This window comes from Candidatus Poribacteria bacterium (assembly GCA_026702755.1).
Classification (GTDB): Bacteria; Poribacteria; WGA-4E; order WGA-4E; family WGA-3G; genus WGA-3G.
In genome coordinates this window covers 1-55,217 of the sequence record JAPPBX010000051.1, presented here as the reverse complement: position 1 = coordinate 55,217, position 55,217 = coordinate 1, and the positions used below count along the sequence as shown (strand labels likewise).

Below are 55,217 nucleotides of genomic sequence, written 5' to 3'. Positions count from 1 at the left end.
ACGTTCCTATAAAATACAACGAAATATCCCTAAATTGACACCTATGGTGCGGTTTGGAACCGCACCGGGCATCGGCAAAAATTACCCGATTAAATTCTTAATCTTCATTAGGGGTGCTATGTCTATAGAATTGGATATTTCTGCGTATTTCAACAGCACTTTTCAGGTATTTCCTCGCCCTGTAGGGGTGATATGTCTATAGAATTGCTGTAAGAAAATATTTCGTTAATTCCATAAAAAGCAGTTTCAGTCAAAAGGATTGACTAATCCTGAAAATCTTTGAATCTTGTAAATCCTGCTTCAGATTTCTTAGACCCAACTCACGTTAATTGACCTGCAAGCAGCCGTTCACACTCTCTAAGGACAGCCGTAACCTCAACCGTATGCATACACGGTGAAGTCCCGTCGGACAGTGCTTGGCACCCATACTCAAACCCCAAATTGAGACACGGACTACACGGTATTCGTGCGCGCACAATACCTGCATTCCGATCCCAGGGACCCCACTGCGCAAAATTCGTGGGACCGTGCAACCCAACAACAGGCGTTCCAGTTGCCGCTGCAAGGTGCATCGGACCGCAGTTGCCGCTCACGACCAGCGTCGCATCCGTAAAAAGCGCAGCAAGTTGATTAACATCCGTCCGCCCCGCCAGCACGACCGACCGGTGCTTTGTCCGCGCCGCAATCTCTTCAGAGACCGCCACCTCATCAGGCGCGCCCGTCAAAACGATCTCTGCGTCATACCGTTCAACAAGTGCATTCGCCAACGCGACGTAGCGCCCCTGTGGCCATCGCCTGCGAGGCTCACCACGTCTGCCTGCCTCCGGGTGTAACACGATAAGCGGTTGATCGGGCGAGACCCCCTCTTTCGTCAAGGTTTCACGTATCCACATACGCGCTTTCTCATCGCACCACACCTCAAGTCCGAGTTCGTGTATCGGGCACGCCAACTGCGCCGCGAGACCCAAGAAATTTCGGACTTCATGCCGCCCTTGGACGTGTGGCACCGTCTCTGTAAAGAGGAAATGGCGGTGCTGTCCCTTTGTCGAAAACCCAATTCGCCTCGGGGCACCGGTTGCGTAGGCGAGCAGCGCGCTCAATCGGGGCCAATGCTCCAAGTCAATCACCCAGTCGAACCCCTCACGACGCAGCGACGAAATCAACTGGTAGCCCGGCTTACGGAATGGGATACGTCTGTCAATATAAGGGCACGCTGCCAAATAATTCAGGTTCGTTGGTGATGCTAATATCGTAAATTCGGCATTAGGGAAAGTGTGTCGTATCGCTCGAATGGTAGGGATCGCTAAAATCGTGTCACCCAAGGCAGAGAGTTGGATGAAAAGAACTTTTTTGGGGGTAGATGTTACCGGTGCCTGCCTACAAAATAGACCGAGTATAACACAAAGCGGGATGCCGAGGTACCGGTCTAAGTACTGTTGAACCCAAGTGGACTGCATAAATCCCAAAAATAATCAATGCCGACTGACAACTGATAACTGATAACTGACAACTAATTCGCGTATCCGTACAACTCAATCTCCGAAATTTTCGCGAGCGCTGTTGTCGGTCCCGTTATATAGTAACGGTAACGCCCGCGTCTCATCTGTCCTTCTGCAATTTCCACATTTTCGCGCCTTATCTGGACATTCTCCCGCCTCCGAGCAGCATCCTCCGATGTCCGGTGCACAATGACCTTAATACCCGTTGTCGTAACCGCTTTGTTGAGGCGGATATCAATGACCGGTTCCTTATTGCTCCGCTGGTCATGGATTTTGTCCCACTCTCCACGCGTGTTGAACGCCATCAACTCAAACTCCTCCAAATTCGTAGAGTGGATCACAATCCGATAGAGCGACTTCTTCTCCGGCAAATGAATGATTGCCTCTGATGGGATATCAAGGTCGGTGACGACATTGCCTGATCCCTTTTTACGTTGAGATTCTCCGATAGTCTCAGGTTTTCCATCAATGAATGACGGATCGCTGGCAGTTACACCCGGTAGAAGGGCGTAGTTCTCGCTCCACTCCTGACCGAGACTGCAACCGTAGCATAGACACATCAACCCCAATAACAGAAGTGCCTGCCTCGTATATGCTCTGCCTCTCCGTAGCGGCCAAAAGCCGTCGCGCTGCTGGCGAGGATTGTATCCTCGCCCTTGCGTTTGTGTATAGGTAATTATGGGTTTTACGCTAACGCTCATTGTCGCCTCCGACGTAGACTACTCGCTCTATTCTCTTCAATCTGCTTAAGGATGTCCTCTTTTGTCAGTCTGCGCACCTTGAAATGCAATTTCCTAAAGAACGGCACCAGATCCTCACCCGCCGCTTCACTGAAATAATAAACCAGAAAACTCGTCTTCATATTCCCCGCCAGCTTTTGATGGAGACCATCCCCTTCCATCAACCGAAAAACCCTGATATAAAAATCTGCACCGTACTTCTCCCACAGTTCCGCAACGAGCGTGTACGAATATCTGTATCGCCATTGCGTCAGCGGATCGTTATCAGTATGTCCGCCCCAACTCTCCAATTGATTCACGCCATCAAGATCAATCTCCAAATCCGCCTCAAGGCTATCAAATTTAGGATGTAACCCGCCTTTCGCATACTCCGTCTGAATCAGGACAGCAATGCCTTCCGAGAACCATACCGGTAGAAAATAGATATTCGTAAAGGCATGTGTCAACTCATGGACTCGCACCCCGTGTTTTTCATACATCCGCATCGGGAAATCCATCTGAATACCGTTAACAAACTTCACATACCGTCCGTCTGCCATACCTGAACGATAGTCCGTACGCGTATACGCTGCGAGATTGGTGCCTCTGTAGAGGTGATGCAGTGTCACGTGAATTTTATGCTTCGGTTTAAAACCGAAGAGTCGATTCATCGCGTCGTAAAGACTTTCCATATAACCGAGCGCACTTTCGGCGAACAATTCCCGCTTCTCCGCCTCGTCGAATCCTTCATGTACTATCAAATCTTCGGCAAACTTGAGGGTGTAGTGATCGCTCTCGAATGTCCCATCCTCTCTAATCTCAAACTTTGCTTTCGAGGGTTGGAGCATGAGCGAAGTCGCATTCCGTTCTTCGAGGATCCGTTTCTCGCGGCGTCGCTGTGCTTCCTCCAACGCAGCGCAACTCGTGAAAACGAACATCATCGCAAGAAGCACGAACACTCCTTGTGCTCGTATCAGGCTATTATAGAAGGAGCGACTGAAAACGGCACAAATAGGATACAATTTACCTCTATATCTCACGATGTTCCCCTCTAAAGCGGCACTGCTTTGGATTTATCACCGATGCGCCGCATAGTAATCTCTTGTTCAACCGTTGGATCGGGCAGTCCCGTCTCAGCAAGTCGACGTTGCAGAAACGCCGCCATATCGGCTTTCAAACGTTCAACAACATCATCCGCTTCTTCAGCCAGATTGTAGACCTCATCTGGATCCTCTTCAAGATCGTAGAGTTCTAAATCCGGCGTATTGTAGACAGCCGGTGTACCACCGGTTTCAACAATCAATTTCCATTTCTGCGTCTGCCAGCCTCGCTTTTTCATCCATCCACACTCGGTCAGATAGACCGCTTCTGTCGTCCCATCGTGCGTACCGTTCTCCATCAAGGCACGCATACTTGTGCCGTCCATCTGTTCACGTTCCGCCACTGCGGTGAGTCCCGCATAATCAAGGATCGTCGGAGCAATATCGGTAAGGCGGACAAGCCCTCCAAGCCGCTGTCCCTCATGAATAAGCGCGGGGCAGTGAACGATCAACGGCACATGGCAATTCGTCTCATAAAGCCCATGATGATCATACCAGAGTTCGTGTTCATCAAGTTCTTCACCGTGGTCAGCAGTGATAATCAGTAGCGTCTCCTCAAGCTGCCCGCAGTCGTGTAGGTATCGGAACAACTGCGCGAGGCATGCGTCCATATAAGCGATCGAAGCATCGTATTGCGCGTTCACATACCGCCTGTCCGTCCAAAGTCGTTTTTTGGCAATGTTATCTGGGTCCGCGGGATCCGGTGTGCACATCCATTGACGAAAATAGTCCGTAAAAGGCTCACATGCATAGACAGCGTCCATGCTTTGATTGTTCGGATCACATTCGTCTCCACTATAAAACATTCGCTCGAATGGCAGCGGTGGCAGATAAGGCGTGTGTGGATCCCAGTAGTGGAGAAAGGCGAACCAAGGTTTGTCTTGCGCTTGGGCGAGGTCCAAGAGTTCGATCGCTGTCTGGTTGACCGCTTCCGCCTTTCGGGCATTGCGGTAGCCCGTCTCCCACCGGTAACCGCGATACTGTGCTTCAGGGAAACCGCGCTGGAACCAACGTCCCAAATTGTCCGCTGCAACGGTGAAATAGCCCGCCTCACTCAGTAACTCTGGAATCGTCTGCACGTCCGTTGCGAGGTTAAGCGTTCCACCCTGCGTAATAATTTGGTGCGACAAAACATCCTTGCCAGTAAATATGGTTGTATGGGCAGGGTGCGTGGGGATATGTGGACTGATACACTTCTCAAAAAGCACCGATCCCTCCGCAAGCGCATCAAGATGCGGTGTCGTCAAGTTGCGATGCCCGTAGCAACTCATACTCGATGCCCGCAACGTATCCAATGAAATGAGAATAATATTACGCAAAAATTCGACTCCTTTCCCATACCGATAGATTTTTCACACAACAAGACCCGCACGCGATAAACTCTCTTGTAAAACTGTAACGTTTTTATCTAACTGGTAGATGACATTAGGCACGAGAATTTTCAAATTTTTTGAAAATCCCTTCTTATAACCCAAGTTGCTACCAGCGGATTTTTGGCATTCTAACACGGTTTTTCGGATACTTTCCTCACCCCGTAGGGGTGATATGTCTATAGAAACGGTGTATTTAAGGGACCGCACTCCGTAGGAGTGCTATGTCTATAAATAACCCAAGTTGCTACTAACGAGTTTTGCACATTTCAGAAAGGGTTTTCGTCTCTTTCCTCACCCCGTATGCAGTTTAATAAAATATTTGGGTAATTCTATAAAGCACAGTTTTCAATCAAGAAGACTCCATAATCCTGTGAATCCTTAGAATCCTGTAAATCCTGCTTCAGACGATGAACACCCCGCACGCCACAATTTCCGTGTCCTCCGCGTCCTCCGTGTTCTCCGTGATTCAGACAATGAACACATACATTACCCAATTAAATTCTTAATCTTCATTAGGGGTGATATGTCTATAGAATACTAATCTCCTGCTGCTACGTCTGCCGAACTCACCTGCGCCGCTCGAATAGCCTCACACAGGTAAGTAATCCCTTCAGGAACATCGTCCACATGGCAGTAAGCATAAGCAAGTCGAATCGCTTTTACAGGTTCGTTTGCATAATGGAAAGCACTCCCATTACTATAGCCAACCCCTTTTGCCGAAGCGAGTTCCTGTAATTTGTTTAGGTCTGTCGTTTCCGGTAAATCTATCCAAAGGAAAAGTCCACCGCGCGGTCGTGTCCATGTGCAGAGGTCGCTGACGTGCTTATCAAGTGTATCTACCACTGCGCGACATTTCGCACCAACAGCAGCATTCGTCTTCACGAGGTGTGATTCGAGGTGTTCCATGAAGAATTCAGCAACGATCGCACTCGCGAGCGCACTCGTTCCACCGTCCCATCGGTTTTGATGGATCTGTCCGTAATACGGCTGTCTCGCCACGAAATAACCTTGACGAACACCCGCACCCAAGATTTTCGAGAAAGTGGCAATAAAGATCACCCGATTTGCAGTATCTAACTTAAAAAGCGCAGCGGGTGTAGGGGTTGATGTGAAGTCAATATCGCCGTAGCAATCGTCTTCAACAATTAATGTATCATATTCTTCCGCTAAAGCCAACATCCGATGTCGGCGTTCAAGCGAGAGAATCGCCCCTGTCGGGTTCTGATGGTTCGATGTCGTGTAAATCAACGACGGACGGATATTTTTCTGCTTGAGCTCCTTGAGTTTCGCTTCCAGCGCATCCATGTCCATCCCATCAATATAATCCATCGGCACGCCAACAATGTTTGCTTTGAAATGGCGCATGATACCGAGGGTCCCACTATAAGTGTATTCCTCTGTCAATACCGTATCGCCGGGGTTGATAAGCGTTCCCAATACCAATTCCAACGCCTGCATGGAGCCGGAGGTAATTGAAATGTTATCTATCGGGAGCGGGACACCTTCACGTCGTTCAAACCGCATTGATGCCAGTTCACGCAAACCCTCATAACCAGATTCACCCGGATAGTTAACCAGATCGCCGCCTAACTTACGGAGTGCCTTTTCGCTCGCCGCAATTAAACCCTCTGTCGGAAATGTATACGGATCCGGACGCCCACCTGTAAAACCAAAGTCTTTCATGATATGCTCCTTCTTCTACACGAATTCCACATAAGCAAATTATAACAGACTTCTCGAAAAAAAACAACACCGAAAAACCGCTAAATCAAAGGCATTCAGTTCTTCTGTAGGAACGATTTATCCCATGCAACCGACAGAACGAAGTATATTCTAATAACATATCAATACGCATTATGATAGTTAACTTATAGTATATTTATAATTCACATATTGGTTTTATTCTCTCTCAAAGTTGCTAATATCTTCTACTTCTGTCACCTTAAAAGACGCAATGACGTGTCGAATTCACAACAGAAAATAACAGAATTTTGACCGATTTAACCACCCATGAAATTTTCAAAATCGCTTCTCAACCCTTTGGCAGCTTAGGTTTTCGGTCAATTTTGAGAGAATCGAAAATTCTGTGGTGTTTGATGTTTTGTTGTTTTTTCACCACTGCGTTCATAACTCTGTAACTCTAATCATTTGACATCCCTTCCTACATTATGCTATACTTTCGCTATCTTTATGAAAGCGAAATAAACTGCGATGCTCTTCAATTTTCCTACATCTATCTACGCAAATGACGACCCAAAATCTCACGTTTGAACCGATGTGCTTGTGCGACCTACAGAAGGTCCTGGAAATCGAAAATGAATGCTTTGACAATCCGTGGAGCGAAGCCGACTTCACGTTGTCTCTGAAGCAACCCAAGTCGTACGAACATGTTTACGTCGCACGGCGTGAAAATACCCTCGTTGGCTACATTGTGTTCACTATTCTCCATGAAGAAGCACAGGTCCTGAACCTCGCGGTACCGGCTGTCTATCGGCGGCAAGGTATCGGTAGATACCTGCTCGCCTCTGCCTTGGAAACAATACAGGCATACGATGGACACGAGGTTTTCTTAGAGGTCGCCGTTAGCAATTTACCGGCACAATATCTCTACCGGCAGTTCGGGTTCCGCATCTGTGGCATCCGAAAAAATTACTACGGACGGTATAAAGACGCTTATGTTTTACGAAAAGGAGTAGAAACCGATGCTACTTAACCTACTAAGCCATACCTTTTCAGCAACTGGAACGCTATCGCTCTCAACCCGCCGACAGGAAGCACGGACAGTCGGCAGAAACGGCTGGCGCGTCATTGAAGAAGAAATCAATTGGAACACCTCTGAAACCGCTATCGTTGTTGTCGATATGTGGAACGAACACTGGTCGTGGGGAGCGACGGAGCGCGTGAACATCATGGCACCTCGGATGAACATCGTGCTTGATCGGGCGAGACAAAGCGGTGTGCAGATTATCCATGCCCCTTCCGATACGATGGATTTCTACGAAGCGCACCCGGCACGGCGTTCAGTGTTAGAGCTGCCACATACCGATACACCCCCTGAACGCGAGATACCCGACCCACCTTTACCCGTTGATGCATCCGATGGTGGCTCAGACACCGGCGAAACCGATGGCTACAAGGCGTGGCACCGTCAACATCCAGCCATTGAAATTTCTGATACAGATGCCATCAGCGACAACGGGCAGGAGGTCTACAACTTATTGAACCACAAGGGTATCAAGAATATCATCTTCATGGGTGTTCATACGAATATGTGCGTTCTGGGACGTTCTTTCGCGATTAAACAGATGGTACGCTGGGGGGTCAATGCTGTTCTCGCACGCGATCTCACCGATGCGATGTACAATCCCTTCAAACCGCCTTATGTTAGTCATGAAGCGGGGACCCAGTTAATCATTGAGTATATTGAGAAATTCTGGTGCCCCACAATCCTAAGCGGTGATTTGACAACACCGAAGGTTTGAAATAGCCGACAACCACATAACAAAAAGCCCACGGTAACGAGAATACCGCGGGCTTTTTTCGATTGAGTACGTGTCTTATTGACGGTTGTCTTTCAACGCGCCCCACGTTGTTGTGAGTTTCTGCTTCGGATCGACAGCGGTGCTCACAGCGGGTACAACTTCCAAGGCACTGAACATCGCGTTCAGATCGCCTGCGCCGGTCTCAGCATTCCCAGCGAAGTCGAAATCAAGGGTGCCATCGCTCACTATAATCCCTGGATAGGTCTTGATATCAATCTCATGTCTACCCGGTGTAACGTAGAGCGGTTCAACGTTTTCCTCTTCAATGAAGATATCGAAACCACGGTTGTTCGGCGACCAGTGCTCACCGACGAGATAGGTAACATCAAAAGCGCCGTCGCCGGTTTTAAATTGATACTTAACAGTGGCAGGAAACTGTGCCCAGCTGACAGCGTAGAAGAGGTCCACGTCGTAGCCAGCGGCTTCAGCCTGTGCTTGTGCATCGGCTGTCAACTCTTTTACTTCGGCGGTGCGAGGTGCCAGCTCTATCCACCCACCCCATGATTGGTTTTCCTGCTGCGCGCCCTTCCAGACACGACCCTGCGAATCAGTGAAGTCATCTGTCTTGCCGCCCCACACTCGGAATTCCTCCGCCGGTAGCAGCGTCGGTAGTGCAAACATAGCCAAGAAAAGCACTATTGTTAAAACACTGAATAGTCTCATCAAAATTGCCTCCTTCTATTATTAGTTTTGCCGTTCCGATTTCAGCATACCCCATGTCGTCGTGGCTTTCTGCTTCGGGTCAACGGCTAATGCGGGAATGACTTCTATCCCACTGAACATAGCGTTGAGATCTCCGGCACCCGTCTTTGGATTGCCAGCAAACTCAAAGCTCATCACCTTGTCCTTAACCTCAATGCCCTCATACCGCTTAATATCTATCTCATGATGACCCGGTGTCACATATTCCTCTTCAACAATCTCGTCTTCAATAATAATATCGAAACCGCGGTTTTTGGGAGACCAGTGCTCACCGACGAGATAGGTAACATTGAACATACCTTTGCCGGTATTCAGTTCCATCTTGACGACATCAGGAAACTGTGCCCAACTAACGGCATAAAAGAGCTCTTTATCGTAGCCTTCCGCTTTCGCCAGTTTTTCGGCATCTTTTGTAAGTTGTACAACCTCTGCCGTACGCGGCAACTTTTCAATCCAGCCGCCCCAGGCTTTTTTCTCGTTCTGTCCACCGTGCCAGGTACGACCCTTGGAATCTTTGAAATCCTGCGCCTTGCCACCCCATACCCGAATCTCTTCGGCAGAACTGGCATCGTGGATCATCGTTCCTGTAGCAAATACGGTGAGTAAAATTACCAAGAATAGACTCTGTCGCATACTTTCCTCCTTAGATTGTAACAAAAAATGTGAACATATTAAGAATAACACATTCACAATGCGATTTGCAAGTTTTTTTGCCCGTCACTCTGTTGGTTCAGCGACAACAAGCCGCTGATTCGCTTTCACATCGGTCAACGTTTGCACAATTCCACTCGGCCACTGAATGACAATCTTATCCACCACTTTGTGGTGTGCAAGCCCAAATTCGACCTCAAGACTGTTCTGGGAGAGGTAACTGTCCCCCGCTGTTACTTGTTGGACCTGATGAAGATCACCTGCACTTACCTTCACGAGTGCGCCAATACCATCACGGTTGCTCACCGTGCCAACTGTGCGGATCTGAAGCCACTGCTGCCGGTTGCCTCCATCGTTTCGGAGCAGCATCGGTTTCGCTCCGCTGTTGACAATAAAGATGTCCAAGTCACCATCGGCATCGTAATCTCCGATCGCTACGCCTCTACCAACGCCGTACGAACCGAAGTTCCGTAGTCCTACAGTTTCAGAAATGTCAACGAAGGTGCCATCACCACTGTTTTCAAGAAAGACATCAGGTTGCCCGTGCGCTTCCCACGAAGCCGGATCAATGTGACCCGCCGCAAAGAAGATATCTAAATCGCCGTCGTTATCCGCATCAAACATTGCGGTGCCCCAACATGTTTTACCGAGTCCGGACTCGAAAATACCGCTCTGCGCGGAGACATCAGCGAAGGTGCCATCGCCGTTATTTCTATAGAGGACATTGTTTTCGTCCAACCAATTTGTAACAAAAAGATCTAAATCGCCATCGATATCGTAATCGCCCCAAGCAACGCCCATACCGCTTCGGATATCGCCGGTATGACTCCGTGCGTCTGGACGGTTTGTATTTGTGAACGTTAGTTCTCCGTCGTTACGATAGAGAATATTCTGGTCGGTATCATTGGCGAGATAGAGATCCAGATCGCCATCGGTATCGTAATCTGCTGCAGCGACCCCAAGTGTCAGATGAAACCCACCATTCACTTTGGCAGCATTTGTTATATCGATGAACCCGCCATCTCCCTTGTTCACATAGAGCACGTTTGCCTGTCCGAAGAAGTCGTAAGGGAAAAAGACTTCATCTCCCTGCGGCACTTTGGTATATTCAATATAGTTGCCGATGTAAAGATCAAGATAGCCGTCGCTATCGTAATCGCCCCACGCGATACCAGCACCGAAACCGTTATGTCCAACGCCTCCTGCACCCGATGAGAAGCGTTTGAAAGTGCCATCACCGTTATTCCGATAAAACAGATTCGCTTTATAGTTCGTGACATAGAGGTCGGCATCACCGTCGTTGTCGTAATCTGCGAAAGCGCATCCCATGCCCCAACCGGTATCGCCAACGCCAGCGACATCGGTTACATCCGTGAAGGTACCATCACCGTTATTTCGGTAGAGCGTGTTTTTTGGGAGGACAGCGTCCGCTGCGGGTCGAACTAAGGAACCGTTGACAATGTAAAGGTCTAATCTACCGTCATTATTGTAGTCGCACCACGCTGCACCTGAACCGACGAGTGCAGGCAGCACACGTAAGTCGATACCGCCAGCGTGCTCAAAATGGATACCTGCCTGTTCGGTGACATCGACAAATTGGATATCAGATGCATAACTGCTCAAGGTAAACCCAAGGCTCAAGATGACAACGGCTTTCCGTAACGTATTGTGCATTCAAACTCCTCTTTTGGAACTCGATTCGCGTTCTACTGAACATTATACACAAAACCGTAAATCGGGTGTGCCTTAATTTCAGTTATTAGTTATCGGTTGTCAGTAGGTGATGTTAGGAACTCTTGCCAGTGGAGAATGGAGAAGATACGGTGCGGTCGAGCAATAGTTTGCTGGAAACATCTTTAGCCCCGTTGGGCGATATCTGTGTAGAAGTGTGTATCATCAAAAAATCAAGCCCCATAGGGGCGGTATATGTATAGCGTCTTGGTCGGGATCTCTGTCTTGCTTAGAGGTGCTTCAATCTAAAGAAGAATGAGGACATCTATTTCCGTAAATATGGAGATTTTAGTTGCAATTACGCTGAAAGTGTGTTAAAATACATAAGTGTTAATGTGGTTAAAGCCAGTTGTTTAGGTTAGAGGGCTTGCAAGTGGAAATGTCTGTCTTGGTACTCAACGCCAGTTACGAAGCGATCAACGTTTGCAACCTCCGGCGCGCGATGAAAATGGTTTTCAAAGGCACCGCACAGACTGAAGAAGTCTCTGATGTTGAAATTCATTCGCCGAGTGCTGCGATAAAAGTACCACATGTAATTCGATTAGTAAACTACGTTCACGTTCCGCGCAGTGTCGTCAAATTTTCACGTAGGAATGTGCTTGTCCGTGACCAGTATACGTGCCAATATTGTCACTCGGAATTCCCGACAGCGCAGCTCACGATCGACCATGTGGTGCCGCTCTCTCGCGGCGGGGAAACAACATGGGAGAACGTCGTGACGGCGTGCAAAAAATGTAATAACAAAAAAGGCAGTAAGATGCTTTACGAGGCGCGACTGAAACTGAAGCGTCAACCCAAAACACCCTCAATTTTAACCTATCTGCAACTCAACCGTCATTTTCGTGGGTGCCATCCGTCGTGGAGAAAATATTTGTATATCAATTAAACCATGCAAGATCCAAAAAAACTGAAAAAGCGTTGGGAATTTCAGCGCGCCTATCAGAAGGGCAGTAAGTATTGGAATCGCTACTTTGTGATATACGTGTTCCACACCCGTTTCGATAGCCTCCGATTGGGAATAACCGTCAGCAAAAAAGTAGGAAAAAGTGTCCAAAGAAATCGCGTCAAACGATTAATTCGTGAATCCTTCCGGCAGTTACGCCCGCGGATAAAGGTCGCATACGATATTGTAGTTGTCGGCAGAACAGAAGCCTGCCGACTCACGTGTCAGGAAGCAGAAAATGGATTGTTGAGTCTATTTCGGAAAGCATCTATTTTAAACGATCCAACTCACGACGGTACAGAGTGAAGTAAAAACGAAAGCGGTCAATGAGGAACAGAGGCGTGCCACATTGCAAGCATCACGAAGAAGATATAGGTCAGAGTGAAAACCAACGAGTACGTTCTAAGTTGAGTAGGATAGTTGTGTTCGTACGACTTATCCGCTTTTATCGACGCTTTATTTCGCCGCTGTTACCACCTTCTTGTCGGTTCTACCCGACCTGCTCACAATATGCACTCCAAGCGTTAGAACGGTACGGAATACTCAAAGGGTGCTGGTTAACAATTAAAAGACTTTCAAAATGCCACCCATATCATCCGGGTGGCTTTGATCCGCTAAAATAGTAGGTACAAACTTTAAAAATTAATATCTGGGAAACATAAAAAATGAGGAGTGCCTAATTTCGATGGGAGCACGTTATATTCTTGCATTGGTTCTAATGGTTGCTGTAATAGTTATATGGACCCTAATTAGTCCACATATTTTCAAAAATAGTTTTGGACCCCAACCGAACGAACCAACAACTACCGAAACCCCGATACCAACAAGTCCAAGCGAAACACCCGCCGATGCTGAAACACCATCGGCATCGGATGGAGCCGATGCATCCGTCAACCCTGATCTCTGGACACCAATTCAGGAAACCCCGGAGGACGCAAAAGTCAACGTCCGGACTGATAACTATAGTATTGTCTTTAACGAAAAACTCGCAATCGCCAGAAAGTGGCAATTAAATCATTTTCCAGACCGGTCAGATGCGCATGAAGTGCCCTTGAACTTAATTCCAGAGAATGCGCTGAGCTGCCTCGCCCTCCGGTTCGCGAATTCACAGCTGGAACTTGACGCACTTCGCGCAACATGGAAGGCTGATAAATCTGAAATTGACATTACAAACGGACAAAAGAGTGAGACGCTTACTCTCAGGGCACCAATTGGAGAGAAACTACAGGTCACAAAGCAGTTCACGTTCAATCCTGGCACCTATTTCGTTGACATGGTGGTAACCTTCCAAAACATCTCTGACGAACCGTTGCTCATGGGTGGGAACGAACCCATAAATGGATACCAACTTCAGTGGGGACGAGGTATGAATGCAGATCTGTTGCCACATGAGAAAAGGAGCGGTAAACGTGGACGACGTGGTGAGGAGGGCGCGAAGGCTTACATCGGTGAGGATAAACCGAGACGCGAGCTCAAGTCGGAACAAGCCTTAGCCACAATCCTTTGGGCAGGTATGGATAGTCAGTACTTCAGCGCATTGATGATTCCGGACCCACAACTTGGGGCGACATATAAATTTATAGAGGCACCGCAGCCAGATGCCGCAACCAATATTACTGTCACTGCGCCAACGCAGACAGCAGCACTCGTGGTACCGAGTTTTGTCCTACCAGCACAGCAGAAAAGGGTGGATGCTTTCCGTCTCTATGTTGGACCGAAGGACGACACAATTCTAAAAAGCATAGAAGCACCGAATGCACCAGAGGATTTGGTCCTTCACCTGTCCAAAATTATCGACTTCGGTTTTTTCGGGGTCATTGCATGGGGAATGCTCTGGATATTCAAAGGATTACATGGGGTCTTTGGGAATTACGGTATCTCGATTATCCTGCTGACAGCTTTGGTGAAAGTCATCTCTTATCCCTTCACTCGTAAAGCACACAAGTCTATGAAGGAGATGCAGAGGCTGCAACCGCAGCTTGTGGAGTTGAAGGAGAAATACAGAGATGATCCACAGAAACTCAACCGTGCCACAATGCGACTTTACAAAGAGCACGGTGTCAACCCATTAGGCGGATGCATACCGTGGCTCCCGCAAATCCCGATCTTTTGGGCACTCTTTGCGCTTCTTGGAAGTGCAGTAGAACTCCGCGGAGCACCTTTTCTTTTCTGGATTAATGATCTCTCGGCACCTGATACTTTGGTTGAACTGCCTTTCACGATTCCATTGATTGTTACAGAGATAGATGCCATCCGTCTGCTACCGATAATAAATGGTTTGACCACTTGGCTCCAGCAGAAATTTGTTGGCAATATGACACCAACAACCGACAACATGCAAGCGAAATTGATGCAGTTTATGCCCCTAATTTTTATCTTTATCTTCTACAACTGGGCATCCGGGTTTGTGCTGTATTGGTTATGCAACAATGTATTTACAATAGCACAACAATACCTACAGAATCGAAGCGCGACTGACGACGATCAAACCGCATCAACGGACACGAAAAGGCGGAATAATCCGAAACAAAAATAGGTCCGATAAACCAGCACTGTATAACAAAGTCTACAAACCACATTGACGACTCCATCGCTGGAAACGACTCTGTAAGGAGGATATTAACCTGTGCAACACTACATTGAAACCGAAGGCGATACAGTGGAGGAAGCAATTGAACATGCGCTGAACGAACTCGAGGCAACTCGGGAGCAAGTTACAATTGACATCATTAGTGAACCGACGAAAGGAATTTTAAACTTCGGCGCAAAACCGGCGAAAATCCGGGCGACACTCAAGCAAGATGTCTCTACCGCACCAGAAACAATCCTAAGGGAGATTCTCAACCGGATGCAGATTGATGCAGAGGTTGAATCAGAATTTGTTGATGGAAGCACACATCTCAATATCGCCACAGACAGTCCCGCCTTGCTCATCGGAAAACACGGACAGACCCTTGACGCGATTGAACGACTGCTTAATTGTATCATCAATAAAGCTTCGCTTGTAAAAAAACGGGTTTTTGTTGATACCGAAGGCTACCGAGGACGGCGGGAAGATCGGCTCATTGAAATGGCGCGCCAAGTAGCAGAAAAAGTTAGGTATACTGACCGAGAGGTTGTCCTCGCACCGATGTCCGCACGTGACAGGCGCGTTATTCATGTTGCTTTGAAGGAGGACGATGTCGTTTCTACTTATAGCCAAGGTGAAGGCGAAATGCGGCGTGTCGTTGTCACAACGCAACAACCCTACAACCCTAATTAAACGCTGGTGTCCAATTTTCCTATGCTTCTGGTGCTTTAATGGGACATCATTGGTATCTCTTGTTTTGTGCGTTGGGTCCAAAAAATGAAATTCCATGATACGATTGCTGCCATCGCGACAGCACGGGGTGAAGCCGGCATCGGCATTGTCCGAGTAAGTGGTTCGCTCGCTCTGCCGATTGCCTCTGAATTGTTCCGATCACTGCGCACAGTATCCCTCGCAGAACTACCAACGCATACACTTACATACGGACACATTGTGGATGCCACCGCATCCGATGAGGTTATTGATGAAGCCCTACTTGGCATCATGCACGCCCCTAAAACGTATACGGGGGAAGACATCGTCGAATTTAACTGCCACGGTGGGATGGTGACGCTCACGGCTGTGTTGAATTTGGTAGTGAAGAGCGGTGCACGGATTGCAGAACCGGGGGAGTTCACAAAACGTGCTTTCCTTAACGGAAGGTTGGACTTGGCACAAGCTGAAGCGGTTGCTGAACTCATCGCCTCAAAGACAGATCTAAGTCGAAAAATCGCTATAGAGACACTCGCTGGGAGGCTCTCTGACACCGTAAATCGTCTGAGTGACAGACTGGCAGGTTTACTTGCAGAAATCGAGGCATCTATCGACTTTCCTGAGGAAGACTTGGATTTCATGAAGGTGGAGACGCAGCTCGAAACCGCACGTGTGGTTCAGTCGGACTTAGTTGCTCTGCTCGAAACTGCTACCGAGGGTAGAATTATCACGGAAGGTGTCAACGTCGCGATTTTGGGTAAGCCCAACGTCGGAAAATCGAGTCTTCTCAATGCGCTTGTTGGAACAAAACGCGCCATCGTCACGGATACACCCGGCACAACGCGCGATACGATTGAGGAAGCCGTTAATATCAGCGGCATTCCGCTGAAGCTCATTGATACTGCTGGTATTCGACAAACAACCGACATCGTTGAACAAGAAGGCGTTGAACGGAGCAAAGCGGTACTTGATAGGGCAGAATTACGACTGCTGATGTTTGACGCATCGCAACCTTTAAATGATGCCGATTTAGATCTTTTACAAACAGCGCAATCGTCTAAGGCGATTCTTATTCTGAACAAGATTGACTTACCGGTTGTGATACCATCAGCCGTACTACTTGCCCACTGCCCGAAAAAACGGATTGTTGAAACAGCGATTCCAGAGGGTAAAGGGCTTGACAAGTTAAAAGCAGCCGTCTGTGAGGAACTGCTTGGCGGCGAATCCGTCATCGGCGAATCGCCGATTGTGACAAACGCTCGCCATCAAGAGGCACTCCGACGTGCTAACGAAGGACTCAATTACGCGATAGAGAGCCTCGAAAACGGTATGCCTCCCGATCTCGTTGCTGTCGATTTGCGAATTAGTTTGGATGGACTCGGGGACATCGTCGGTAAGACAACGACTGAAGACATTCTCGATAGGATCTTCTCCCAATTCTGCGTTGGGAAGTGATGTCTATTGAGACGAACTACAAAAGTGGAACTTTTACCGTGATAAGGTGTGTCTATTTTTTGCACGCGAGCAGAGGGCATTAATTCTGGACACAATATCACAAAGGAGTCAGCCGTGTTAGGCGCAAAACAACAGTGGTGCCCTCGCTGCCAAAGGCACGTACAAACAGAGCAAAAGCAGTCCTTTGTTGGCAGACAGAAAGAGCTCGTCAGAATTATTATTACCTGCTTCAAGTGTCGTACGACGCTATCGAGCAAAACAACCAGCGCAGCTGCGCTTGAACAGAGCGAAGACGCTTCAACGGAACAGTAGTGCAGGTGTGCTAATGACACTCCTGAAATTAATGGAATCGTAAATTAAGACGTTATCTAAAAAAAGGAGAGAATTTATGTTTAATTCTGTTTTTCGCCGCATTTCACTCGGTGTCTTACTACTGATGGTGGGCACAGTCCCCGCGCTCATTGCGGGCGAAGGGGTTAAATGGGAAAAATCGCTTGAGGACGGCATGAAAGAAGCAGCGAAGACGGGCAAACCCGTTATGCTGGACTTCTACACTGACTGGTGAGGCTCATGTAGTCGGCTGGATGCCGAAACATTTACGGATGCTCGTATCGTCGAAATGTCCAAAAAGTTCGTTACCATCAAGGTCAATCCTGAAGATACCGAACACCCCGAAAATAGAGAAGCCCTGATGCGGTATGAAGTCCCTGGCTATCCGACGATCGTTTTCACGAGTTCGGATGGTGGTATGATCGCTCAGCACGTAGGATTCATCGGTCCTGACGGCTTTGCACCCGTGATAGAAGCTGCGTTGGAAAAAGAGGAAGCTTTCTCGAAAAAACTCGCCAAACTTGAGAAGAAACCGGACGATGCTAAACTTAACGCTCAAGTCGCGCTTACCTATTTAGATCGGAAGCAGCTTGAAAAAGCGGTCATGTTCAGCGAGAAAGCATTTGAACATGATCCGAGGAACAAATCAAAGCTCATCCCAAACTTGCATAACCAGTTGGGACTCGCTTACGCCAGGACGCTTGGTGATATGCTTGAAAGTCCTGAAGCAGAGACGACCTTTGAGGAAGCAGTCTCTCACTTCAAAACTGTGATAGACAAGTATCCGAAAAGCGATGTCCATGAACACGCTCAGCTTTATCTCGGTGTGACGTACGGCATCAAAGGGCATTTTAAAGAAGCTATTGCGGTGCTTGAAAAGTTAGCCCATCATACTTCAGATGAAGATATAAGGCGAAGTGCTGAAGCGCGTTTAGAACAGGTCAGAGATTTGGCGGAGTCCAAATAACAATCTCCGGTAGGCGCGGCTCCAAACCGCGCCTACAACGCCATCAATTCGGAAATTTCCTCTGATGTCAGAAATCTGTGCTCTCCAGATGGAAGGTTGCCCAACCGCAAACTACCCATTCGGACCCGCTTTAAACGGATTACCGAATGCCCCACGGCTTTAAACATCAGGCGCACCTGCCGTTTTTTCCCTTCATGAATTATTACCTCAAACTTCGTTGACGCGCCATCTTTACTTACCTTTAAATGCTTGACCTTTGCCGGTGCCGTTGTTCCGCTCGGGATCGTAACGCCCTGACGTAACCGTTGAATCGCGTCGTCGCGCGGTGCTCCTTTCACCCACACGAGATAGGTTTTCTCTATCTCATGGCTCGGATGTAGTAACTGGTAGGCGAAATCTCCATCGTTTGTAAAGATGAGAAGCCCTTCGGTCTCCAAGTCTAAGCGTCCGACAGGGTAGATAGTATCGGGAAGATCTGAGACGAGATCCATGACGGTGGGGCGTCCGCGTTCATCGTGCCGTGTCGTCACGTAACCCGCTGGTTTGTTCAACATCAGATAGATGTGTTCTGTTAGCGGTTCAACCGGTTTCCCTTCAAATTCAACGGCATCGGTTTCTACGTTAATCGGGTGTCCGGGAACCAAAACGGGTTCTCCGTTGACCGTAACAGCCCCCGTTTGGATGCTCTTTTTCGCTGCCCGCCGAGAGGCGATTCCTGATGTGGCAATATATTTTTCAAGTCGCATATTGGTTATCAGTTGTCGGTTATCGGTTGTCAGTTTCCTATAAATCGGGCAAACAGGGTTCCTACCTACAATCCATTCATATAATAAATCGGGCTTACAAGCGGACTTGGACTGATAGCCGATAGTTAGCTGCCACTACGGTTCTATTTGCCAGTTTTTTTCCGTCGCGATGCGCCTAAGCTGCCGGTCCGGATTAACGGCAACCGGATACCCGAACAATTCCAGTTTATGGGCATCTGTGTGGTGGTTTCCGTAGGCGTAAGAGCGGCTCAAATCAAACCCGTGTTCGGTTGCGAGTTTTTGGGCGAGTTTCGCTTTGTTTTCCGCGAAAGGGTGTAACCCAACACGTTGTCCTGTGAACTTTCCGTCAACTACCTCCAACTCGTGAGCGACCATCATATCGGTTTGGAAATGCTCATAAAACGGTTGAACAAGAAACGACAACGAACCTGACATGAGAACGACTGTGCGTCCTTCGGCGCGGTGGAAATGTATCAATTCAGCAATGTGAGGCGCGATGCTTGCACGCAGTTTGTTAATGAAACAGCGGTGGGCAATCTCATGGATATGATCCCGTTCCAAACCGCGAAGGTAAACTTTATTGGATTTCGCCACTGGTAGGGACTTAACCTTCAGAAAATTGGAAGTCCACGCGAGCAAATTCGGTATCGGAATCTCGCCGTGGTTTAACAGATACGCCAGAAAAATCTGCTCTGATGAGAGACGGATAATTGTGCCGTCCAAATCGAAGACAGCGCACGTTTTGGATGCTGTCATGTCGCCTGCTGCCCCAGTGCGTGTCGGTACGCTTTGACCGCAGATTCCAATCCTATGTAGAGTGCATCCGCCATCAGATGGTGTCCAATAGAGACTTCAAGCAGTCCGGGTAGTTTCTGCATCAGCGGTAGGTTGTCAAGATTCAGATCGTGCCCCGCGTTGATTCCAAGTCCCAAATCCATCGCCTTCACCGCTGCTTTTTCCAATAACGCAAACTCACGTTCAATCTCTGCCTCCGTTTCTGCCATGGCGTAAGGCGCGGTATAGAGTTCAATTCTGTCGGCACCAATATCACGCGTCATCGCTATCTGCTCGACATCCGTTCCGCTAAACAGACTCACGCGAATGTCGGCGTTTTTCAACGCTGCAATGATCGGTTTCAACGTGTCGCCATCTTTACGGATATCCCAAACGGTGTGGCTTGTTATCTCGCCTGCTACAACCGGAACAAGCGTGCATTGGGTTGGTTTCGTGCGTAAGACCCTATCGATAAGGTCAGGTCTCGGATCGCCTTCAATATTGTATTCAATGGTGGGTGATTTTTGGGTATTGATTTCTATTAATCGTTCGGCGATGTCCAGCACATCTGCGGGTCTGATATGGCGTTCATCTTCACGCGGGTGCACGGTGATGCCCTGTGCACCTGCAGCGATACAGGTATCAACTGCAGTGAGGACATCTGGAATATCGCCGCCGCGCGAGTTTCGTAGTGTTGCGATTTTGTTGACATTAACACTGAGAGAGATCATTTTTTCTTCCTTTTCTGTGTTTTTATTTTCTTGAAAGTTGGCGTTATGAATTAGGGGAAAATACCGAGCTGCATATAGGATTTTGCGATTCTATGGATGGCATTGATAAATGCAGCCGTTCGGCAATCCACATCATCGTTTTTACTTCTGTGTTGCATACGTGTCTCACGCAGTTCCTGATAGGCTCTTATCATCGTATCTTGGAGTCCAGAGTTCACTAAATCTTCCTCATCAGCACCATGTATTGACTGACGTTCATCTTCCGAAAACTGATAACCGGTTGCTTTCTCAACGGCGTGAAGCATTGCATGTTGAGTGCTATCTTCAAAACGTTTGCCGAGCCGTCCGAGTTGCACGTGAGAGAGGTTCCGGAGCCACTCGAAATAGGAGACGGTGACACCACCGGCGTTGAGGTAGGTATCTGGGATAATCATAATCCCGCGTTCTTGAAGAATCTCATCCGCTTCTGGGGTTGTAGGTCCGTTCGCTGCTTCAGCAATAATGGCGGCTTTAATCCGAGGTGCGTTTTCTGCTGTGAGTTGGTTCTCAAGTGCGGCTGGCACAAGGATATCGCACGCTAACTCCAAACCGTCGCTCGGATTCTCAACAGGTGTGGCACCGGGATACCCTCGGATCGACCCGGTTTCCGCGCGATGCATGGCAACTTTTTCGACATCAAACCCTCGTGGATCATAGATACCACCGTTTCGTTCAAGAATCCCAATGACGCGTGCATCCGCCTCCATTAGAAACTTGGCAGCATGATAACCAACATTACCGAAACCTTGAATAACGACGTTTTTTCCGTGTAGACCGGGGGATAGCCCAAGGGGTTTCATGTCCTCAGCAATACTACATGCCTCTTCTAAACCGAAAACGACTCCGCGTCCGGTAGCACCTTTCCGCCCATGAATCCCGTTTTGTTCGATCGGTTTGCCTGTTACGCATGCGGTAGCATTGAGTTTATCAGGTGCCATTGTGATATAGGTATCGAGAATCCATGCCATCTCAGTTTCGCTGGTTCCGAAATCCGGTGCTGGCACGTCTACACCGGGTCCGATGTAATTCTTCTGGATCAATTCATAGGTATAACGGCGGGTGATACGCTCCAATTCAGTTTCTGAATATTCGCGTCTATCCAGTTGAATACCACCTTTGGCTCCGCCGAATGGGACATCAACGAGCGCGCACTTGTACGTCATCAATGCCGCGAGTGCTATTATCTCGTCCTCATTGACGAGTGTGCTGTAGCGGATGCCGCCTTTCGTCGGGAGGCTGTGATGACTGTGCTCCGCGCGCCATCCGTGGATGGTTTGGATAGTTCCGTCATCCCGTTTTATCGGAAATGTGAAATGGCAGGAGCTGTTACAAATCTTTATCTGCTCCAACAACCCATGTGGATAGTCAGTGAATTGGGCAGCTTTATCAAAATCCCTATTCACTTTCTGGAAAAACGAGAAACCTTCTGTCATCGTGCTCTAACCTAAATGTAGGAACGGGCAAGGTACGGAGACCTCGCCCTACAATGCTTTAGATTAACAATGATACGGTGCGAAAAATTCATTCTGGAAAACCGATGCTACCGTTGCCGAATGAATTTTTGGAGTCGTGCATCCTCTTGAACTTCGCCAACATATATATCGCCGTGTGAATCCAGCCAGATGCCGTGTGGACATGCCATAAATTCACCGGGGACGGCACTGCCGCGCTCACTGCCCCACTGCGAAACGACCTCGCCATCTAACGTCATGATGGTGATACGCTGATCCAGTTCAGCGATATAGACAAAATCCTCTTCGTCGATATAGATGGTGTCTGGATGCAACAGATCTCCCCACTCTTCAATGTATTCTCCATCAAGGGTGAAGAACTGGATCCGATTGTTCTCTCGGTCGGCGACCATGAGTCTATTGCGGGGATCGACTCTGACGCAATGCGGGAGATCGAATTCGCCAGGACCGGTGCCGGGCTGTCCCCACGATTTAATCAGTTCACCATCAGGTGAATATTTATGGACACGGGCATTGCCGTACCCGTCGGTGATAAACATTTCGCCATCGGGTCCGAGTGCCAAATCCGTCGGTTTATTGAAGGGTTCTCCGTCTGCGCCGGGTTCATCGGGTGTGCCGAGTGTCATCAGCAGTTCGCCTTCAGGTGTAAACTTCCGCACGACGTGTGTGTCACGTTCCGTACAATAGATATTATCGTCGGCATCAATAAAAATTCCGTGTGCGTCCTTGAGAATATCATCGCCCCAAGAATCAATAAAGTTCCCGTTCCGATCGAAGACGACCATCGGGTGCTCACTTCGACTGTAAACATAAACGCGGTCCTGTGAATCAACAGCGACGGCGGGAACCCAACCGAATTCCCAACCTTCTGGGAGCGTCCACCAATTTTCTTCCACAGTATATTGATGTGTTCCTTGTCCAAAAGCCATAAGTTTTCTCCCTACTCCTAAAAGAATTGACATCTATTTTAGCAGGTTTGTCGCGATATCTCAAGGGAAATTTCGGGCTCATATAGGACTCTTTAGTTTCCCCTTGTAGCATAGACTGTTATTATAGGGTGCAAACTAAAAGTGGACGCTACAAAAGAGAAAACTAAATGCCCCTGGATAGCGCGTTTACTTTTCTTGATATTTTTTTTGGACTTGTGTTATATTCTGTGATACTTGGGTAAGTCTGGAACAAGAACATTAGGCGGGACCTCTATCCCGTCATTATTTCTCCGAAAACCTTCCAACAGAGGAGTATTTGAATATGGAAAACGAACGCGCCATAGAAAAAAAACAGGCGTTGAGAAATTTTATCTGGGCAGCGATGTTGCTACTCATCTTATGCTTCGCGGCTATGGGAATCCTATTTTATATGTTGATTCCCGATCTGCAAATTTCACTTGGCACAAAAAAACTCCTTTTGTTACTTGCATCAATATTTCTGCTCGCAGCACTTTTCACTTGGGTGTTTTGGTATAGACCTGCTTTAAAAAAATATAAGAGGGAATATAAGGAAGAAATAGAAATGTTTGAGAAGTCAAAGATATCGATATTCTTGAGTAGTCGAGTGTTTAAAGTGCTTCTATTTCTCATGCTCCTCGTGGCCTTTGGAATCGGTTGGTATATGGGAGACAGAATTTTCGGTTGAATGGTGATGGGAATGTTTATCGCCTCAATCAACAAGGATCTGGTTGAAAAGTGCGCGGGTCATTTCGGTCCACTTCCCGTAATCCTGCAAAAACGCTTCCACAGCGGGTGTATCGGCATCACCCGTGTATCCGAGACGGCGTGCCAACTGTCCCAATTCTGCCCGATTTTTTGGAAGCGCGTCCAGTGCCCGGTCATGGACGATCCGTAACGCATTTTCGACGCGCCGCAGAAATTGATACGCTTCGGTTAATCCATCGCGCTGTTCCTCTGTCAGGACACCGATATTTTGCAGCTTGTCAATCGCGAGCGGTGTATTTTGCACACACACAGAAGGTTCCTTTCCGCCATGCACCAGTTGAAGCGTTTGGACAGCGAATTCAATATCCACAAGCCCGCCATATCCCGATTTCACATTGGTAGTAGGTGTCTGCGCTTTGCCGCTCCGTCTGCGCCGAGTAGATGTTCTACGAGTCGCTTGTGCTTCTTTTCGTTGGCGCGTATGCACAATTTGAGCAATCTCTTCAGGCGTTAGAGATGTCCCGTAACAAAAATCGTGAGCGATTTCCAAAAATTGGTTTCCGAGCTGTTCCGTATCCCCGACTGCGACACGTGCGCGCGTGAGTGCCTGACGTTCCCAGACTTCTGCAGCGTTATCGTAGTAATTCTGATATCCCTCCAATGACAGGGCAATCGCACCACCTGTTCCGTATGGACGGAGTCGCAGGTCGATTTCATAGACACCCATTCCCTGATTTCCCGCAAGTCGATTTACTAACTCCAAACCGACGGCTGAAAAATATTCCACGTTTGGCATGCCTTGCGTCGTTTCGCCATCTGCTGAATAGACGTACATAACATCTAAGTCTGAGCTGAAGTTCAGTTCGCGACCACCAAACTTACCCATCGCGACGATTGCGAAGGTAACAGGTGTCCCATCAGGAGCAAGCGGCGTCCCGTGTGCCTCGCGGAACTCTGCCTCAATTTCTGGGTAAATCGCTTGCAGAATCGCTTCGGCTAAATCAGAGAGTTCCTGCGTTGTGTCCGGCAGTGTTGCGTTACCGAGAATGTTTCGTAAGGCGATACGCCAAATTTCGTCGTTCTTATATCGCCGCAGCATAGACAGCATCCTTCCCTCTGGTGCCTCCGCTGCAATTTTTAACGCCTCTTCCTGTTTCTTAGTGAGAGTCTTGGTACGTTCTACCAACGTTGGGACGGTGAGTAGATCAAAAAGTTCGGGGCTTACGATGAGCATATCTGCGAGATACAGACTCGTACCACAGACACGGGTCAGTGCTTCAAGCGTTGATGGCTTTTCCGCGAACATCGTGTAGTAGCTGCTACGCGCACCGACCTTGTCTGTAAATGCTGAAAGGTAGCGAAGTGCCATGTCTGGATTCGGAGAGTCTCGTAAGACACTTAGGAGCGTCGGCGCGAGTTTAAAGAAGGTGCGTCTGACACCTGGGGAGAATTGGATGCCGTCGCCACCGTTTGCGAGTCGTTTTAGGAGGCGTTGTGCCTCCCTCACATTTTCAAAGCGGAATGTGCTCAAGAAATTCTCCAACTGCTGTGGATCTTCTTCAGAAAGCAGAACGGCAATGTCAAGTCCATCTTCAGATTCAATCGAAGTTGTGGTGATTTTCCGAAAGGTGGAGCGCACTCGCTCAGTATGTACGCGATAATCCGCCCGAAATGTTTCCAGCGCATCAGTTTCTACGGAGTGTTGGTATCCGACGCGTCGGGCGAGTTCGCGTGCTTCGGTTTCCCCCTCTGGAATTGAGTAGCGCTGCTGGTCCGCCTCAATTTGAATGCCGTTCTCAACGGTACGTAAGAACCGGTAGGCAGTCGAAAGTGCGTCCGCATCCTCTGGGTCGAGGAACTCATTTTCCTTTAGTGCCGCGAGCGTTTCCAAAGTATTGTGTGAACACACGGATTTTCGCTTGGCACCGTGAATCATCTGGAGGCATTGCACGGTGAATTCGATATCACGAATGGCACCAGGACCGAGTTTTACGTGCCGTTCAAGGCTCGTATTTTCACTGATGAGCCGTTCCTCGATTCGCGCTTTGGTGCGCCGAATGTCCGCCTTAATCTCAGTGAGCGTTACGCCATCTAAGTAGCGCTGATACACAAACGGCTGAATCATGCGCATGAATTCGTCGCCAAATTCCATATCCCCGGCAACCGGTCGCGCTTTGATTAAAGCCTGACGTTCCCACAAATCACCCCAACCTTCATAGTAGCTTTCATAACTCTCCATAGAACGGATAATAACGCCTGCACTGCTTTCAGGACGCAAACGGATGTCAACCCGAAAGACGTAACCCTCTGGTGTTATCTCACTCATCGCTTTGATGATGAATTCACAAAGGCGTGAGAAATATTCGCTGTTGTCGGTCCCCATATCCGTGCGTGCATCGTCTGAATAGACAAAAATGAGGTCGATATCGGAGCTGAAGTTGAGTTCATAGCCGCCGAGTTTTCCCATCCCGATGATGGCAAAATAGCAGGGCGCGTCCCCGTCTTCGTTGAGAGGCGTTCCGAACTTGGGTTTCATTACCTGATCGCGCCCGATCTCATAGCAGTGTTGCAACGCTGCCTCTGCTAAATTGCTCAACTCCAATGTCGTTGTGGCGACATCTGCCGTTTTAAGCAGGTCGCGCAGTCCGATACGGAGCGTCTCGCGTCGTTTGTATCGCCGCAAGATACGGAGTTTTTGCTCGACCGAAGCGAACCTCGAGATTGATTGTTTAAGTTCCTGATACATTATTTCAGAAGTCTTCTGCTGTTCCATCACATCCGCATCAATGATGTCATGGAAGTATTCAGGCGTGCGAATCAATATCTCGGATAGGTAATTGGAGGCACCGAAGCAAAAGATCACGGGACGTATGAGAGACTGGGTATCTCGCAACAATTGATAGAGCCATCTGCGGTTAAATGTGACATGTGCAAAGCGTGAAAAACGACTTAAGGCAGCTTCAGGGTTCGGTGAATCTATGGAGGCTTCGAGCAAGGGGATGGCGATGTCTGCAAAGCATGCTTGGAGGTCTGCATCGTCGGTGGTGAGTTCTTGTAGGCTTCGCAGTATAGATTCGCTATCTATGCCACCGGTTCTATTGGAAGCATCAGTTAGAATCCGATGGATTTCTTCTCTATGGTCTTGTGGCAGCGATAATTCTGTGTAGTTCATCATTTTCTCCTAATGCTATTTTAGCACGATTTTTGCCTTCATTGCAAACCAATTTTCCTAAACCTGAAATCCCACTTGCCATTAACGCCGCGCTGTGCTAATATGTCCCAAAAGTTTTGAAGGAGATACATAGTTATGTTTAAGCTCGGCGTTATCAACGACGAAGTTTCACAAGACTTCGCTACCGTTGTCAATTTTGTGAAAGAATTCAATCTACACTCCATCGAAATTCGCTCGGTCTGGGACAAACTGCCACACGAGCTTACCGATACCGACATCGACGAGATGAAACGGCTATTGGACGGCACTGACATTGAGACTATCGGTGTTGCATCGCCATTTTTTAAATGCGATATGGACAACACTGCGGAACGGAAAGAACATCTCGGTATACTGGAAGGATGCATCCGAACGGCAAAGGCGTTTGACACCAATCTCATCCGGACCTTCGTCTTTTGGGACACCGGTGAAACGGAGGCGCGGTGGGATGAGATTATCGCTTCCTACGATGAACCGCGCAGAATGATAGATGGCGAAGGCATTGTGCTCGGCATGGAAAACGAATCTACGACCTCGCTCCGCACTGCCAAACTCACAGCAGAGTTTATCGAACAGATTGATTCACCGAATATCCGTGGCATCTGGGATCCCGCCAATGAAGCACACGCAAAGGGGGGCGAAACCCCGTATCCCGATGCTTACAATCGTATGAAATCAACGATGATCCACGCGCACCTCAAGGACGCGGATGCCAACCCAGACACAGGCGAAATAGAATCTGTGCCCGTGGGCGATGGTATAATCGACTGGGAAGGGCAGCTGCAAGCCTTCATTGATGATGGATATGAGGGACATCTCACCCTTGAGACGCATTGGCGACCCTCACTCAAAATTGACGATGCCATCCTTAACCGTCCTGCAGGACAAGCGTTCTCTGAAGCCGGTGAGGAAGCCTCGCGCATCTGTATTGAAAAGTTATTGGCGATGATGGAAAACTTAAAGCAGTAGGCAAATTCCAATGAAAATTAAAGCGGTTCGTACATCTCTCTACGACATCCCACCCCAAGTGGAGCGCGTTGATGCCATCCAAACCTTTGTTTCTATGGAGTTCCCTTTCATTGAGATTGAAGACGCAGATGGGGTCGTCGGCACTGGGTTTTCCTATACCATCGGCAAAGGTGGGGAAGCGATTAAACAGATTATGGATGCCTACCTCACGCCTATCCTCCTTGAAGAGGATGCCTCCAACATCGACCGGATCTGGAATCGGATGTGGATGGACACACACTGGGTCGGCAGAGGTGGCATCGTCACTTTAGGTATGGCGGCGGTGGATATTGCACTCTGGGACCTCATGGCAAAACGCGCCGAATTGCCGCTTTATCAACTCCTCGGTGGTGCGAGACCTGCTGTTCCCGTCTACAACACGGATGGTGGTTGGCTACATCTTTCTGAAGATGAGCTTGTCAGGCAGTCTGTCGCGTTTGTCGAGCAGGGTTTCAAGGGTATCAAGATTAAAGTCGGTCGCGATAGCCTCTATGAAGACGTAGCACGTATCTTCGCTGTCAGGAAAGCGATTGGGCAGGAACCCTATCTCATGATTGATGCCAACATGAAATGGAACGCCCGCGAAGCGATTCAACTTGCATGTCGTGTTGAGGAAGCGGGTCTTTTCTGGTTTGAGGAACCGATCGAAGCGGACGATGTGGATAGCCACGTGAACTTACGAGAGAAAACGACGATTCCGATCGCTGTTGGTGAGACGATTTATAATAAGTATGTTTTTAAGGAATACATCGCACAAGGCGCAGCGGACATCCTTCAACCTGATGCAGTCCGTGTCGGTGGTATCTCTGAGTGGATGAAGGTTGCGCATACGGCAGAGTGCTTCGGACTTTCGGTCTCTCCGCATTTCTTGATGGATCTTCACGTGCATCTTTCTGCAGCGGTGCCACACTCGCTGTTTGTGGAATATATTCCGTCGCTGGATCCGGTGCTTGATGATACCTTGCAGCTCAAGGATGGACACTTCTCGCCACCTGAACGTCCGGGGCACGGGATTCTGTTCAACAAGCAGAAACTGGCAGCGTATCAAATATCGTAGGTGAACGGATTTTTAATTATACCTTGCGGTTCGTTCAGGTGATGAACAAACTACCTGGTCTAACGCCTTACGAAGAATTAAAAAAACTTTGAGGAGAACTTGTGAAACTTGAAAACCGTATCGCGATTATCACAGGAGGTGGGCGCGGGATCGGTCGCTCAACCGCCTTAGCATTTGCCAAGGAAGGTGCTGATGTCGTCCTTGCCGCACGGACGGATACCGAGATAAATGCTGTCGCCGAAGAGGTGAAGCAGCTCGGCAGACAGGCACTCGCCATTAAAACCGATATTCAGTTGAAAGCCGATGTTGATGCGATGGTTGCCCAGACGCTTGACACCTTCGGCAAGGTGGACATTCTCGTTAACAACGCAGGCGTGGCGATCCACAACCCAATTCCAAAAATTCGGGAAGAGGATTGGGACCTGACAATAGCAGTCAATCTCAAGGGTGTATTTCTCGGTACGCAAGCCGTTTTCAGCCATTTATGTGAGCAGAAGTATGGACATATCGTCAATGTCTCTTCGGTTTCTGGTAAATTTGGGCATGTCAACGGCGGCGCGTATTGTGCCTCCAAATTTGCCGTTATCGGTTTCACTGAGACAACGAACAATGAAGGCAGACCGCACGGCGTGAAAGCCTCGGTTGTTTGTCCAGGTCCTGTAGACACCAAGATGCGTCGTGATAACCACCCAGATGACGTGATTGAACATCTCACACTTCCAGAGGATGTGGCAAACTTAATTCTGTTTCTGGTGACACAGCCACCCCGTGCGCATACACTTGAAACTGTTATCCGAACGCCTTTGATATAATTGAATCTGTCTTTTAAATTCGGTGCGGTTATAGACCGCACCTACTGGGGTTAGGGGTCGGAATGTTTATTGATTCGCATGCGCACATTCAACTCTCCCAATTCAATCAAGATCGCGATGCAGTGCTAAAGCGCGCGGAAGAAGCCGATGTTTCCAACATCCTCGTCATAGGGTTTGATATGGAGACGAGCTTGGGTGCTGTGGAATTGGCGGAGAAACACACGCATATCTATGCCACCGTCGGGATGCATCCGCATGATGCAAAAGATCTGACCTCCGATGTGCTAAAAACCTTTCGCGAACTCGCCACACATCCGAAAGTCCTTGCGCTCGGCGAAATGGGATTGGATTACTATCGCAATCTCTCGCCGCGTCCGTTACAAAAAGAGGCGTTTGAACAACAGTTGGATCTCGCCGAAGAGCTGCAGCTGCCTATTGTTATCCATAACCGCGATGCCTACATGGACATTTTACCTATTTTAGAGACACGGCAGGGGCGGATCCGAGGTGTGCTGCACTGCTTTACCGGTGATGTCGCGTTGATGCATAGAAGCCTTGCGATCGGATTCCATATCGGTATCGGTGGAATTGTAACCTATCCGAATGCCAAAGATATCCAAGCCGTCGCGCAGGAAGTCCGTGGGGACCGACTGCTGATAGAGACTGATTGTCCATGGCTTTCTCCCCAATTCCGACGTGGCAAACGGAATGAACCGGCTTATGTCCGCGCTGTGGCGGAAAAGATTGCGGATATTCGCAATACTTCCATAGAAGTAATCGGTGAGATAACGACGAAAAATTTTCAGAACCTCCTTGCATGTTAGCGCAAAATTATAGTTTCCGCTTCTGGAGGAGTTATCATGAACCAAAATAATAGGTTATGGGGTGCAGAACACAAATTACGCAAGGGGACTCCTATCCTTTGCTTGCTCCTTTGTTGTCTTTCATTGACCACATTTTTCGGTTGTGGTGCCGTAAGTGCTATAAAGGCTCCCTTTGCAATAGCGGGATTTATGAAGGATATGGTATCACACCTTGAAGAACGAGAAACGTTCTTAATAGAATCTGCGGAAAAACCTTTAACGGAAAGCCAAGAAAAACTCTTAACACAAGTTCTTCAAGAAGAAGGAACTTTGGATGTAGTTTTGTCAAGTCATCCTTATTTGACTTATCTTGAAGCGCAAGTCGGCGCAGCATATAAAGATTATCCGACGTATCTTACCGCAGTTCCCACCACTGAACAGAAATCAGCTGCTACGTCCGCGCTTAAAGAGATTCTTCCACCGGAGGCAACGGATGAGCAAACCCAAATCTGCATAGATTTCTATTTCAAATTCCGTGAGTTGATCGCGAACGAACCAGACATCACTACCGACTCAGAAGAAATAGAACCCTTCATAGAGATGCACCTGATTGATCCATTAATGGATACTTATTCATCAGAGATGTCCACTTCCGATACGATAAAATTAATGAAGATAGCTGCAGTGCCGAGTGGTATGGCTCCACTGGATACAGAAGTATTGCGTAAAATCTGGCTTGAGCAGCTGGAGGTTTACGGTTCCTGGGAAGGACTGCTACGTTGTGCAATCTCAACCCCCGACGAATTTGCCCTCATCCGTTCGTTTTTTGAGGATGCTGCCGCCCTTGAAAGATGGATTCGGCTCCCACCTAAATAGGAGTGATTCCTGACAGATGAAGCTTCTTAATCTCCGTATGTATGCGATGGTGCTTGCGCTGGTTTGTGTCTGGATGATTTTCACACTACTGACCGGCGGCACTTTCCTTAGCACTCGGAATCTATCCAACCTCTCCCGCCAAGCCGCCGTCACAGCTATCCTCGCTGTCGGCATGACACTCGTCATCGTTTCTGCCAACATTGATTTGTCTGTCGGTTACGGTGCTGGGCTGCTCGGTGCTATCGGCGCGATTGTGCACGTCTGGTGGGGGCAACCGATTGTTGTGACACTCCTTGCCGTTATCTGTATCGGTATCCTGATGGGGCTGATGCAAGGATATCTCGTGGCGTATCAGCGAATCCCAGCGTTCATCGTCACATTGGGTGGCTTCTTAGTCTATCGCGGCTTGATGTTAGCCTTTACCAAAGGCGAGACCATCCTTCTTCCAGACAATTGGCTTAAAGCAATTGGCAACGCGTATCTTTCACCCACACTTGGATGGATCCTCATGATTGTTGAGCTGGGCATCAGCGGTTACGGTTTTTATCGGCAGCGCGCTGCACGAATAAAATACGGCACAGAACAAACCTCTCTCCATATATTCCTATTGAAAGTAGCCGGAATATCGGCATTAATTGTGGCGTTCATCACCGTGATGAATGCCCATAAAGGGATTCCATTTCCTGTATGTATTCTGTTCGGGTTGGCGTTCGTGTTTCATTTCATAGCGAACCGCACCCGTTTCGGACGTTATGTGTACGCGGTGGGTGGAAACGCTGAGGCGGCGTACCTCTCCGGTGTCAACGTGCGCAGTATTACGTTGCGGGTATTCGCGACAATGGGTGCCTTGATGGCGGTTGCTGGTATTGTGATGACAGCGCGCGTGGGAAGTGCCAGTCCAGAAGCCGGACGACTACTGGAGTTGGATGCCATCGCCGCGTGTGTCATCGGTGGTGCCAGTTTAATGGGTGGACGCGGGAGTATCTTCGGTGCAATTCTGGGTGCGTTTGTGATGGAGAGCCTCAATAACGGCATGAGTATGGCGAACATGGATGCCTCGTGGCAGGATATAATCAAAGGGATTGTGCTTGTTGCAGCAGTCGGATTCGACATGGCATCCCGGCGGCGATGAAGGTTCCCTTTACCGAATTCCGCGATTCAGAAAAAATTTTAAACCCTTTTCCCAAAATTTTCCCTCTTTATAACTGAAATCTTATTGGGGATTTGTCTATGCGATATGATTCATCAACGTACACAGACTTGACAGATGAAGAACTCATTAGGCTCGTGCAATCGGGCGATGAGGAAGCATTTGCGCAACTCGCAGCCCGCTATAGCTCGAGAATTTGGCAATTGGTCGTCTGGAACTCCCGCCAAGCCCGCGATGCCGAAGAGATCTTTCAGGACATTTGGGTAGCCGTCTGGGAAAACATCGGCGGTCTCCGAGAGGTCAGTAGTTTCGGTGCATGGCTTCGGAAGATAGCCTATACTACCTGCAGAAGGTACTACACCCGCAACACGCGTGCGAGCGGTGAAATCCTTCAGAGTGCGGAGCAGCTGGCTGAAACTATTGATCGGAATGCGATTGCTCGTTTTCGAGAGACGGAACTTCGCGCAGCTGTAGCGGAGGCAGTGTATGACCTTCCTGAGAAGGTGCGTACTGTCGCAGTGCTGTATTACTTAGAGATGTGGACCATCAAAGAGATTGCGGAGGAGATCGGCTTGGCAGTTGGCACCGTCAAGACGAGGCTCAGAGAGATTCGGGCACTCCTGCGTAAGGAATTTGGTGTTGAAGAGGTTAAGAGGGAAACAACTATGACGCAAAAAAAAGAGGTATCCAAGTCGTCGCAGAACATCATTAAAGTCTTCGGTGTCGGCGACGCGGGTGGCAACGCCATCAAACGGATGATTGCGGCCGGTTTGAAAGAAATTGAGTTTTACGCTGTGAATACGGATTTAGAAGCACTCCGTACGTGTGATGGGGCAACACAGGTGCAAATCGGTGCTGAAATCACGCAAGGACTTGGTGCAGATGCGAATCCAGAGGTAGGCAGAGGGGCGGCTGAAGAAGATTTGGAAACGCTCAATACCGTCGTTGCGGATGCGCGTCTGGTTTTCGTTACTGCTGGCATGGGGGGCGGGACAGGGACAGGTGCAGCACCTTTAATCGCATCTCTCGCCCGGGAGCAGGGGGCTTTAACAATAGGCGTTGCAACAAGCCCGTTCGATTTTGAGGGACAACGCCGCGCCGAGCAAGCAGGATACGGACTTCAGGAACTCCGAGACAACACTGATGCCGTTATCGTGATCCCGAATCAGCGACTCCTTGATACTGTGGATGTGGAGCCCTCAACGAGCGAAGCGTTCAGCATGAGCGATGAAACCGTGGTGCTCGGCATGGAAACTATCGCCGATATTATTGTGGACTCGGGCGAGATTAACGTTGACTTTGCCGATATAGAGAGCATCATGAACGATGCTGGCACGGTGATGATGGGTGTAGGACAAGCGAAAGGTGAAAACCGGGCGCGAATCGCTATGGAAAACGCTATGACCTCACCACTGCTGGATGGGAAAAGCATTGGAGGTGCAACTGGGTTGATCACTAAAATTAGTGCCCCACCAGACTTCATGATGAATGAGTTGGATGCATCGATGAGTGTGCTTCAAGATGAGGCATTCGACGCACAGATTATTTTTGGACTGGCCTATAGGGACGATGATCCTGAACCTAATGACACGGTTATCGTCACTATCCTTGCAAACAAGGTTGAACCACAGCGTGGATCGACCACTCCACTCTCGACTCAGAAGAGCGATACTTCACCGGGAGATGGTACTTCTGTTCCGTCCACAACCGGTTCCGAATTTGTTCATCTACACAACCATAGCGAATACAGCATGCTCGATGGGGCATGCCGTATTCCGGATATGGTGGATTGGGCAGTCGAAAATAGCGTCCCTGCTGTCGCACTTACCGACCACGGCAACATGTTCGGGGCATGGGAACTCTACAGCAAGGCAACAGAGGCGGGGGTTAACCCGATCATCGGTTGTGAGGTGTATGTCGCACACGGGAGCCGAAAGACACGTGAGCAGGAACAGGGGGGTCCCTATCACCTCACACTACTCGCTGAGGATGCGACCGGCTATAGGAATCTCTTGGAACTGGTATCAATCGGATACACAGAGGGGTTCAATCGCAAGCCGCGTATTGACATGGAAATCCTGCGCGAATACCGGGACGGGGTTATCGCGCTGACGGGGTGTATCCAAGGACAGGTGCCACAACTCATCTGTGCAGATCGGCGAGACGAAGCGATTCAGAATTTCAAAACCTTGATGGAGATCATGGGGAAACGGAACCTCTACGTTGAGGTGCAGAATCACTACATTGACAAGGAACTTGAAGCGTATCCAGTGATGGTTGAATTGGCGAAAGAGTTCAATCTTCCGCTCGTCGGCACAAACGATTGCCACTATCTTCGCAAATCTGACCACGGGATGCACGATGTACTCCTCTGTATCCAGACCAAGAAAACTGTCAATGACCAAAGGCGGCTCCGCTATGACAATCATTTCTACTTTAAAAGTGTTGACGAAATGCGAGAGGCTCTGAAGGATTATCCACCAGAGGCGATCAGCAACACGCTTGAAATTGCGAATCGGTGCAACCTTGAACTCGACTCTCAACGCGACCCGATGCCGAAATACGAGGTCCCCGAAGGGTACACACACGACGGTTATCTCAAAGAGTTGTGCTACCAAGGCTTACGCGAGAAATATGGCGAACTCTCTGAACCTATCCGACAGCGGATTGATTATGAGTTGGGAATTATCAAACAAGGGGGGCACGCCAACTATTTTCTGATTGTTGGAGATTATGTCAACTACGCCCAAAAACGGGAATACCCAATTACAGCGCGCGGTTCTGCTGCTGCCAGTCTTGTACTACATGCACTCGATGTCGTTAGTTTCAATCCGATGGATCACGGTTGTCTGTTTGAACGGTTTTTAAATCTCGAACGTACCAATCGACCCGATATCTTTATTGATTTCGCCGACCGCGCCCGTGAATCTGTGATTGAGTATTTAACAAAAAAATATGGCGTGGATTCCGTGGGTAAAGTCGCTACCTTTGCTACACTGGGTGCAAAAGCTGCTATCAAGGATGTCGGACGCGCACTTGAGGTGCCGCTTGAAAATGTCGAAAAATTGACCGAACTTATTCCGTCCATTTCCGGTATAACACTTGATGAAGTTTTGGAACGGATGCCCGAATTTCAGACGCTTGCGGAGCTCCCTGAAAATCGAGAGTTGATGGATCTCAGCAAAGCGGTGGAAGGTATGAAACGGCACGTTTCCTGTCATGCCTCCGGAATCGCGATTTCAGACGGTCCGCTGACAAATTACGTTCCGCTCTTCAAGGATAGACACGACCAGGTCGCCGTGCAATTTGAAGGGAAAACCGTTGAAGAGGTTGGCATCATCAAACTTGATTCCCTCGGTTTACGGAGTCTTAGCGAGGTACACGACTGTCTTGAGATGATTGAGACGAACCACGGTGTTAAGCTTAAACTGGAAGAGATTCCTTTTGACGATAGGGAAACCTACTCGCTCGTTAGCAACGGACTTATTGCCGGTTTATTCCAGTTGGAAGGTTCCGAGGGTATGCTTCGCGTTGTCACAGAACTCAAACCGGACAATTTTGAGGAGTTCTCCGCTATTCCCGCGCTCTATCGCCCGGGTCCGATAGAAAATGGAGATATGCAACAGTACATAGATCGGAAGAACAGGTTACAGCCTGTAGAATATATACACTCTTCGCTTGAGGGTGTGCTTAAAAGCACTTATGGGGTCTGTATCTACCAAGAACAGGTGATGCAAATCGCACACGATATCGCAGGCTTTACGCTCGGTGAAGCGGATGTCCTCCGCAATGCAATGGGCAAGAAAAACGAGGTATTGATTGCCGCGCAGCGTGAGAAATTCGTTGAGGGTGCGGCGAAAAAGACAAACCTCGCTAAAAGCGAGGCTGAAGAGGTGTTTGATTGGCTGGAGTCAATTGGGCACTATGCCTTTAATAAGTCGCATACTGTCGCTTACTCGATGTTGGCGTACCGTATGGCGTACCTAAAAACGCACTACCCAACTGAATTCATGGCGGCGATGATGATCGGGGAGGCAGGCGATTCAACGAAAATTGTCCGCTACCGAGAAGAGTGTGCAAAACTCTCTGATTTCTTGGGTGTAGAAGTCAATGTGTAGCGTCTGTGCCCATTATCTTGCCAGATCCCGCGCCTCTTTGAACTTGTCCTTAGCAAACTGTCCCCACTCCTTTCTTTTCTGGTTGCGGACTGTTGGGTTTTCCCAAGTACTAACTGCCATCTCCATCGCCTCTTCTTCAGTTATCGGCATCTTCGTTAAAGCTGCGATCGCAGCCTCGCGCTTTGCTGGGTCTTTACACTTTCGGATTGCTTTCCACGCGTTGACGAGATCCTTATGAGAATCAATAATCAAAACGCCGAAGAGACCATTGACAATATCCCATCGGGTGCTGCCTTTATCGGAGTTGTATAGAAACAGATTCCCTGCTGTACTGAATGGGTTTGGGACGATGCATCTTTCTCCCAATTCATCGTAGAGTGCTGGCAACACACTCGCTCGGTTTAAGCCACCCTTCCATTCGGGCCCCTCTGGATCGGTGTCGCGGAGCATCCAGAGTTTCTGAGCATCTTCCGATAAAACGAATTCAAGAAACTTTTGCGCGACGGGTAAGTTCGGCGCGCCTTTGAGAATTGCAATTGGATCGGCAGTGATAACCGTGCCATCGGCTGGGACAACATATTTGATCTTATCTGCCCCGACGACAGCAATTTGACCGTAGGCGTAAAAATCGATTGCAAGCCCGTAAATAGCTTGTCCAGCGACAACATCTGTCGGGATGGCGTTAGCACCGGCGGAGAAGCCGCGGACATTCGCGCCGATTTTCGTCAGGAGTGAGAAACCTTCTTCCCATCCAAGGGTTTGAAGGATAATTTCATAGACCATGTGTGCGGAACCGCTTTCTCTCGGATCCGCTGCACCAATTCTACCGAGCAACGCCGAGTCTCCCAAATCCTGCCATCCCGAGGCTTTCGGGAGTTGTAGCATTTCACGGAGCTGCTCATTGTACATGATACCGAAACTGGATAACGCTGCGCCATACCATTGATGTTCGGCATCATAGAGCGGAATCCCTTGAAACGATTGTGTCATCTGCTCAAGTTGCGCTTCGGGGAGTTTGTAGGCGTGTAACCATCCATTATTTGAGAGACGAAGGTAGTTGTCAGTACCGCCACCGAAGAAAATATCAATATTGATGCCTTCGGGCACCCGTTTAAATTCCGATTCAATGAATCGATAGTTAGAAGAGGTTCCTCCGACATCTCGCCAATCGGTTTTGACGGTTCTGCCGGTCTGTGCCTTATACCATTGCTCGAAATTTTTGCCAAATTCTGCCTCAATGCCCTCTGGATGCGGGGAGATAATGATGAGTTCATCTTGGGCAAACAAAATAGCGGGCAGTGCCAGAAGACATAGCACAATTCCCCATGTTACAATATACACGCTGCAACGTCTTAGGGATTTTTTTAAATAGGACATGTTTTTAATTCTCCTTCTTTTATCCGTGCGGGAATACTGAAGACTTACAGTTATGGTGAAAATGTTGGTTGTTGGTCGAGGATATAATTAATCGGATTCACCCATTTCTCTCTTTTCGCGTCATAAACTCCGTAGTGGAGATGCGAACCGGTGCTGCGTCCCGTGTTTCCAACGTAGCCGATAATATCGCCACGCACCACTTCGTGCTCGACTTTGAGACCATCGGCGTAACCTTCCAAATGCGCGTATAATGTTTTAAACTGGTCTCCTCCATGGGTGATCTCAACTGTTTTTCCGAAATAACCGTTACTTTCAATTTTTGAGACTGTTCCATCAGCGGCAGCGATAACAGGAACGCCAGCACGGGTTTTAATATCCAATCCTTGGTGGAATTCGCGCTTCTTCGTCAACGGGTGAATACGCCATCCATAGGGTGAAGAGTACCAATAACCGTATTTCTCCCCGTTCTCCTGTTGGAGTTTCACCGGTAGAATTGAAGGATACCCATCAATTTGTTTTTGGTGCGTGCTGGTATAGTCGTAGAGAGGCAGAATCTCTTCTCTCAGGACGCGAGGTGTTAGTGGTTTTAACATCCCGTTTTCATGGGCTGCGGCATCGGTAGTCGCTTCGGCGTTTTCCTGTTGGGCATCAGTTTGGTCCTCAGTTCCTTCGGATTCCCAAGGGGTACTGTCTCCGCCGCCTTGCCCAAGAATCCCCAAAGCCTCCTGAATCGTTTTTGCCATCTGGCGAATATCTTTCATCTCTTCATTAACATCAGCGAGTTCCGATTCGACCTGAAGTTTTGCCTGCATTAATTTATCATTTTCTTCCAGACTCGCTTGTAGTCTTTTTTCGGCACCAGTTTCATGGAACTTCTGGAAGAGCCCGTAGCCAATCCCGCTGATCCCTATTAATAATAAAACTAAAACAGTGAGGGCGAAAAGTAAGATGTGCCCTTTGCTGATTATATGTTGGCGAACTGAGTTTCCACGAGACGAGGTAAAAACGAGGATATTCATCCAATCAATCCTCCTTTATGATTAGGACGACTTACGCATTTCCTCTTAAAGCCCTCTGATAAGAGGGATTTAGGGGGTTAAAACACCAAAATACTCTCACTACGAGGCATTTTTCAGCAAAATATACCCTTCTCATTTTCGCGGTGTGGCATTAGATTGTCTTACAACCGCGAGACGATTGCTGGCATTTTCCAAACAAGGATGATGATACCACCAAGCAAAATGAGATACCACACAACCAATGCTCGAATACGCGTTCTTTTGAAAATGCGAGGACGAGAGCGTTTCAACTTCATGAGTTCTTTCTCGTTTCTTTTTCTAAAACTTTGTTTGGGTGTTTCTTCATGCTCGCGATTTCTATACCTATCAACTTAGACGTGACAAAATAGTAATTGAAAAACGCGAAATTTGCATAAATTCTGAATACACATCCCCTTCTAAAAGATCTACTTGATATTAAACGCAATGTCTTCACCGCCGAGTTTTCCCTACGACTTTTTTCGTAACTCGGATACCAGAAATACGGTATTTGAGTACCTGATCCATATTAAATTCAAGGTCTTCATATTCAACTTTTTCGCCTTGCTGTGGCAATCGCCCGAGTAACATGAGCATAAAGCCACCAATGGTATCACACCGATCTGTGGGAATTTGGATATCTAACGCGGTATTGACTTCAGAAATTAACACGCGTGCATCAATGTGCCATTCGTTCCTGCTGAGTTGTTCAACGCGAGGCATATCGCGTTTCCGATTAGCTGCTATTTCGCCAATAACTTTTTCCAAAATATCCATTAATTCTACAATCCCGACGCAACTTCCATGCTCGTTAACCACAATTGCAGCGGGGATTTCGGATTGCCGCAGCTCGTTCAATAAAGCCAAGGCAGGTTTCAGTGTGGGTACATAACAAACCTCCCTTACAAATCGTGATAAGTTCTCGTCATTGTGCTCGCTTGTGAGGATTTCCATCGCATCAATTACTCCGAGCAAACAGTCAACGCGCTCATTATAAACAGGGATGTAAGAGTAGTTGGAAGCGCGATAGTATTTCGAGATTTCAGAGCACTGCGATTCCACTGTTAGCGGAATTATCTCTGACAAGGGAATCATCACCTCCTGCACCGTCAATGTTTTCAAATCAAAAATTGCACGGAACAGTTGAACCTCGTCTTCGGAAAAGGTCTCGATGTTCTCCAGAAGTAATTGCACAAGTTGTCCGTGAGACGGTGTCGACTTACGTCTCGGTTTCCGGAAGAACCCCTTTTTTTCAGCAGCGAGTTCCTGTTGCTCATAAACAACGAGGGCGTTAGATTGTGCCAGTTCTACTTTTGTTCCATCCTGCTTGCTAACAACAGCCACCTGGCTCTTGTTTTCTTTCATCTCTTTGGTAATTTCGTCCATAGTGATAGCAGTACAGCCCTCCGTAAGAAGTGAAATTTCTCCTTAATCCTTGTAGCACCGGATCATTTCGTCGTTCCTAAGGGCAAACATATCCGCGTACAAACGTTTTTATGCCATAGGAATAGAGGTCACGCCTTCTCTCAAAACACGAAATTGAAAACCACAATCTTAGAATTCTGTGAATACCTTCGCGTATTTTCTGGTCGTTTGAAGATTCTCTATGTTTGGGCAACAAGCGTCAATTCCGTTTTACCACCAAGTCCAGCAACAACCGGAAATGTTTTCTCGCCCGGCTTTCCACCTTTCGGCACATACCGGACCCGCGGTGAGAAGTAGGCATACAACGCCGTGTTCCGAGGATTCGCCGTAGTGTTTGGTCCGGAACCGTGTACCATCAAACTATGGAAGAATAGAGCACTTCCCGCAGAAAGCGGGACATCCGTCTGTTGTTCCGCGACCTCTTTCCGATCGGTGAGTTCTGCACCCTGCTCCCGCGCAATGTGTCCCCAAGACTGCATTCCCCACAAGTGACTTCTCGGGATTACCTTGAAACAGCCGTTTTCTGGTGTCGCATCGTTGAGCGCAATGCTGACAGTAACGAGGTTCGGCGGCTCCATGGGCCAATATGCTGAGTCTTGATGCAGTCCATGTGAAGACCCGTGGAATGCTGGTTTGAACATCAGTGTGCTTCTAAAGAGTAGCAGGTCTTCTTCACCAATGAGTTCTTGAACGACAGCAATTAGTTTCGGATGCTGTGCGAGGTTCCGAAAGACTTCGGAGTACTGACGCGTATTTTCTGCTTTCCGTAGCACCGGCAACCTGTCACCTTGTGTTTCGTCTTTAGCAAAGGGTTCATGTTGCACGTGCCGACGTGCGGTCTCTGCTCGCTCTTTTTCTCTCTCGGACTCCTGCCCTGCAGCGAACTGGTGCAAGCAATGGATCTCTGTTTGGCATGTTTCGATCTCTGTTGCCGATAACAGGTTCTCAACAACGAGGTAGCCTTCCTTTTCAAAAAATGCTTTTCGCTCCTTCAAATCCATTTTAGCCTCCAATCAATTGTTTGGCTTCCCAGATGATACTTGAAATCGCAAATCCGATATAGACGCATGAAGCGATTACCATCATGAAGGTAGAAAGCCGTTTCGGTTTTGCGAAGTCAGGTAGGAAACGGTAGTTCATGTAAAGCGTAAGCGGCACGTAAATCGCCATAGCGAAACCGCCCATGTATGCCGCATTGAAGAGAAATCCTAATTCACTGACGTTTAACTGCTCCATCACGAAGGTTATGACGCACCCACCAACGATCCAGATACCTGCGATGAGGAGATACCACCAATTCAAATCTCGGTTTTGAGCCCCTTGGAAGTTGGTATAGATAATATCAGAAATGGAGCGTGATACCCCATCAACAAGTGCGAGTTGCGTTCCGAAAAGTGTCGCGACACCGACCAATAAAAAAATCTTTTGTCCCGTCACGCCCCAGATTTCACCTAATATCTGTGCTTCATCGTAGATAAGTCTGCCTTGCTCAGGGACAATCCCGTTTGGGTGTAAAACCGCGAGTGCGCCGAAAATAAAGAGCAGAATCGTAAGTGTGTTGAGTGCCCAGAAGAAAAGCATCTGGTCGTTTTTCACATATTGCCACCATGCGGTGAAGCGTTTACGATTTTCCTCTGTTGCTTCAAAGAGAAAGCCTGTTGCGGGGACCTTTTCACTCCTGCCGCGAAGTGGGTTCTGTAACCCCGGCAGCTGCGCCCCCATTCCGATGTTTTTGTCGCGTAGATAGAATGTGTAAAAAAGGTTTGCTGTCCCTCCAGCACCCGCGAAGACTAATGCAATAAACAGTTGTTTCACGGACATCCCCGGTTCTTTGTAACCAACGTTTATCAACCCTGCACCGAGTTCTTTCCACGTATCCATTGAACCGACCATGATTGCAACTAAAATCAACCCAACGGTTACGATCGCGACTAACACTTCAACCGTGTTTTCGACAGATTGGTAGATCATTTTCGGTCCAAAGAGAATGAGCGCGACCGCTGAGAATGTCACTATCGTCCAAAAGGTATCGGAACCCCAACCGCCGGGTCCAAGCACAAGTGCTTTGAGAGCAAGACCTGATGTTCGTGCCCATCCGGGTGCTATCCAACCCACTACTGTGAGTAGAATAAACAACGGCGCGAATCCTCGCCAGATGCGGCTGTAGCCTGTATATACCGTTTCACCTGTAGCGATTGTCCAGCGGCCCACTTCAAAATTAATCCAGAGTTGAAGGAATACACCGAGGACGGCTGCCCAGATCATACTCCCACCATATTCCGCGACGATGCGGGGCCAAATCACACTCTCACCCGCACCGATGGATAAACCAACCAAGATAGCACCGGGGCCCGCAATTTTCCAAAAAGGTAACTGTTTTTCTGGCAATTCGACGACTTTGAAATCGTCCAGCGGTTGATAAATTTTGGACATCTGTCTTCCTCCGGTGCGTAAGGTTAATGCCTATGTCATCGCTTCGCGTAACACCTCAATTGGATGCTTCGGTTGCACACCCGTTCCGTGTTCGAGCTGATGTCTACAAGAAAACCCAGCGGCACTAAGTGTGAAACTGTCCGCCGGTTTTTCACGGACAGCTCCGAAAAGCCGCAATTCGCCGATCTTCATGGACAGGTCGTAGTGAGTCTTTTCATATCCGAACGCGCCTGCCATCCCGCAACAACTTGAATCGATTACTGTGACATTATGTTCTGCTGGTAAACTTAGCATCTTCACAGTTGGTTGGATACCGACGAGTGCCCGCTGATGGCAGTGTCCGTGCAGCAAGATATCCCGCGGTTCTACCGAAAATTCCAGCAGCAGTTTGTCTTCTTCTGTTAATTGTGTAAAAAATTCTTCAAAGGAATAGGTTGCCTCAGCAACGCGTTTCGCGTCAGCGGTACCGATTAGCTCAACGTAATCGTCGGTGAGGGTAGAGGTACAGCTCGGTTCGCATCCAACGATTGGAATTCCTTCATTAGCATAGTCCCGAAGCGCGTCAATATTGTAAAGCGCGTTCTCAACGGCTCGGTCAAGCATTCCCTCTGATATGAGAGGTCGTCCGCAACATCGCTTTTTAGGGAGTAATACTTCAAAGCCGCACGCTTCGAGCAGCTCGACCGCGGCTTTACCGATAGAGGGTTCACTATAGTTCATAAAGGTATCGGCAAAGAGCACAACCTTCTTGTCTGATGTTCGTACGGAGTTACGCTTTCGGAACCACTGTTCATAGGTAGGACGTACGAAAGTGGGCATGTCCCGCCGTCTGTCTACACCGACTAATTTCTCAGCGATCCATTTGGAAAGTCCATTGTTAACTGCCCAGTTAGAGAAAGGGGAAAACATTGATCCTAAAGGCGCGAGTGTGCCGATTTCACCGAACATCCGACGGTGCAGGGGTAAGCCGTTTGCTTTATGATAGTGCGCGAGGACCTCGTATTTAATCTTCGCCATATCTACATTCGACGGACATTCTGCCTTGCATGCTTTGCATCCGAGACACAAATCCAGGACTTCCTGAAGTCGCTCGCTTGTGAGTTCGGTATGTGGCAACTCGCCTGAAATAATAGAACGCAACGCGTTCGCGCGTCCACGTGTTGAGTGTTCCTCTTCGCGGGTGCCAATGAAGGACGGACACATCGTACCGGTCAACGTCTTTCGACACGCACCGACACCGTTACACATTTCAATCGCTCTACCGAATCCATCTTGACTGGAAAAATCGAAGTAGGTGTCAATTTTAATGGTGTTGTAGTCTGTCCCGAAGCGGAGATTTTCTGTCATCGGTGGGGCATCAACGATTTTACCTGGGTTCATGATACCGGCTGGGTCAAACGCCTTTTTGACTTCGGTGAGTGCCTGATATATCTGTGGACCGAACATGCTCTCTATCCACTCACTACGGACAAGCCCGTCGCCGTGTTCTCCACTCATTGCACCGTCTAATTCCATAAGTAGGTCCCGGACTTCGCGGGCGATATCATGCATCTTTTGAATATCGGTCTCGGATTTGAGATTGACAATGGGACGATTGTGCAGTAGCCCAACGCTGGCATGCGCATAGTAGGCGGCAATGGTATCGTGTGCCGTAACAATCTCGTCAAATCGACGGACGTATTCTGGCAGATTTTCTATAGGGACCGCGGCATCTTCAACGAAACCGACCGGTTTGGCATCACCTTTCATACCCATCAACAAGCCAAGTCCGGCTTTCCGAGTCTCCCAGACGCGTGCTTTTTCTTCAGCGGTGAAACACCGCACGAACGCATAACCGAAACCTGTGTGCCTCAATGTTTCTTCAAGTTTATCCAGGTGCGCCTCTAATTCCGCTTCGGTCTCGCCGTAAAATTCAACCGCGAGCAGCGCGTCCGGTTCACCTTGTATGAAGGTTGTAAGCCGTGAAAATTCTAACGAACCGCGCGCCATATTAAGGATTGTTTTGTCTATGAGTTCTACAGCGGTCGGATTGCACGCTAAGATAGGTTGCATCGCTTCCATAGAGGCAATAAGCGATTTGAAATGAACGACACACAGAGCCGTCAGTTTGGGAATCGGAACGAGGTTTATTGTTGCCTCAAGAGTCGTTGCGAGTGTTCCTTCGGAGCCAACAAGAATTTTCGTCAGGCTGAACGGATGATTTTCATCGCATCCATCGCGGCGATAGGGAGTAACTTCTTTTGAACCGGCATTCGGGATAAATTCATCGAGGTTGTAACCAGCGACACGGCGTAAGAGACGTGGGTAGCGTTTACGAATCTCTGTTTCGTTGTCTGCACATATACGACAAAGTTCGCGATAGATGTTTGCTTCTAATGAGTCTCCCTGTTTTTTGGTCTCTAATTCTTCAAGCGAGATAGGTGCTGCAGTGATTTGATCAGCATTGGAAAGCACTAAGTCAAGCGACATGACATGATCGATGGTTTTGCCGTAAATGAGTGAATGCGCGCCAGCGGAGTTGTTTCCGATGGTGCCACCGACGTTTGCTCGACTGCTGGTCGCGACATCAGGAGCGTACATCAAACCGTGTGGTTTCAACTTGTGGTTCAACTCATCTAAGACAATGCCGGGCTGTACACGTGCCCAACGCTCAGCAACATTCACCTCAAGCAGCTGGTTCATGTATTTGGACATGTCTATCACGATTGCCTCACCGACGCTCTGTCCTGCGAGGCTCGTGCCGCCGCCACGTGGAAGGATCGGGACGTTACGTTCTGACGCTATTTGCACTGTCTTGATGACATCTTGGCTGTCTTTCGGAATTACAACACCTATCGGTTGTACTTGGTATAGACTTGCGTCTGTGCTATAGAGTGCTTTAGAATACAGGTCAAAGCGCACCTCTCCTGCAAGGTTATCCGATAATTGCTGTTCAAGTTCCGATTCAGAAGTGTTCATATTTACTGTCCGAGAAACCATAAGTGTCGCGAGGAATTCTCGCGGTCGCTGGGAATTAAAAAATTTGACATTCCTATCTGTGTTAAGGTATAATTAATCACGTAATGCCCCCGTGGTGGAATTTGGTATACACAGCAGGTTGAGGGCTTGTGCCTAACGGCATACTGGTTCGAGTCCAGTCGGGGGCATCTTTCTTTTGTAGTGTCTTTGAACATCACCCTACGAAGCCTCCTCAAGCAATTCCCGATATACCTGATACGTCTGTTCCGCAATTGTCTCCCACGTAAAATCTTTAATGCGAGCAAGTCCGCGTTCGATCAGATTGTCCCGCAGAGATACATCATGTGTGATGCGATGTATCTGTTCTGCTAAAGCGTTCCTATCACCTTCAGGAAAAACAAGTCCCGCGTCCCTAATTACGTGTGGAATTTCACCAGAATCCGAACCGATAACGGGTACTTCGCACGCCATTCCTTCGATAAGCACCCTACCGAAGAATTCAACCCATCCTGCTGTCGTTCGGGACGGTAGAACGAGTGTGTCCATACAATTAATATAGGTGGCTACCTCTTCAGGAGGTACCGCATCTACCCACACAATCTGTTCAGCAATTCCGAGGGTTTCAGCAGTTTTTTGAAAACCCGGTTTATCTTCACCTTGTCCGACGATTAAGAGTCTATATGGGCGGGTTGCATCGTGATTTACGAGGTGTGCTACAGCCTCAAGGAGTGTGTCTATTCCCTTCATCTGAAGCAGCCTACCCACATAGCCGATGACGTAGCAATCATTGAGCTGCAATAAATTCCGCAACTCACGGACATCCATCTTATAGAAATGGCGCACGTCAACGCCATTTGGGAATGGTGTCTGTTTTCCAGTGTATCCTCGATCGGTTAGAATCTTGCCGGCATTGATACTGAGTGGAAAGGCTCTATCCGTTTCTCGAAAGACCCTGCGTTCGATCCAGACAGGTATAGCACCAAATCGCTGTTTGCTCGGTATACTGAGTGACGTGCGAAAAATAAAACGACTCCTGGGACAATACTTCCGTTTCAACCAAACCGTCTGTAACGCGTTGAGGCTCCATGCTTCCTCTTCGAGGTGGATGATATCGGGCTGGAAATCCTTGAAGTGGGACTTCACGCCTCGGCGATAGTAGAAACGGCTACCATACCCTGAGAATCGGATTGGACAGGGAAATTCTTCACACGGCGTGTCTGATTCGGGTTCAAAAGCAATATGCTGGAAACTTTCATACCAACGTGCAGGCATCACAACCCGCAGCGTAACATCTGGACGCTCTGCGATGAGTGCGAACTTTCGCCGGTACGGTTTCATGATATAAGAATGAGAAAGGACTAAGACACGCACAGGTGTTAGTTATCTTTATTTTTTTCAGAACGTCCGAAGCTTGATGCTTTACTACACCTCAGAGTCGTCTTCTATTTCCTCGGAAGGTGCTACATTCGGTGCCTCACTCTGCGCTGTAAAGGCGATTTCATCATCAGTGCCTGTATCTGTTGCGCTTTCATTTGATGCAGCGAGGACATCCATCAAGCTTTCAAGCCGTTCTCGAACGTCTGCTCGTTCTTGGGAAGTGGTTGACCGTTCTAAGTTGAGTTCCTCCTCAAGATCACTATTGCGGTTTTCGAGTTCTTGGATCTGGGCATCGCGCTGTAGTACATCACTGTTAAGCCTTGCAATTTCAGCCTCAAGATCCAATTTCTCTGCTCTCAACTGTTGAACAGTTGAGATCGCGAGTTCTACATGCTCCTCAAGGAGCGATACAATACTTTGTTCAAACGATTCAGACATGCTAATTCCTCCAGGGTGGTTTGTTTATTAATTCAGGGCGGATTTGCGATTTTCTACTGCAGTAACAACATCCGCTTTGACAAGCAACAAATGCTCAGCATCTGCCCAATCTGGGTATTCATGAACATAGTGAAAAAGGTACTGCTGGGCGTATCCGACACCCTCTCCGAAATAGGTGTGTGCAAAGTCGCGTATCTCATGATGTGTGGCACGCCGACGCAGATAAAGGGTCTCAAAGATCCGCTTTATCCAGACATCGATCGGCAATGCTTCAAGATGTCCAAGTGAGAACAGACAGATACAATCGGCTACCTTTTCACCGATCCCATTTAGACGCATTAATTCACGTTTTGCCTCAGGATATGGCATTTGCTTCACCGACGCAAGTGCGAGTTCACCACTAACAATCGCTTGTGCAGCGTCTCGAAGGTAGTTTGCTCGGTAGCCAGTACCGCATGCGAGGAGTTCATCTTCTGTTGTTGTCGCCAGGGCATCCGGAGTTGGAAAACTGTAATCTATGTAACCTGCAAGCGTTAATTTTTCACCGAAACGTTCAGAAAGTCGGCGGATAATTCCACGAATCCGAGGGACATTGTTGTTCTGGGACAGGATAAAAGATGCCACTGTTTCCCAGAGTTCTTGGTTCAGAATGCGCATCCCCCAAAGTTTTTCAATTGCCCGATGCATATAAGCATCATTGTCAACTTCGGCGAGGATCTTCGGAACGTCACGACTGATGTCAAGATAGTGTTGGAGAAATGGCACAAAGGTACTCTCGTCTTCGGTGGCAGAACTCTCAACACATAAGGTTGTCCCTATTTGACAAATTTTGAGGATGCGTCCCTCCACGACGCCGTGGTAGGCGTCGTCTATCCGGGTCCATCGAAATGACTGTCCCGATTCTAAGGTGTATTTCAGACTAAAATCCGTTGCATTCCGAATCTGCATTGTGTATCTTGCCAAATTTCGATGAGGGTTTGCAAGCGACACCCTTGATTTTTGCTAATTAGTATATAGTATATTTGAAAAATTAGCAAATTTTTCTTATGAATGCTTCAAAATCCGTTTCCGGTAGACGTTATCATGCTTCATCGCAGGAATTAGTGGCTGTGCTGCAATTTGACATTCACCGTGTTTGCATGTATAATATTAAAAATCTCTTCATACATGAAAACCTGTTAGTTAATAGAGACAAAATAGGAGATACCTTTAAAACATGATTATCTTTCTACGCGAAAAATTTATTGCGCAGCTCTTTATGTGGGTAATCGCCATTGTGTTTCTGGTAGGAACCGTGTTCCTCTACAGTAACACGCGGGGTGGAGGTGAAGGTCCCGAGGGGGAAGTCGTTCTCAGGATTAATAACACAGAAGTCAAGCGCGGAGAGTTTGAAAACGCTGTTGCCAATGCCATGGAATCTCAAAGACGGAGCCAACAGCGGTTCGGTCCTGCACCGGACTTGGAGCAAACGCAGAAAAATGTAATTGATCGTTGGGTACAACAAACGATTCTCGGAAGTGTAGATATCGGTTATGCCGAGATAGAGCGCTACATCCGAAGCGATGCAACACGGGTCAACCAGTACAACCTTTATCAACAATACGGAGCGGTAGACCTATATACAGAGAATGTTCGTTTGCAACTTAGTTCCGCTGCACTTCGAGACAGTGTTCAAGCACTTGAATTAGTAACTGATGCTGAAGCCGAACAAGCATATCGACTTGAGTCAGATAAGGCGAAAGTCAAGTTTATTGAATTTAGGCATGGTGATTATACCCCGACAGTTGAAGCTGACGAGGCGGAAGCAGAAGCATACTTTGAGAAAAACCGGGACAACTACAAGACGGAAGAACAGATAAATGTAAAGTTTATCAAGGTGAATCCTGCTGATTTTGTTTCAGATGAAGAGGTTAGGGCATATTACGAGGAAAATCAAGCGGAGTTTACAACGCTGGAGGCGGTCAAAGCACGGCACATCTTAAAAAAGTTTCCCGACAACCCAACTGATTTACAAAAGACGGAAACCAAACATGCTGCAGAGGAACTTCTTAAAACCATCAATGCTGAACTCGCTGCAGGTGCCGATTTCGCCGAGCTTGCGAAAACGCATTCAGAGGGTCCCTCCAGCGTACAGGGCGGGGCATTGAGAGGTAGAAACCCGAAACTTCCACCCGGAGACTACTTCACACGTGGCGAAATGGTGCAGCCCTTTGAAGAAGCGGCTTTTGATACACTGGAACCGGGAGAAGTCAGCGGCTTGGTTGAAACGGATTTTGGGTATCACATCATTAAATTAGAAGAGAAAAAGGCACCAGAGGTCCAACCTTTCGCTCAGGTTCAATACGATATTCAGCAAAGGCTTGTTCAAGTCAGTGGTGTTGACGAGGCGAAGAGGATCGCGGACGACCTTTTGTTTGAGATTGAGATTGCGGACTATGAGGCGGCACTCGCACTTGAGAGTTATAAGGACCTCTCACTCACTGCCTTAGAAACTGGACTCTTCAGCCGGGATGCTACAACTATTCCGCAGATTGGTGCAAGGTGGGGATTTCAAGGGTTAATCGAGGAATTCTTTGATACAGAAGTGAACGTGATAAAGGTGATTGATGCGAAAAAGTCAAATGGGGAACAGGTAGAGGCTTATTTCGTTGCTAAGGTACTTGAGAAGAAACCAGCAGCTATCCCACTCTTCTCAGAAATCAAAGCGGAGGTTATTGAGGATCTGAAAGTCGAAAAGGCGAAGGCGTTTGCTTTTACGGATGCACAAAACCTTGTCAACCAAAAGGCTGATGTTGCATCATTGGACGCTTTGCTTGAGAAGTATGAAACCCCCGAAGGCTTAGCGGCAGATCGACTTTCTGTCCAAGAAAGCAATCTGTTTGCGTTGAGTCCAAGCAGTGACTACATCGCCGGTATGGGAAATTCAGCGGAAGTCATGTTCGCGGCATTTCGTTTGAAGGTGGATGACATCGGAGGTCCCTTCGAGGGCAACACTGCTGTTTACATCATTCAACTTGTTGAGCGTGAGGAACCGGATGTTGAAATGTTTGAATCTGATCCAGCTGAGAAAGCACGACACCGTCAAGCACTCATTCAAGCGAAAAAGCGAGAAGCATATTTGAACTGGTTCGCTGCCCGCAAAAAGGAGAGCGAACTCTGGATACATCCAGACTATCGTTAAACATTCTGGTGTTCTATCCGTTTTGAATTTTGGGGTAGGTTGTAGTCGTACGATTTATCGCAGTGCCTCGCAGTGAGAGCAACCGGCAATGAATTGCGCTATTACAAGCAGGATTGGAATTGGTTTTCCTGTGAAATAGATAGGCGAGGTTTTCCAACCTCGCCTTTTTCTCGGAATTCTATTCAATCCAACCTCACGTTACAAGTAAGGGTAGGTGGCATCGGGTTGATAGTTCGGCAGCAAGGCATCATGTTTTTGCCCGACTATGAGATTTGTGCCATCGGTGAAACCTTCCGGACGGTCGCGGAGAAACTCGATCAAACGATTCCGCCAAGGTGTTAGGAGAGTTTCGGATCCGCTCAGGCTTGCCAAATCGTGTGTTTCGTGTGGGTCGTCTCGCAGATTGAAAAGATGTTCCTGACCGGTTTGAGAGTACCACACATACTTGTGATGTCCGTCGGTCACATAGTGGTTACCGTGGTTGTAATCGTAACAACCGGAGTGCTCGCCATGCAGATAGTCCCGTACTTGGTCAGTATCCGCTCTCATGATGGGTAGTAGGCTTCTACCGGTGCACATCCTGGGGATCTCAATCCCTGCTGCATCCAGAATAGTGGGCATGATGTCCTGCAGGCCAACGGGACTTTGGCAGACGGATTCTTTCGGATAGCTCCATTTTGCCGGTGCCCGTATCAAAAAGGGAACTCGTGCCGAGGCTTCGTAGGGCCATGTTTTGCGGTATAAGTTGTGATCGCCCAGCATTTCACCGTGGTCGGAGGTGAAAATAATCAAACAGTCGTTCAAACCACCCATGGATTGGATCAGGCGACCGATCTGATCGTCAATAAAATTAATCATCCCGTAATAGGCCGCACGCGCACAGTGCATATCGTGTTCGTCGAGACAGATTTCCCAAGCGTTTGGATCCAATCCCTTTTGAGCCCCCTCGAATTTGGGTGCCCAGTCACCGACCACGGGTGAAGGAAGGTCCCGCTGGATATAACGCTGGTAGTAGTGAGCCGGTGGTGTTAGCGGTGGGTGTGGATCTATAAAGGAAATGTCGAGAAAAAAAGGCACCGTCGGATCACGCTTTTGCAGAAAATTGAGGGCGCGGTCGATACACCAGAAGGTGTGCATCTGTTCTTCGGGTAAATGGTGGGGACGACCAACCCATCCGTTGGCGGAAACACCGTGTGCCACCCCTGGGTGAGCGTCGTTGCGGTTGTGGTATTGCTTTAACCAGTCAACGTAGTCGTTGTTATCTCCTCGGGTGGCATCAGCCAGTTGCAGATGGTCGAAACCGTACCGTTTATGCGGTGGGTTCAGATGCAGCTTTCCAATCATCTCGGTTTGATAACCGGCTGCTGACAATTCACCTGCCAGAGTGTGGGATGGATTCCACTGTGCTCCTCTATATCCAACGCCACCGTTGGCGGCTGGCGCGGTGCCGGTCATCAAGCTGCGCCGAGCGGGAATACAACTCGGACATTCGGCGTATCCACGGCGAAAATGTGTGCCGGTGCGACCGATCCAATCCAAATTTGGTGTCTGTAAACAGTCGGGACCGTCAGGATCCAAGCCCAAGCAGTCGCCGCGTTGTTGATCGGTCGTGATTAAAAGGATGTTAGGACGGGTATCAGGCATCTTAAGCTCTGGACGGGAATCTCAACCTTGTGGTTCAGTACTTTGTCAGGTTGAGAGTTCCGGTGTTAACTGTTAATTAAGGAGTTCGTAGAAGAAATTGCGACGTTTGGGAATATATCCGAGTTCCGCTATAGTACGCTCAATTTCCTCGATGGGCATGCAGTAGACCGTTCCTGCTTTACTGACAACATTCTCCTCAATCATGGTGCCTCCCATGTCATTCGCCCCGAATTTAAGCGATAATTGTCCGATCTTCGGACCTTGGGTTACCCATGAGGATTGAAAGTTGTCGAAGTTGTCCAAGAACAGTCGCGAGATAGCGAGCGTTTTGAGGTACTCAAAGCTCCCTGCGGGCGGTATATGGTCCATACGGGTGTTAGCCGGTTGTAGAGACCAACAGATAAACGCCGTAAATCCGCCTGTTTCATCTTGCAAATCGCGCAGTCTGACGAGGTGCTCAACGCGTTCGGCATAACTTTCTACATGTCCATACATCATCGTTGCACTCGATTTGAGTCCGACAAGATGTCCCTGACGCATGACTTCTAACCATTCATCGGCGGTGCACTTTTTAGGGCTAATTTCATTGCGCGCGTGTTCAGTGAGGATCTCGGCACCGCCGCCCGGAATTGAATCAAGCCCGGCATCTCGTAAGCGGATAAGCATCTCTCGCAACGACATACGGTTTATTTTGGCGAACCAATCCAACTCCGGGGGCGAAAACCCGTGAATGTGGATGGGGTAATTCGCTTTAATCCAACGGAGGAGGTCTTCGTACCAATCAAGTTTGAGTTTTGGGTGTAGACCTCCTTGCATCAGAATCAACTCACCGCCAAGATCGAGCGTTTCCTGTATTTTTTTGCCCAGTTCTTCCCGTTCCATAACATAAGCATCGGGGTCCTGACGATGGCGGTAAAAAGCACAGAAATCGCAGTCAACATAACACCAATTGGTGTAGTTGATATTTCGGTCGACAATATAAGTGACGTAGCCTTCGGGGTGTTTCCGTTGCCGAACGACATCTGCAGCATGTCCCAATGCGAGTAGGTCGTGGCTCTTGAAAAGCGTCAGACAGTCGCCAAAGTCTAACCGTTCTCCCGCAACGGATTTTTCGAGGATAGGTTGGATATTTGTATCCATTTACAAGTTTCCTTAGAGGTTTGTCTGAAATGGGCATCAATTTGCTGTTTCAATTTTAACATGTTGTAATTTGTTTGTCAAATTTTCTCTCATTTTAATTTGACTTTCGCGTAAAATTAAGTATAATTATAATACTTTCAGTTTGAACCTGTATACTTTCAGTTTGAACCTGTATTTTAATTGAGGAGAACTAAAATGAGTGAAGTGATTTACAATGAAGACTTAGTAAAACAGGTATCAAATAAATACCTCGCAGTGAACGTTGCCGCGAAACGCGCGAGAGATATAAATGCAAACGGTTTGCCTGTCGCACCTACAAACGCGTCGGACAAAAAGAAGAAACCGGTTGCCATTGCGACGCAAGAATTGATCGATGGTAAACTCGAATTTGAAAAAAGCGAAGCCAAAGCTCCTGTTCCGAATACACCGTCAATTTTCACCGACCCACAGGACTCAGACGACGGGAGTGATATATTCGATGAAGAACTCCTCGCACGCGAACAAGATACTGATGCAGAGGAGCGCGAAGAAGGGCTTTAAATCTGGCTAACAGCGAAAATTGGTTCTCTCCGAACAACCTCTTGCCAAAAAATCGTCAAAAAAATTAAAGGCACTTGACAATCTCCAATAAAGTGGGTATAATTAAAAGGTGCTGCTGACGTGGCTCAATGGTAGAGCAAGTGATTTGTAATCACTAGGTTGGAGGTTCGATTCCTCTCGTCAGCTTTTTGTCATGGGGGTATGCTAGAGCGGTCAAATAGGGCAGACTGTAAATCTGTTGGCTATGCCTACGGTGGTTCGAATCCATCTGCCCCCATCAGTTTTTACACGAAGGTAACGTTTAGCAGGATTTGGTCGGACGCTTGATCTACAGCACAACTTACAGATTTCCCATAAAGTATTTTGCTATAGATTTCGGGTCACCATCCTTCGTATTGTGCGGGAGTAGCTCAGCTGGTAGAGCATTGGCCTTCCAAGCCATGTGTCGCGGGTTCAAATCCCGTCTCCCGCTTGGTGTTGTTTTTTCATTTTTGCCGATGTAGCTCAGTCGGTAGAGCGCGTCCTTGGTAAGGACGAGGTCACCGGTTCAATCCCGGTCATCGGCTCCATTTACTGAAAGTAGAGTGTTTATTATGCCCAGAGACATTGTAACATTAGCATGCGATGTATGCAGTCAACGGAATTATGTAACGACCCGAAACCGCCGAACAAACCAATCTCGGTATGAACGGAAGAAATACTGTCGGTTCTGTCGAAAGCATACGCCCCATAAGGAAACGCGATAATTTTTTGAGTAGATGACGCGGACACCCTCGGGCTAACCGTCAAACGGATGTGTCGTTTGCTACAAAAATCTTGCAGGCCAGTAGCTCCAACGGCTAGAGCGTCGGTCTCCAAAACCGAATGTTGGGGGTTCGAATCCCTCCTGGCCTGCCTTTTAA

Annotated in this window: 48 protein-coding genes and 6 tRNA genes; 28 read left to right on the top strand and 26 right to left on the bottom strand. The window is 48.3% G+C overall.

The genetic code is table 11. The features are described from left to right. Positions 1-202, top strand: a 202-nt coding sequence (locus tag OXH39_09810) for a hypothetical protein (protein ID MCY3550739.1), incomplete at its 5' end; no start/stop codon positions are given. Positions 203-320: 118 nt separating this feature from the next. Here the strand turns inward: OXH39_09810 and OXH39_09805 are convergent. The 5 genes from OXH39_09805 to OXH39_09785 all read right to left on the bottom strand — a co-directional run bounded on the left by OXH39_09805 (position 321) and on the right by OXH39_09785 (position 6,374). Beyond that, a complete protein-coding gene (locus OXH39_09805; protein ID MCY3550738.1) occupies positions 321-1,457 on the bottom strand; it encodes a glycosyltransferase family 9 protein in 1,137 nt (378 codons plus the stop codon). Between the two features lie 53 nt (positions 1,458-1,510). After that, positions 1,511-2,200, bottom strand: coding sequence for a hypothetical protein (locus OXH39_09800; GenBank protein ID MCY3550737.1), 690 nt, complete (start codon positions 2,198-2,200; stop codon positions 1,511-1,513). Continuing rightward, a complete protein-coding gene (locus OXH39_09795; GenBank protein MCY3550736.1) occupies positions 2,197-3,258 on the bottom strand; it encodes a hypothetical protein in 1,062 nt (353 codons plus the stop codon). The genes OXH39_09800 and OXH39_09795 overlap by 4 nt, the downstream gene beginning before the upstream one ends. 11 nt (positions 3,259-3,269) lie before the next feature. After that, positions 3,270-4,637, bottom strand: a complete 1,368-nt coding sequence (locus OXH39_09790; protein ID MCY3550735.1) for a sulfatase — start codon at positions 4,635-4,637, stop codon at positions 3,270-3,272. A gap of 591 nt (positions 4,638-5,228) precedes the next feature. Continuing rightward, positions 5,229-6,374 carry a PLP-dependent aminotransferase family protein gene (locus OXH39_09785; protein ID MCY3550734.1) on the bottom strand — a complete coding sequence of 382 codons (1,146 nt, stop codon included), beginning with the start codon at positions 6,372-6,374 and terminating at the stop codon, positions 5,229-5,231. A 562-nt stretch (positions 6,375-6,936) separates the two neighbouring features. On the opposite strand from OXH39_09785, the gene rimI reads away from it, so the two are divergent. Continuing rightward, on the top strand, positions 6,937-7,404 hold the full coding sequence (gene rimI, locus OXH39_09780) for a ribosomal protein S18-alanine N-acetyltransferase (protein ID MCY3550733.1): 468 nt from the start codon (positions 6,937-6,939) through the stop codon (positions 7,402-7,404). Next, a complete protein-coding gene (locus OXH39_09775) occupies positions 7,394-8,173 on the top strand; it encodes an isochorismatase family protein (protein ID MCY3550732.1) in 780 nt (259 codons plus the stop codon). The genes rimI and OXH39_09775 overlap by 11 nt, the downstream gene beginning before the upstream one ends. 75 nt (positions 8,174-8,248) lie before the next feature. Here the strand turns inward: OXH39_09775 and OXH39_09770 are convergent, their stop codons facing one another. From OXH39_09770 to OXH39_09760, 3 genes are all read right to left on the bottom strand, one after another. After that, on the bottom strand, positions 8,249-8,896 hold the full coding sequence (locus tag OXH39_09770) for a hypothetical protein (GenBank protein ID MCY3550731.1): 648 nt from the start codon (positions 8,894-8,896) through the stop codon (positions 8,249-8,251). Positions 8,897-8,917: 21 nt separating this feature from the next. Beyond that, positions 8,918-9,568, bottom strand: a complete 651-nt coding sequence (locus OXH39_09765; GenBank protein ID MCY3550730.1) for a hypothetical protein — start codon at positions 9,566-9,568, stop codon at positions 8,918-8,920. 84 nt (positions 9,569-9,652) lie between these two features. Further along, positions 9,653-11,260 carry a CRTAC1 family protein gene (locus OXH39_09760; protein MCY3550729.1) on the bottom strand — a complete coding sequence of 536 codons (1,608 nt, stop codon included), beginning with the start codon at positions 11,258-11,260 and terminating at the stop codon, positions 9,653-9,655. 436 nt (positions 11,261-11,696) lie between these two features. Between OXH39_09760 and OXH39_09755 the strand changes: the two genes are divergently transcribed. From OXH39_09755 to OXH39_09720, 8 genes are all read left to right on the top strand, one after another. Then, complete coding sequence (locus tag OXH39_09755) at positions 11,697-12,203, top strand: HNH endonuclease (protein MCY3550728.1); 507 nt, start codon at positions 11,697-11,699, stop codon at positions 12,201-12,203. 3 nt (positions 12,204-12,206) lie between these two features. Continuing rightward, the gene (gene rnpA, locus OXH39_09750; GenBank protein MCY3550727.1) at positions 12,207-12,566 is read left to right on the top strand and encodes a ribonuclease P protein component; all 360 of its coding nucleotides are present in this window, start codon (positions 12,207-12,209) and stop codon (positions 12,564-12,566) included. Between the two features lie 101 nt (positions 12,567-12,667). Then, positions 12,668-12,883, top strand: coding sequence for a membrane protein insertion efficiency factor YidD (yidD, locus tag OXH39_09745; protein ID MCY3550726.1), 216 nt, complete (start codon positions 12,668-12,670; stop codon positions 12,881-12,883). A 62-nt stretch (positions 12,884-12,945) separates the two neighbouring features. Continuing rightward, positions 12,946-14,796, top strand: a complete 1,851-nt coding sequence (gene yidC / locus OXH39_09740) for a membrane protein insertase YidC (GenBank protein ID MCY3550725.1) — start codon at positions 12,946-12,948, stop codon at positions 14,794-14,796. A 90-nt stretch (positions 14,797-14,886) separates the two neighbouring features. Continuing rightward, positions 14,887-15,522 (top strand): protein jag, encoded by a 636-nt coding sequence (locus OXH39_09735; GenBank protein ID MCY3550724.1) that lies wholly within the window; start codon positions 14,887-14,889, stop codon positions 15,520-15,522. 84 nt (positions 15,523-15,606) lie between these two features. Beyond that, the gene (gene mnmE / locus OXH39_09730) at positions 15,607-16,995 is read left to right on the top strand and encodes a tRNA uridine-5-carboxymethylaminomethyl(34) synthesis GTPase MnmE (GenBank protein MCY3550723.1); all 1,389 of its coding nucleotides are present in this window, start codon (positions 15,607-15,609) and stop codon (positions 16,993-16,995) included. A gap of 388 nt (positions 16,996-17,383) precedes the next feature. Further along, positions 17,384-17,560, top strand: a complete 177-nt coding sequence (locus OXH39_09725) for a hypothetical protein (protein ID MCY3550722.1) — start codon at positions 17,384-17,386, stop codon at positions 17,558-17,560. Positions 17,561-17,614: 54 nt separating this feature from the next. Next, positions 17,615-18,292 (top strand): hypothetical protein, encoded by a 678-nt coding sequence (locus tag OXH39_09720; GenBank protein MCY3550721.1) that lies wholly within the window; start codon positions 17,615-17,617, stop codon positions 18,290-18,292. A gap of 32 nt (positions 18,293-18,324) precedes the next feature. Here OXH39_09720 and OXH39_09715 read toward each other — a convergent pair whose 3' ends face one another. The 5 genes from OXH39_09715 to OXH39_09695 all read right to left on the bottom strand — a co-directional run bounded on the left by OXH39_09715 (position 18,325) and on the right by OXH39_09695 (position 23,004). Beyond that, positions 18,325-19,038, bottom strand: a complete 714-nt coding sequence (locus OXH39_09715; GenBank protein MCY3550720.1) for a pseudouridine synthase — start codon at positions 19,036-19,038, stop codon at positions 18,325-18,327. A 135-nt stretch (positions 19,039-19,173) separates the two neighbouring features. Beyond that, positions 19,174-19,815, bottom strand: coding sequence for an HAD-IB family hydrolase (locus tag OXH39_09710; GenBank protein MCY3550719.1), 642 nt, complete (start codon positions 19,813-19,815; stop codon positions 19,174-19,176). Then, positions 19,812-20,564 carry a pyridoxine 5'-phosphate synthase gene (locus tag OXH39_09705; GenBank protein ID MCY3550718.1) on the bottom strand — a complete coding sequence of 251 codons (753 nt, stop codon included), beginning with the start codon at positions 20,562-20,564 and terminating at the stop codon, positions 19,812-19,814. The genes OXH39_09710 and OXH39_09705 overlap by 4 nt, the downstream gene beginning before the upstream one ends. A gap of 50 nt (positions 20,565-20,614) precedes the next feature. Next, positions 20,615-22,036 carry a Glu/Leu/Phe/Val dehydrogenase gene (locus OXH39_09700; protein MCY3550717.1) on the bottom strand — a complete coding sequence of 474 codons (1,422 nt, stop codon included), beginning with the start codon at positions 22,034-22,036 and terminating at the stop codon, positions 20,615-20,617. Between the two features lie 107 nt (positions 22,037-22,143). Further along, entirely contained in the window at positions 22,144-23,004 is an 861-nt protein-coding gene (locus OXH39_09695) for a peptidyl-alpha-hydroxyglycine alpha-amidating lyase family protein (protein ID MCY3550716.1), read from the bottom strand. Positions 23,005-23,326: 322 nt separating this feature from the next. Here OXH39_09695 and OXH39_09690 point away from each other — a divergent pair, with 322 nt between their 5' ends. Continuing rightward, the gene (locus OXH39_09690) at positions 23,327-23,710 is read left to right on the top strand and encodes a hypothetical protein (protein MCY3550715.1); all 384 of its coding nucleotides are present in this window, start codon (positions 23,327-23,329) and stop codon (positions 23,708-23,710) included. Between the two features lie 24 nt (positions 23,711-23,734). Here OXH39_09690 and OXH39_09685 read toward each other — a convergent pair whose 3' ends face one another. Continuing rightward, positions 23,735-26,902: a hypothetical protein gene (locus tag OXH39_09685; GenBank protein MCY3550714.1), complete on the bottom strand. Its 3,168-nt coding sequence runs from the start codon at positions 26,900-26,902 to the stop codon at positions 23,735-23,737. A 135-nt stretch (positions 26,903-27,037) separates the two neighbouring features. On the opposite strand from OXH39_09685, the gene OXH39_09680 reads away from it, so the two are divergent. From OXH39_09680 to ftsZ, 7 genes are all read left to right on the top strand, one after another. Then, positions 27,038-27,910 carry a sugar phosphate isomerase/epimerase gene (locus OXH39_09680; protein ID MCY3550713.1) on the top strand — a complete coding sequence of 291 codons (873 nt, stop codon included), beginning with the start codon at positions 27,038-27,040 and terminating at the stop codon, positions 27,908-27,910. A gap of 10 nt (positions 27,911-27,920) precedes the next feature. Further along, positions 27,921-29,006 carry a mandelate racemase/muconate lactonizing enzyme family protein gene (locus OXH39_09675; protein MCY3550712.1) on the top strand — a complete coding sequence of 362 codons (1,086 nt, stop codon included), beginning with the start codon at positions 27,921-27,923 and terminating at the stop codon, positions 29,004-29,006. Positions 29,007-29,107: 101 nt separating this feature from the next. Beyond that, positions 29,108-29,818 carry an SDR family NAD(P)-dependent oxidoreductase gene (locus tag OXH39_09670; GenBank protein MCY3550711.1) on the top strand — a complete coding sequence of 237 codons (711 nt, stop codon included), beginning with the start codon at positions 29,108-29,110 and terminating at the stop codon, positions 29,816-29,818. A gap of 62 nt (positions 29,819-29,880) precedes the next feature. Beyond that, on the top strand, positions 29,881-30,642 hold the full coding sequence (locus tag OXH39_09665) for a TatD family hydrolase (GenBank protein MCY3550710.1): 762 nt from the start codon (positions 29,881-29,883) through the stop codon (positions 30,640-30,642). A 36-nt stretch (positions 30,643-30,678) separates the two neighbouring features. Beyond that, complete coding sequence (locus OXH39_09660; GenBank protein ID MCY3550709.1) at positions 30,679-31,497, top strand: hypothetical protein; 819 nt, start codon at positions 30,679-30,681, stop codon at positions 31,495-31,497. 16 nt (positions 31,498-31,513) lie between these two features. Beyond that, positions 31,514-32,629: a sugar ABC transporter permease gene (gguB, locus tag OXH39_09655; GenBank protein MCY3550708.1), complete on the top strand. Its 1,116-nt coding sequence runs from the start codon at positions 31,514-31,516 to the stop codon at positions 32,627-32,629. Positions 32,630-32,727: 98 nt separating this feature from the next. Beyond that, a complete protein-coding gene (gene ftsZ / locus OXH39_09650) occupies positions 32,728-36,765 on the top strand; it encodes a cell division protein FtsZ (protein MCY3550707.1) in 4,038 nt (1,345 codons plus the stop codon). Between the two features lie 12 nt (positions 36,766-36,777). On the opposite strand, the gene OXH39_09645 is transcribed toward ftsZ, so the two are convergent. From OXH39_09645 to OXH39_09615, 7 genes are all read right to left on the bottom strand, one after another. Then, a complete protein-coding gene (locus tag OXH39_09645) occupies positions 36,778-38,142 on the bottom strand; it encodes an extracellular solute-binding protein (GenBank protein ID MCY3550706.1) in 1,365 nt (454 codons plus the stop codon). A 50-nt stretch (positions 38,143-38,192) separates the two neighbouring features. Beyond that, positions 38,193-39,161, bottom strand: a complete 969-nt coding sequence (locus OXH39_09640; protein ID MCY3550705.1) for a M23 family metallopeptidase — start codon at positions 39,159-39,161, stop codon at positions 38,193-38,195. Positions 39,162-39,322: 161 nt separating this feature from the next. Next, on the bottom strand, positions 39,323-39,457 hold the full coding sequence (locus OXH39_09635) for a hypothetical protein (GenBank protein ID MCY3550704.1): 135 nt from the start codon (positions 39,455-39,457) through the stop codon (positions 39,323-39,325). 175 nt (positions 39,458-39,632) lie between these two features. After that, positions 39,633-40,544 carry a CBS domain-containing protein gene (locus OXH39_09630; GenBank protein ID MCY3550703.1) on the bottom strand — a complete coding sequence of 304 codons (912 nt, stop codon included), beginning with the start codon at positions 40,542-40,544 and terminating at the stop codon, positions 39,633-39,635. Positions 40,545-40,783: 239 nt separating this feature from the next. After that, positions 40,784-41,605 (bottom strand): phytanoyl-CoA dioxygenase family protein, encoded by an 822-nt coding sequence (locus tag OXH39_09625; protein MCY3550702.1) that lies wholly within the window; start codon positions 41,603-41,605, stop codon positions 40,784-40,786. Position 41,606: 1 nt separating this feature from the next. Further along, positions 41,607-43,037 (bottom strand): Nramp family divalent metal transporter, encoded by a 1,431-nt coding sequence (locus OXH39_09620; GenBank protein MCY3550701.1) that lies wholly within the window; start codon positions 43,035-43,037, stop codon positions 41,607-41,609. A 30-nt stretch (positions 43,038-43,067) separates the two neighbouring features. Beyond that, a complete protein-coding gene (locus OXH39_09615; GenBank protein ID MCY3550700.1) occupies positions 43,068-45,995 on the bottom strand; it encodes an FAD-binding protein in 2,928 nt (975 codons plus the stop codon). A gap of 106 nt (positions 45,996-46,101) precedes the next feature. Here OXH39_09615 and OXH39_09610 point away from each other — a divergent pair. After that, positions 46,102-46,183, top strand: a tRNA-Leu gene (locus OXH39_09610). Positions 46,184-46,214: 31 nt separating this feature from the next. Here OXH39_09610 and OXH39_09605 read toward each other — a convergent pair. From OXH39_09605 to OXH39_09595, 3 genes are all read right to left on the bottom strand, one after another. After that, on the bottom strand, positions 46,215-47,333 hold the full coding sequence (locus OXH39_09605) for a glycosyltransferase (GenBank protein ID MCY3550699.1): 1,119 nt from the start codon (positions 47,331-47,333) through the stop codon (positions 46,215-46,217). Between the two features lie 84 nt (positions 47,334-47,417). Then, positions 47,418-47,810 (bottom strand): hypothetical protein, encoded by a 393-nt coding sequence (locus OXH39_09600; protein MCY3550698.1) that lies wholly within the window; start codon positions 47,808-47,810, stop codon positions 47,418-47,420. A gap of 27 nt (positions 47,811-47,837) precedes the next feature. Next, positions 47,838-48,758, bottom strand: a complete 921-nt coding sequence (locus OXH39_09595; protein MCY3550697.1) for a DNA glycosylase — start codon at positions 48,756-48,758, stop codon at positions 47,838-47,840. 268 nt (positions 48,759-49,026) lie between these two features. On the opposite strand from OXH39_09595, the gene OXH39_09590 reads away from it, so the two are divergent. Then, on the top strand, positions 49,027-50,991 hold the full coding sequence (locus OXH39_09590; GenBank protein MCY3550696.1) for a peptidyl-prolyl cis-trans isomerase: 1,965 nt from the start codon (positions 49,027-49,029) through the stop codon (positions 50,989-50,991). 198 nt (positions 50,992-51,189) lie between these two features. Here the strand turns inward: OXH39_09590 and OXH39_09585 are convergent, their stop codons facing one another. Both OXH39_09585 and mqnC read right to left on the bottom strand, forming a co-directional pair. Further along, a complete protein-coding gene (locus OXH39_09585) occupies positions 51,190-52,635 on the bottom strand; it encodes an arylsulfatase (protein ID MCY3550695.1) in 1,446 nt (481 codons plus the stop codon). A 72-nt stretch (positions 52,636-52,707) separates the two neighbouring features. Continuing rightward, the gene (mqnC, locus tag OXH39_09580) at positions 52,708-53,775 is read right to left on the bottom strand and encodes a dehypoxanthine futalosine cyclase (protein ID MCY3550694.1); all 1,068 of its coding nucleotides are present in this window, start codon (positions 53,773-53,775) and stop codon (positions 52,708-52,710) included. A 195-nt stretch (positions 53,776-53,970) separates the two neighbouring features. Between mqnC and rpoZ the strand changes: the two genes are divergently transcribed. The 7 genes from rpoZ (at position 53,971) to OXH39_09545 (ending at position 55,209) form a co-directional block, all read left to right on the top strand. Next, positions 53,971-54,315, top strand: coding sequence for a DNA-directed RNA polymerase subunit omega (rpoZ, locus tag OXH39_09575; protein ID MCY3550693.1), 345 nt, complete (start codon positions 53,971-53,973; stop codon positions 54,313-54,315). 114 nt (positions 54,316-54,429) lie between these two features. Further along, a tRNA-Thr gene (locus tag OXH39_09570) sits at positions 54,430-54,501 on the top strand. Positions 54,502-54,510: 9 nt separating this feature from the next. Further along, positions 54,511-54,592: transfer RNA gene (locus tag OXH39_09565), tRNA-Tyr, on the top strand. 122 nt (positions 54,593-54,714) lie between these two features. Then, positions 54,715-54,787, top strand: a tRNA-Gly gene (locus OXH39_09560). A 21-nt stretch (positions 54,788-54,808) separates the two neighbouring features. After that, a tRNA-Thr gene (locus OXH39_09555) sits at positions 54,809-54,884 on the top strand. A 24-nt stretch (positions 54,885-54,908) separates the two neighbouring features. After that, positions 54,909-55,061: a 50S ribosomal protein L33 gene (rpmG, locus tag OXH39_09550; GenBank protein MCY3550692.1), complete on the top strand. Its 153-nt coding sequence runs from the start codon at positions 54,909-54,911 to the stop codon at positions 55,059-55,061. A gap of 74 nt (positions 55,062-55,135) precedes the next feature. Beyond that, positions 55,136-55,209: transfer RNA gene (locus OXH39_09545), tRNA-Trp, on the top strand. The last annotated feature ends 8 nt before the right edge of the window (positions 55,210-55,217 follow it).

Bases quoted from the DNA above. Each gene is read 5' to 3' on its own strand.
- rnpA (MCY3550727.1), top strand. From the start codon at position 12,207: ATGCAAGATCCAAAAAAACTGAAAAAGCGTTGGGAATTTCAGCGCGCC.
- OXH39_09785 (MCY3550734.1), bottom strand. From the start codon at position 6,374: ATGAAAGACTTTGGTTTTACAGGTGGGCGTCCGGATCCGTATACATTT.
- OXH39_09705 (MCY3550718.1), bottom strand. From the start codon at position 20,564: ATGATCTCTCTCAGTGTTAATGTCAACAAAATCGCAACACTACGAAAC.
- gguB (MCY3550708.1), top strand. From the start codon at position 31,514: ATGAAGCTTCTTAATCTCCGTATGTATGCGATGGTGCTTGCGCTGGTT.
- OXH39_09645 (MCY3550706.1), bottom strand. From the start codon at position 38,142: ATGTCCTATTTAAAAAAATCCCTAAGACGTTGCAGCGTGTATATTGTA.
- OXH39_09715 (MCY3550720.1), bottom strand. From the start codon at position 19,038: ATGCGACTTGAAAAATATATTGCCACATCAGGAATCGCCTCTCGGCGG.
- rpoZ (MCY3550693.1), top strand. From the start codon at position 53,971: ATGAGTGAAGTGATTTACAATGAAGACTTAGTAAAACAGGTATCAAAT.
- mnmE (MCY3550723.1), top strand. From the start codon at position 15,607: ATGAAATTCCATGATACGATTGCTGCCATCGCGACAGCACGGGGTGAA.
- OXH39_09590 (MCY3550696.1), top strand. From the start codon at position 49,027: ATGATTATCTTTCTACGCGAAAAATTTATTGCGCAGCTCTTTATGTGG.
- OXH39_09700 (MCY3550717.1), bottom strand. From the start codon at position 22,036: ATGACAGAAGGTTTCTCGTTTTTCCAGAAAGTGAATAGGGATTTTGAT.
- OXH39_09770 (MCY3550731.1), bottom strand. From the start codon at position 8,896: ATGAGACTATTCAGTGTTTTAACAATAGTGCTTTTCTTGGCTATGTTT.
- rimI (MCY3550733.1), top strand. From the start codon at position 6,937: ATGACGACCCAAAATCTCACGTTTGAACCGATGTGCTTGTGCGACCTA.
- OXH39_09600 (MCY3550698.1), bottom strand. From the start codon at position 47,810: ATGTCTGAATCGTTTGAACAAAGTATTGTATCGCTCCTTGAGGAGCAT.
- OXH39_09760 (MCY3550729.1), bottom strand. From the start codon at position 11,260: ATGCACAATACGTTACGGAAAGCCGTTGTCATCTTGAGCCTTGGGTTT.
- OXH39_09635 (MCY3550704.1), bottom strand. From the start codon at position 39,457: ATGAAGTTGAAACGCTCTCGTCCTCGCATTTTCAAAAGAACGCGTATT.
- OXH39_09660 (MCY3550709.1), top strand. From the start codon at position 30,679: ATGAACCAAAATAATAGGTTATGGGGTGCAGAACACAAATTACGCAAG.
- rpmG (MCY3550692.1), top strand. From the start codon at position 54,909: ATGCCCAGAGACATTGTAACATTAGCATGCGATGTATGCAGTCAACGG.
- OXH39_09585 (MCY3550695.1), bottom strand. From the start codon at position 52,635: ATGCCTGATACCCGTCCTAACATCCTTTTAATCACGACCGATCAACAA.
- OXH39_09800 (MCY3550737.1), bottom strand. From the start codon at position 2,200: ATGAGCGTTAGCGTAAAACCCATAATTACCTATACACAAACGCAAGGG.
- OXH39_09615 (MCY3550700.1), bottom strand. From the start codon at position 45,995: ATGAACACTTCTGAATCGGAACTTGAACAGCAATTATCGGATAACCTT.
- OXH39_09720 (MCY3550721.1), top strand. From the start codon at position 17,615: ATGTCCAAAAAGTTCGTTACCATCAAGGTCAATCCTGAAGATACCGAA.
- OXH39_09805 (MCY3550738.1), bottom strand. From the start codon at position 1,457: ATGCAGTCCACTTGGGTTCAACAGTACTTAGACCGGTACCTCGGCATC.
- OXH39_09680 (MCY3550713.1), top strand. From the start codon at position 27,038: ATGTTTAAGCTCGGCGTTATCAACGACGAAGTTTCACAAGACTTCGCT.
- OXH39_09595 (MCY3550697.1), bottom strand. From the start codon at position 48,758: ATGCAGATTCGGAATGCAACGGATTTTAGTCTGAAATACACCTTAGAA.
- OXH39_09630 (MCY3550703.1), bottom strand. From the start codon at position 40,544: ATGAAAGAAAACAAGAGCCAGGTGGCTGTTGTTAGCAAGCAGGATGGA.
- OXH39_09620 (MCY3550701.1), bottom strand. From the start codon at position 43,037: ATGTCCAAAATTTATCAACCGCTGGACGATTTCAAAGTCGTCGAATTG.
- OXH39_09625 (MCY3550702.1), bottom strand. From the start codon at position 41,605: ATGGATTTGAAGGAGCGAAAAGCATTTTTTGAAAAGGAAGGCTACCTC.
- ftsZ (MCY3550707.1), top strand. From the start codon at position 32,728: ATGCGATATGATTCATCAACGTACACAGACTTGACAGATGAAGAACTC.
- OXH39_09690 (MCY3550715.1), top strand. From the start codon at position 23,327: ATGGAAAACGAACGCGCCATAGAAAAAAAACAGGCGTTGAGAAATTTT.
- yidC (MCY3550725.1), top strand. From the start codon at position 12,946: ATGGGAGCACGTTATATTCTTGCATTGGTTCTAATGGTTGCTGTAATA.
- OXH39_09675 (MCY3550712.1), top strand. From the start codon at position 27,921: ATGAAAATTAAAGCGGTTCGTACATCTCTCTACGACATCCCACCCCAA.
- mqnC (MCY3550694.1), bottom strand. From the start codon at position 53,775: ATGGATACAAATATCCAACCTATCCTCGAAAAATCCGTTGCGGGAGAA.
- OXH39_09695 (MCY3550716.1), bottom strand. From the start codon at position 23,004: ATGGCTTTTGGACAAGGAACACATCAATATACTGTGGAAGAAAATTGG.
- OXH39_09765 (MCY3550730.1), bottom strand. From the start codon at position 9,568: ATGCGACAGAGTCTATTCTTGGTAATTTTACTCACCGTATTTGCTACA.
- OXH39_09725 (MCY3550722.1), top strand. From the start codon at position 17,384: ATGTTTAATTCTGTTTTTCGCCGCATTTCACTCGGTGTCTTACTACTG.
- OXH39_09755 (MCY3550728.1), top strand. From the start codon at position 11,697: ATGTCTGTCTTGGTACTCAACGCCAGTTACGAAGCGATCAACGTTTGC.
- OXH39_09775 (MCY3550732.1), top strand. From the start codon at position 7,394: ATGCTACTTAACCTACTAAGCCATACCTTTTCAGCAACTGGAACGCTA.
- OXH39_09605 (MCY3550699.1), bottom strand. From the start codon at position 47,333: ATGAAACCGTACCGGCGAAAGTTCGCACTCATCGCAGAGCGTCCAGAT.
- OXH39_09710 (MCY3550719.1), bottom strand. From the start codon at position 19,815: ATGACAGCATCCAAAACGTGCGCTGTCTTCGATTTGGACGGCACAATT.
- OXH39_09665 (MCY3550710.1), top strand. From the start codon at position 29,881: ATGTTTATTGATTCGCATGCGCACATTCAACTCTCCCAATTCAATCAA.
- OXH39_09685 (MCY3550714.1), bottom strand. From the start codon at position 26,902: ATGAACTACACAGAATTATCGCTGCCACAAGACCATAGAGAAGAAATC.
- OXH39_09640 (MCY3550705.1), bottom strand. From the start codon at position 39,161: ATGAATATCCTCGTTTTTACCTCGTCTCGTGGAAACTCAGTTCGCCAA.